This window comes from Sulfurisoma sediminicola (assembly GCF_003865015.1).
In the GTDB taxonomy this organism is placed as follows: Bacteria; Pseudomonadota; Gammaproteobacteria; order Burkholderiales; family Rhodocyclaceae; genus Sulfurisoma; species Sulfurisoma sediminicola.
In genome coordinates this window covers 282991-339533 of record NZ_BHVV01000003.1, presented here as the reverse complement: position 1 = coordinate 339533, position 56543 = coordinate 282991, and the positions used below count along the sequence as shown (strand labels likewise).

Annotated in this window: 52 protein-coding genes and 1 other RNA gene (2 of these 53 only partly in view); 18 read left to right on the top strand and 35 right to left on the bottom strand. The window is 67.2% G+C overall.

Annotation, left to right across the window (positions count from 1 at the left end):
• The 6 genes in view from EJE94_RS07980 to EJE94_RS07955 are tightly spaced (at most 58 nt apart) and all read left to right on the top strand, a layout consistent with a single transcriptional unit that may run on beyond the window.
• A protein-coding gene (locus tag EJE94_RS07980) for a CYTH and CHAD domain-containing protein (RefSeq protein ID WP_121242317.1) crosses the window boundary here: on the top strand, window positions 1-916 show its 3' portion. 632 nt of this gene lie to the left of the window's left edge; 916 of the gene's 1548 nt are visible here — the last part of the coding sequence; its start codon lies off the left edge, out of view; the stop codon is at window positions 914-916.
• Between the two features lie 7 nt (window positions 917-923).
• Window positions 924-1412 (top strand): CYTH domain-containing protein, encoded by a 489-nt coding sequence (locus tag EJE94_RS07975; protein WP_121242318.1) that lies wholly within the window; start codon window positions 924-926, stop codon window positions 1410-1412.
• The gene (locus EJE94_RS07970; RefSeq protein WP_121242319.1) at window positions 1406-2149 is read left to right on the top strand and encodes a lysophospholipid acyltransferase family protein; all 744 of its coding nucleotides are present in this window, start codon (window positions 1406-1408) and stop codon (window positions 2147-2149) included. The genes EJE94_RS07975 and EJE94_RS07970 overlap by 7 nt, the downstream gene beginning before the upstream one ends.
• 58 nt (window positions 2150-2207) lie before the next feature.
• Window positions 2208-3386 carry a glycosyltransferase family 4 protein gene (locus EJE94_RS07965; protein WP_121242320.1) on the top strand — a complete coding sequence of 393 codons (1179 nt, stop codon included), beginning with the start codon at window positions 2208-2210 and terminating at the stop codon, window positions 3384-3386.
• The gene (locus tag EJE94_RS07960; protein WP_243642558.1) at window positions 3373-3891 is read left to right on the top strand and encodes a phosphatase PAP2 family protein; all 519 of its coding nucleotides are present in this window, start codon (window positions 3373-3375) and stop codon (window positions 3889-3891) included. The genes EJE94_RS07965 and EJE94_RS07960 overlap by 14 nt, the downstream gene beginning before the upstream one ends.
• A complete protein-coding gene (locus EJE94_RS07955) occupies window positions 3888-4718 on the top strand; it encodes a UDP-2,3-diacylglucosamine diphosphatase (RefSeq protein WP_121242322.1) in 831 nt (276 codons plus the stop codon). The genes EJE94_RS07960 and EJE94_RS07955 overlap by 4 nt, the downstream gene beginning before the upstream one ends.
• Before the next feature lie 14 nt (window positions 4719-4732).
• Here the strand turns inward: EJE94_RS07955 and EJE94_RS14945 are convergent, their stop codons facing one another.
• Window positions 4733-4867 (bottom strand): hypothetical protein, encoded by a 135-nt coding sequence (locus EJE94_RS14945; RefSeq protein ID WP_275540520.1) that lies wholly within the window; start codon window positions 4865-4867, stop codon window positions 4733-4735.
• 133 nt (window positions 4868-5000) lie between these two features.
• Between EJE94_RS14945 and EJE94_RS07950 the strand changes: the two genes are divergently transcribed.
• Together EJE94_RS07950 and EJE94_RS07945 are read left to right on the top strand one after the other, a co-directional pair.
• On the top strand, window positions 5001-6938 hold the full coding sequence (locus EJE94_RS07950) for a PhoX family protein (RefSeq protein ID WP_121242323.1): 1938 nt from the start codon (window positions 5001-5003) through the stop codon (window positions 6936-6938).
• Between the two features lie 87 nt (window positions 6939-7025).
• Window positions 7026-7799 (top strand): GNAT family N-acetyltransferase, encoded by a 774-nt coding sequence (locus EJE94_RS07945; protein ID WP_121242324.1) that lies wholly within the window; start codon window positions 7026-7028, stop codon window positions 7797-7799.
• Here EJE94_RS07945 and EJE94_RS07940 read toward each other — a convergent pair whose 3' ends face one another.
• The 22 genes from EJE94_RS07940 to EJE94_RS07835 form a co-directional block, all read right to left on the bottom strand.
• Window positions 7800-8267 (bottom strand): hypothetical protein, encoded by a 468-nt coding sequence (locus EJE94_RS07940; RefSeq protein ID WP_121242325.1) that lies wholly within the window; start codon window positions 8265-8267, stop codon window positions 7800-7802. It abuts the gene before it with no gap.
• Between the two features lie 25 nt (window positions 8268-8292).
• Window positions 8293-9651 carry a phosphoglucosamine mutase gene (gene glmM / locus EJE94_RS07935; protein ID WP_121242326.1) on the bottom strand — a complete coding sequence of 453 codons (1359 nt, stop codon included), beginning with the start codon at window positions 9649-9651 and terminating at the stop codon, window positions 8293-8295.
• Complete coding sequence (gene folP, locus EJE94_RS07930) at window positions 9652-10479, bottom strand: dihydropteroate synthase (RefSeq protein ID WP_121242327.1); 828 nt, start codon at window positions 10477-10479, stop codon at window positions 9652-9654.
• A 12-nt stretch (window positions 10480-10491) separates the two neighbouring features.
• Entirely contained in the window at window positions 10492-10728 is a 237-nt protein-coding gene (locus tag EJE94_RS07925) for a thioredoxin family protein (protein ID WP_121242328.1), read from the bottom strand.
• A gap of 10 nt (window positions 10729-10738) precedes the next feature.
• Window positions 10739-11785: a permease gene (locus EJE94_RS07920; protein WP_121242329.1), complete on the bottom strand. Its 1047-nt coding sequence runs from the start codon at window positions 11783-11785 to the stop codon at window positions 10739-10741.
• Entirely contained in the window at window positions 11772-12839 is a 1068-nt protein-coding gene (arsB, locus tag EJE94_RS07915; protein WP_121242330.1) for an ACR3 family arsenite efflux transporter, read from the bottom strand. The genes EJE94_RS07920 and arsB overlap by 14 nt, the downstream gene beginning before the upstream one ends.
• A gap of 1 nt (window position 12840) precedes the next feature.
• Complete coding sequence (locus tag EJE94_RS07910; RefSeq protein WP_121242331.1) at window positions 12841-13332, bottom strand: arsenate reductase ArsC; 492 nt, start codon at window positions 13330-13332, stop codon at window positions 12841-12843.
• On the bottom strand, window positions 13329-13688 hold the full coding sequence (locus EJE94_RS07905) for an ArsR/SmtB family transcription factor (protein WP_121242332.1): 360 nt from the start codon (window positions 13686-13688) through the stop codon (window positions 13329-13331). The genes EJE94_RS07910 and EJE94_RS07905 overlap by 4 nt, the downstream gene beginning before the upstream one ends.
• 120 nt (window positions 13689-13808) lie before the next feature.
• A complete protein-coding gene (locus tag EJE94_RS07900; protein WP_121242333.1) occupies window positions 13809-14336 on the bottom strand; it encodes a hypothetical protein in 528 nt (175 codons plus the stop codon).
• 10 nt (window positions 14337-14346) lie between these two features.
• The gene (locus tag EJE94_RS07895) at window positions 14347-14865 is read right to left on the bottom strand and encodes a type II secretion system protein (protein WP_121242334.1); all 519 of its coding nucleotides are present in this window, start codon (window positions 14863-14865) and stop codon (window positions 14347-14349) included.
• Window positions 14852-15223 carry a type II secretion system protein gene (locus EJE94_RS07890; RefSeq protein ID WP_243642557.1) on the bottom strand — a complete coding sequence of 124 codons (372 nt, stop codon included), beginning with the start codon at window positions 15221-15223 and terminating at the stop codon, window positions 14852-14854. Before EJE94_RS07890 ends, EJE94_RS07895 begins: the two co-directional genes overlap by 14 nt.
• Before the next feature lie 2 nt (window positions 15224-15225).
• Window positions 15226-15699 carry a type II secretion system protein gene (locus EJE94_RS07885; RefSeq protein ID WP_121242336.1) on the bottom strand — a complete coding sequence of 158 codons (474 nt, stop codon included), beginning with the start codon at window positions 15697-15699 and terminating at the stop codon, window positions 15226-15228.
• A complete protein-coding gene (locus EJE94_RS07880) occupies window positions 15696-17507 on the bottom strand; it encodes a secretin GspD/PilQ domain-containing protein (protein WP_121242337.1) in 1812 nt (603 codons plus the stop codon). Before EJE94_RS07880 ends, EJE94_RS07885 begins: the two co-directional genes overlap by 4 nt.
• A complete protein-coding gene (locus EJE94_RS07875) occupies window positions 17504-17977 on the bottom strand; it encodes a hypothetical protein (protein WP_121242338.1) in 474 nt (157 codons plus the stop codon). The genes EJE94_RS07880 and EJE94_RS07875 overlap by 4 nt, the downstream gene beginning before the upstream one ends.
• On the bottom strand, window positions 17974-18486 hold the full coding sequence (locus tag EJE94_RS07870; RefSeq protein WP_121242339.1) for a hypothetical protein: 513 nt from the start codon (window positions 18484-18486) through the stop codon (window positions 17974-17976). Before EJE94_RS07870 ends, EJE94_RS07875 begins: the two co-directional genes overlap by 4 nt.
• Window positions 18483-18983 (bottom strand): hypothetical protein, encoded by a 501-nt coding sequence (locus EJE94_RS07865; protein WP_121242340.1) that lies wholly within the window; start codon window positions 18981-18983, stop codon window positions 18483-18485. Before EJE94_RS07865 ends, EJE94_RS07870 begins: the two co-directional genes overlap by 4 nt.
• On the bottom strand, window positions 18980-19588 hold the full coding sequence (locus tag EJE94_RS07860; protein ID WP_124962419.1) for a hypothetical protein: 609 nt from the start codon (window positions 19586-19588) through the stop codon (window positions 18980-18982). The genes EJE94_RS07865 and EJE94_RS07860 overlap by 4 nt, the downstream gene beginning before the upstream one ends.
• A complete protein-coding gene (locus EJE94_RS07855) occupies window positions 19569-21155 on the bottom strand; it encodes a GspE/PulE family protein (RefSeq protein ID WP_121242342.1) in 1587 nt (528 codons plus the stop codon). Before EJE94_RS07855 ends, EJE94_RS07860 begins: the two co-directional genes overlap by 20 nt.
• Complete coding sequence (locus EJE94_RS07850) at window positions 21152-22339, bottom strand: type II secretion system F family protein (protein WP_121242343.1); 1188 nt, start codon at window positions 22337-22339, stop codon at window positions 21152-21154. Before EJE94_RS07850 ends, EJE94_RS07855 begins: the two co-directional genes overlap by 4 nt.
• Window position 22340: 1 nt before the next feature.
• Window positions 22341-22763, bottom strand: a complete 423-nt coding sequence (gene gspG, locus EJE94_RS07845) for a type II secretion system major pseudopilin GspG (protein ID WP_121242344.1) — start codon at window positions 22761-22763, stop codon at window positions 22341-22343.
• On the bottom strand, window positions 22760-24070 hold the full coding sequence (locus EJE94_RS07840) for an FAD-dependent oxidoreductase (RefSeq protein WP_121242345.1): 1311 nt from the start codon (window positions 24068-24070) through the stop codon (window positions 22760-22762). Before EJE94_RS07840 ends, gspG begins: the two co-directional genes overlap by 4 nt.
• A gap of 13 nt (window positions 24071-24083) precedes the next feature.
• Entirely contained in the window at window positions 24084-24377 is a 294-nt protein-coding gene (locus tag EJE94_RS07835) for a c-type cytochrome (protein ID WP_121242346.1), read from the bottom strand.
• A 174-nt stretch (window positions 24378-24551) separates the two neighbouring features.
• Here EJE94_RS07835 and EJE94_RS07830 point away from each other — a divergent pair, with 174 nt between their 5' ends.
• From EJE94_RS07830 to ssrA, 5 genes are all read left to right on the top strand, one after another.
• A complete protein-coding gene (locus EJE94_RS07830) occupies window positions 24552-25964 on the top strand; it encodes a sensor histidine kinase (protein ID WP_165904782.1) in 1413 nt (470 codons plus the stop codon).
• Window positions 25961-26434 carry a hypothetical protein gene (locus EJE94_RS07825; RefSeq protein WP_121242348.1) on the top strand — a complete coding sequence of 158 codons (474 nt, stop codon included), beginning with the start codon at window positions 25961-25963 and terminating at the stop codon, window positions 26432-26434. Before EJE94_RS07830 ends, EJE94_RS07825 begins: the two co-directional genes overlap by 4 nt.
• Window positions 26431-27738 (top strand): response regulator, encoded by a 1308-nt coding sequence (locus EJE94_RS07820; RefSeq protein WP_121242349.1) that lies wholly within the window; start codon window positions 26431-26433, stop codon window positions 27736-27738. The genes EJE94_RS07825 and EJE94_RS07820 overlap by 4 nt, the downstream gene beginning before the upstream one ends.
• A 22-nt stretch (window positions 27739-27760) precedes the next feature.
• Entirely contained in the window at window positions 27761-30442 is a 2682-nt protein-coding gene (locus EJE94_RS07815; RefSeq protein WP_121242350.1) for a cation-translocating P-type ATPase, read from the top strand.
• Window position 30443: 1 nt separating this feature from the next.
• Window positions 30444-30768, top strand: a transfer-messenger RNA (tmRNA) gene (gene ssrA / locus EJE94_RS07810).
• Window positions 30769-30862: 94 nt separating this feature from the next.
• Here the strand turns inward: ssrA and EJE94_RS07805 are convergent.
• The 3 genes from EJE94_RS07805 to EJE94_RS07795 form a co-directional block, all read right to left on the bottom strand.
• Window positions 30863-39475: a DUF4347 domain-containing protein gene (locus tag EJE94_RS07805; protein WP_165904781.1), complete on the bottom strand. Its 8613-nt coding sequence runs from the start codon at window positions 39473-39475 to the stop codon at window positions 30863-30865.
• Window positions 39476-39865: 390 nt separating this feature from the next.
• The gene (ftsH, locus tag EJE94_RS07800; RefSeq protein WP_121242352.1) at window positions 39866-41752 is read right to left on the bottom strand and encodes an ATP-dependent zinc metalloprotease FtsH; all 1887 of its coding nucleotides are present in this window, start codon (window positions 41750-41752) and stop codon (window positions 39866-39868) included.
• A gap of 69 nt (window positions 41753-41821) precedes the next feature.
• Window positions 41822-42454 carry an RlmE family RNA methyltransferase gene (locus EJE94_RS07795; protein ID WP_121242353.1) on the bottom strand — a complete coding sequence of 211 codons (633 nt, stop codon included), beginning with the start codon at window positions 42452-42454 and terminating at the stop codon, window positions 41822-41824.
• 27 nt (window positions 42455-42481) lie between these two features.
• Between EJE94_RS07795 and EJE94_RS07790 the strand changes: the two genes are divergently transcribed.
• The gene (locus EJE94_RS07790; protein WP_121242354.1) at window positions 42482-42883 is read left to right on the top strand and encodes a YhbY family RNA-binding protein; all 402 of its coding nucleotides are present in this window, start codon (window positions 42482-42484) and stop codon (window positions 42881-42883) included.
• A 54-nt stretch (window positions 42884-42937) separates the two neighbouring features.
• Here the strand turns inward: EJE94_RS07790 and greA are convergent, their stop codons facing one another.
• From greA to EJE94_RS07765, 5 genes are all read right to left on the bottom strand, one after another.
• Window positions 42938-43414: a transcription elongation factor GreA gene (greA, locus tag EJE94_RS07785; protein ID WP_121242355.1), complete on the bottom strand. Its 477-nt coding sequence runs from the start codon at window positions 43412-43414 to the stop codon at window positions 42938-42940.
• Entirely contained in the window at window positions 43411-46626 is a 3216-nt protein-coding gene (carB, locus tag EJE94_RS07780) for a carbamoyl-phosphate synthase large subunit (RefSeq protein WP_121242356.1), read from the bottom strand. Before carB ends, greA begins: the two co-directional genes overlap by 4 nt.
• Window positions 46610-47743, bottom strand: coding sequence for a glutamine-hydrolyzing carbamoyl-phosphate synthase small subunit (carA, locus tag EJE94_RS07775; protein WP_121242357.1), 1134 nt, complete (start codon window positions 47741-47743; stop codon window positions 46610-46612). The genes carB and carA overlap by 17 nt, the downstream gene beginning before the upstream one ends.
• A 135-nt stretch (window positions 47744-47878) precedes the next feature.
• Window positions 47879-48685, bottom strand: coding sequence for a 4-hydroxy-tetrahydrodipicolinate reductase (dapB, locus tag EJE94_RS07770; protein ID WP_207855808.1), 807 nt, complete (start codon window positions 48683-48685; stop codon window positions 47879-47881).
• Between the two features lie 10 nt (window positions 48686-48695).
• Entirely contained in the window at window positions 48696-49094 is a 399-nt protein-coding gene (locus EJE94_RS07765; protein WP_121242358.1) for an outer membrane protein assembly factor BamE, read from the bottom strand.
• A gap of 65 nt (window positions 49095-49159) precedes the next feature.
• Between EJE94_RS07765 and fur the strand changes: the two genes are divergently transcribed.
• Both fur and EJE94_RS07755 read left to right on the top strand, forming a co-directional pair.
• A complete protein-coding gene (fur, locus tag EJE94_RS07760; RefSeq protein ID WP_121242359.1) occupies window positions 49160-49603 on the top strand; it encodes a ferric iron uptake transcriptional regulator in 444 nt (147 codons plus the stop codon).
• Between the two features lie 12 nt (window positions 49604-49615).
• Window positions 49616-50191 carry a TMEM165/GDT1 family protein gene (locus EJE94_RS07755; protein WP_121242360.1) on the top strand — a complete coding sequence of 192 codons (576 nt, stop codon included), beginning with the start codon at window positions 49616-49618 and terminating at the stop codon, window positions 50189-50191.
• A 6-nt stretch (window positions 50192-50197) separates the two neighbouring features.
• Here EJE94_RS07755 and EJE94_RS07750 read toward each other — a convergent pair whose 3' ends face one another.
• From EJE94_RS07750 to EJE94_RS07740, 3 genes are read right to left on the bottom strand one after another with little or no spacing between them, the layout of a single operon-like run.
• Window positions 50198-51817: an NAD(P)/FAD-dependent oxidoreductase gene (locus tag EJE94_RS07750; protein WP_121242361.1), complete on the bottom strand. Its 1620-nt coding sequence runs from the start codon at window positions 51815-51817 to the stop codon at window positions 50198-50200.
• 14 nt (window positions 51818-51831) lie between these two features.
• The gene (gene recN / locus EJE94_RS07745) at window positions 51832-53481 is read right to left on the bottom strand and encodes a DNA repair protein RecN (protein ID WP_121242362.1); all 1650 of its coding nucleotides are present in this window, start codon (window positions 53479-53481) and stop codon (window positions 51832-51834) included.
• Between the two features lie 11 nt (window positions 53482-53492).
• Window positions 53493-54383 carry an NAD kinase gene (locus tag EJE94_RS07740; RefSeq protein ID WP_121242363.1) on the bottom strand — a complete coding sequence of 297 codons (891 nt, stop codon included), beginning with the start codon at window positions 54381-54383 and terminating at the stop codon, window positions 53493-53495.
• A gap of 135 nt (window positions 54384-54518) precedes the next feature.
• On the opposite strand from EJE94_RS07740, the gene hrcA reads away from it, so the two are divergent.
• Window positions 54519-55538, top strand: coding sequence for a heat-inducible transcriptional repressor HrcA (gene hrcA, locus EJE94_RS07735; protein WP_121242364.1), 1020 nt, complete (start codon window positions 54519-54521; stop codon window positions 55536-55538).
• A gap of 4 nt (window positions 55539-55542) precedes the next feature.
• Window positions 55543-56520 carry a ferrochelatase gene (gene hemH / locus EJE94_RS07730; protein WP_121242365.1) on the top strand — a complete coding sequence of 326 codons (978 nt, stop codon included), beginning with the start codon at window positions 55543-55545 and terminating at the stop codon, window positions 56518-56520.
• A gap of 19 nt (window positions 56521-56539) precedes the next feature.
• Here hemH and EJE94_RS07725 read toward each other — a convergent pair whose 3' ends face one another.
• Window positions 56540-56543 carry the 3' end of a J domain-containing protein gene (locus tag EJE94_RS07725; RefSeq protein ID WP_165904780.1) on the bottom strand. Its footprint extends 887 nt past the window's final position, so 4 of the gene's 891 nt are visible here — the last part of the coding sequence; its start codon lies beyond the right edge, outside the window; its stop codon occupies window positions 56540-56542.

Genomic DNA, 56543 nt, shown 5'->3' with positions numbered 1-56543 from the left:
GGTCGCGATCGAAGCCGCCGACCACCCACTGACGGCCTTCCGCGCCATCGCGCTGAACTGCCTGACGCATCTGCAGGAGAATCATGCCGGCGCCCTGATCGGCGACGATCCGGAATACATCCATCAGATGCGCGTGGCGACGCGGCGCCTGCGCGCCGCGATGCGCATGTTCGCACCGGTGCTGCCGCCGGATTTCGCCGAGCAGATGGTGCCGCCCCTGCGCGAACTGATGGCCACGCTCGGCCGCACCCGCGACCTCGACGTGCTGCTGGCCGAAATCGTCGGGCCGGTCAATGCAGCGCTGGCCGACGACCCGCGCATCTCGGCTCTGGCCGGCATCCTGACCGACAGGCTCTACGCGACTCGCGCCGAAACGGTCGCCTTCCTGGCGCGGCCGGATTACGGCCGGCTGCTGCTGCGGGCTTCCTCGCTGCTGCAGGGCAAGGCGTTGGCCGCGCCGTCAATCGCACAGGCCTCGCCGACCGCCGACGGCACGGCGGCGGCCGCGCCGCTCACGCTGCTCGAATTCGCCCGGCATCGCTTGCGCAAGCTGCAGCGACGCACCCATCACCTGGCCGAGCTCGCCCGCATCGACGAGCCCTCTTCGCTCCATGCCTTGCGCATCGCCATCAAGCGCCTGCGCTACGCACTCGAATTCTTCGGTCCGCTGATGCCCAAGCGCTCCTTCGTCACGGCGGCGAAGCAGCTGGCGGCCCTGCAGGACAAGCTCGGCCAGCTCAACGACCTCGCCAGCGCCGGCGCGGTGCTGATGGCCAGCGCCGGCGCCGATCCCAACCTGCGCGAGGCGGTGGCCCTGATCGGCGGCTGGCACGGCCCGCGTCATGCCGCCCTGCTCGGTGCGGTGCCCGATCAGCTCGATATCGTGCGCAAGCTGCGCCTGCCCAAGCTCAAGTAGTCCCATCATGGCCAAGGAGATCGAACGCAAGTTCCTCGTCCGCGACCTCGGCGCCATCGAGGGGCGCCTGGGTGCGCGCATCGTGCAGGGCTACGTCGCCGCGGAGCCGATGACGGTGCGTGTGCGCATCAAGGAAGCCGAGGCATTTCTCACGCTGAAGAGCAAGGGCGGCATCGAGCGCGACGAATACGAGTTCCCGATCGACCTGCGCGTGGCGCGCGAACTGATCGAACGGCACTGCGGCGGCCGCGTCGTGCAGAAGACGCGCTATCGCATCCCCAACGGCATTCACACCATCGAGGTCGACGTCTTCGAGGGGCATCTCGCCGGCCTCGTCCTCGCCGAAATCGAGCTCGACCATGCCGAGCAGGCATTTGAGCGGCCCGACTGGCTGGGCGAGGAAGTGAGCCACGATCCGCGCTACGCCAACAGCGCGCTGGCCGTCGCCGCGACGCCGCCCTTCCCCGCCTACCTGCCCCCCGCCGCCGCATGCTGATCGCCTTGCGCGCCGCGGCGCGCCTGGCCGGCCTCGGCCTGCACCTGGCCCTGGGCCTCGCCATCGTCGCCCTGGTCTTTCCCCGCATCGCTCCGGCGCACCGGCTCAAGCTCAAGCGGCGCTGGTCGGCCCGCCTCTTGCGTTGCCTTGGCGTCGAACTGCGCGCGGTCGGCGGCGATCCGCAGGGGCTGCTCGTCGCCAATCACATTTCCTTTCTCGACATCTTCGTCATCAACGCGGTGAAGCCGGTCGCCTTCGTCTCCAAGGACGACGTGCGCCGCTGGCCGCTGATCGGCTGGCTCGCCGCACGTACCGACACCATCTTTCTCGAACGCGGCAGCCGCGCCGCCGCGCAGCACGCCCGCGGCCGGATCGTCGAACGACTGCGCGACGGCCGGCGCGTAGCCGTGTTCCCCGAGGGCACGACGACGCGCGGCGACCGCGTGCTGCCCTTCCATGGCGCGTTATTCCAGGCCGCGATCGATGCCGGCGCCCCGGTCACGCCGTTGGCGCTGCGCTATACCAGTCGCAACGGTCGCCGCAACGACGCGCCGGCCTATATCGACGCCATCACGCTGTGGCAGTGCCTGCGCGCGATCGCCACGGCCGAGGGTCTGGCGGCGCAGATCGAGGTGCTGACACCATTGCCGCCGCTCGTCGCCGACCGCCGCCACCTCGCCGCCCACGCCCACCGCGCCATCGCCCACGCCATCGGCGCGGGGATGGACGAACCGTAATCCCGCTGCAACCTGGGCGTCATCACGCCGTCGCACGGCCCCCGCAGCATGCGCGATCATGCGCGTCGCCCTCGTCACCGAAACCTACCCGCCGGAGATCAACGGCGTCGCCATGACGCTGGGGCGGCTCGCCGACGGCCTGCGCCGCCGCGGCCACGCCCTCCACCTGGTGAGGCCGCGCCAGCATCGGCATGAACAAGCGGCGACGGCAGCCGATTTCCGCGAGTCGCTGGTCGGCAGCCTGCCGCTGCCGCGCTATCCCGGCCTGCGCTTCGGCCTGCCGGCCCGGGGTGCGCTGCTCAAGACCTGGCGCGAGCAGCGCCCGGATATCGTCCATGTCGCCACCGAGGGGCCGCTCGGCTGGTCGGCGCTGGCGGCCGCACGGCGGCTGGAGCTGCCGGTCAGCACCAGCTTCCACACCAATTTCGACGCCTACAGCGGCCACTACGGCATCGGCTGGATGCACGGCAGCATCGAACGCTACCTGCGCCAGTTCCACAACCGCAGCCTGGTCACGCTGGTGCCGACCCAGGGGCTGGCCCAGCGCCTTGCCGGCGCCGGCTTCCGCAATCTCATGGTGATGGCACGCGGAGTGGATACCCGGCTGTTCAATCCGCAGCGCCGTTGCGAAGACTTGCGCAGGCGATGGGGCGCGGAGGAGGACACGCTGGTCGTCACCACCGTCGGCCGGATGGCTGCCGAAAAGAATCTCGATCTCGCCATCGCCGCCTTCGAGGGCTTGCGTTGCGGCTGCCCGAACGCCCGCATGGTCTTCGTCGGCGACGGCCCGCAAAAGTCGGCGCTGGCGGCACGCCACCCCGAACACATCTTCGCCGGCATGCGCCACGGCGAGGATCTCGCCACGCACTACGCCTCGGCCGACATCTTCCTGCTGCCCAGCCTGACCGAGACCTTCGGCAACGTGACGCTCGAGGCGCTGGCCAGCGGCCTCGGTGTCGTAGCCTTTGCGACCGCCGCCGCCGGCGAGCTGGTCGACGACGGCATCGACGGCCTGCTCGCGTCACCCGGCGACGAGCATGGTTTCATCGAGGCCGCCGCTGCGCTGGCGGCCGACCCCGGCCTGCTCGCCCGCCTGCGCCTGCGTGCCTCGGCGCGCGTCGCCCGCCTCGGCTGGGACGCGATTCACGACGCCTTCGCCGGCGTCCTCGAAGACCTGGTGCAAATGCAGCAGCGGAGGCAATATGCCGACAGGATCATCGCCGTTGCGCCGGATTGAACATCTCGACCTCGCGCTCTGCCTGCGCTGCAATCGCCTCAGCCATTTCCCTTTCTGGCGCGCCATCTTCCGTGTCGTCAGCCGCCTCGGCAACGGCGGCTTCTGGTATCTGCTGATGGTGCTTCTGCCGTCCATCCACGGCAGCGCCGCCTGGCCCGTGGTCGGCCGCATGGCGCTGGCCGGCCTCGTCGGCCTGCTTCTCTACCGTTGGCTCAAGCACAAGACCTCGCGGCCGCGCCCCTGCCAGGTCTATGCCGCGGTGGCCGCGGCCGCCCCGGCGCTCGACCGCTTCAGCTTCCCCTCCGGCCACACGCTGCACGCGGTGTCCTTCAGCCTCGTCGCCGTCGCCGGCTTCCCCGGACTGGCCTCCCTGCTCTACCCCTTCGCCGCGCTGGTGGCCTTGTCCCGCCCGGTGCTCGGCCTGCACTATCCGAGCGACGTGCTGGCCGGCGCGTTGATCGGCGCCGGCGTGGCGCAACTGGTACTGGGGGTATTCCCGACATGAGTACCCGCGTTCGCGCGATATTCCTTTCCGACATCCATCTCGGCACGCGCGGCTGCCAGGCCGAGCGACTGCTCGACTTCCTGCGCGAGCATGAGGCCGAATACATCTTCCTGGTCGGCGACATCGTCGATTTCTGGGCCATGAGCCGCGGCATCCACTGGACCGCCGCCCAGAACACCGTGGTGCAGAAGCTGCTGCGCCGCGCCCGTCACGGCGAGAAGATCTTCCTGATTCCGGGCAACCACGACGAGGCGCTGCGCGAGTACGACGACACCGCCTTCGGCGACATCACGGTGGTGCGCGAATACATCCACACCGCCTCCGACGGCAAGCGCTACCTGCTGATCCACGGCGACGAGTTCGACCAGGTGACGCGCTATCACCGCTGGCTCGCCGTGCTCGGCGACATCGGCTACAACGGCCTGGTGCGGATCAATGCCTGGCTTTCGTGGCTGCGTCGCCGCCTCAACCGGCCCGGCTACTGGTCGCTCGCCGGCTACGCCAAGCGCAAGGTGAAGACCGCCGTCAGCTTCATCTTCGATTTCGAGGACTCGGTGATCCACGCTGCCCGCGAGCGCGGCGTCGACGGCGTGATCTGCGGCCACATCCACAGCGCCACCATCCGCCACGACGCCGGCATCACCTACATCAACTGCGGCGACTGGGTCGACAGCTGCACCGCCATCGTCGAGCACTTCGACGGCCGCATGGAACTGATCCAGCATGCCGCGCCTCGCACGCAGCCCGTCGCATTGCCGGAGCGGGCAGCGCCCGCTACCGGCCACCAGCCGCCGCGCGAAGCGGCTAGCGAAATCGCCGTCGCCTAGGGCAAGCCCCACCCTCAGCGGGAGCGATCGACGGCGCGCACGCGGCGCACGCGATCGCGCCTCAGCCGCCGCAAGGCCAGCCACTCCAACACCAGCCAGAAGGCCAGCAGTACCGCCGGCAGCAGTGGATCGGCAAGCAACTTTTCCATGGCAGGAAGGTTCGTGGCGCCACATGACGCGGCGATGAAGTTTTCGTGACTTCGGGGCGACCGGGCAATATCCCTGCAACATCGGGCGGGCAGACTTCGCCGTTTTCCTGCCAGATATTCCATAGGACAGCACATGAAACTCCGCGCCCTCGTCACCGCCGTCGCCGCCGCCCAGGTCTGTACCGCATCGCCATTCGTTCTCGCCGCCGGCGACAGGATCGCTGCCGTCGAATTCAGCTCGACGCCGGCACCGGCGACCGACGCCGAAATGTCCCAGGCCTACACGCGCTCGGAGGCGACCGTGACCTACACGGACGGACGGCGCATCGTGTTTCCGCTGTCCTACCAGACGGTGTTCCGCTCCGGCGAGCGCATCGGCGGAGCCGAGGCTGGCCTGATCGTCGACAAGGCCGGCCGCCCCGTCGCCGTCGCGGCCGACAATGCCGGCAACGTCACCAGCGGCCCCTTCCACGCCTACTCGCCAGACGCCAACTCGCTGCTGCGCGTAAAGGAAGGCAAAGGCGAGAAGCTCTATCTGCTGACGCACTGGGAGTACCACACCGAGGCGCCCGCAAGCGGCGGCAAGGGCAGTGTCGATCTCTACGGCCAGCTGCCGATGGCGATGACCCTGGCGACCGTCGCGCAGCACCGGAAGAGCGGCACGCTCAAGGCCACCGCTCTGCGCAACGTCGACTTTTCGGCCAAGGACGGCCTGTGGATTCCCTGCGCCGGATCGCTGACGCCGTGGAACACCCATCTCGGCGGCGAGGAGTACGAACCCGATGCCCGCATTTTCGAGCACGAGCCGCTCGAACCGATGAACCTCTATCTCGGCACCCACGGCAAGCGCGCCGACCAGGGCGGCGCCAAGCCCTACCGTTACGGCGGCATCGTCGAGGTCGCCGTCAGGGCCGGCGGCAAGACCGAGGTCAGCAAGCGCTACGCCATGGGGCGTCTAGCCACCGAGCTCGCCGACGTGATGCCGGACGGACGCACCGCCTACATGGGCGACGATGGCCGCGACACCATCCTCGCGATGTTCGTGGCCGACCGCGCCAGCGATCTCTCCGCCGGTACGCTTTATGCGGCTCGCTGGGAGCAGGCTGCGGCGGAAAACGGCGCGGCCGCCGAACTCAAGTGGATCCGCCTCGGCCACGCCGCCGAGAAGGAAATCGAGGTGCTGGTCGATCGTGGCATCCGCTTCTCCGACATCTTCGAGGTGGCCGGGGCCGACGCCGTGAAAGCCGACCCGGCGCGTCACGCCGACTTCAGGCCCGTCTGGGTGTACGAAGGCCACGCCGGTCGCACGGCCACCAAGCCGGCGATTTCCTGGCTGAAGCTCAAGCCGGGCATGGAGAAGGCGGCCGCCTTCCTCGAGACGCGCCGCTATGCCGCGTTGCTCGGCGCCACCACCGAGTTCACCAAGATGGAGGGCGTGACCCACAATGCCGCAGACCGCCAGCTCTACGTCGCGATGTCCTACATCGAAGGCGGCATGCTGGACGGCGCCAACGGCGAGCGTCCGCAGGACCACATCCGCATCAAGGGCGACGCCAAGGACCTCGTCTGCGGCGGCGTCTACAGGTCTCGGCTGTCGGACGGACAGAAGGATGCCACGGGCGAGCCGATCCGCAGCGAATGGGTCGCGACGAGCATGAACGCGCTGCTGCTCGGCGCACAGAAGCCGCCTGGCCAGACGCAGGGGCCCTATGACAAGTGCGACACCGAGCGCGTCGCCAACCCGGACAACATCAAGTACTCGGCCGAGATGCGCACGCTGTTCATCGGCGAGGACTCGGGCAACCACCTCAACAACTTCCTCTGGGCGCTGAACATCGACTCAGGCAAACTCGCCCGCGTGCTGGTCGCGCCGGCCGGCGGCGAGCACACCGGCCTGCAGGTGGTGCCGAATCTCGGCGGCCATACCTACATCATGGGCAACATCCAGCACCCGGGCGCGGCCAACGACCTCAAGCAGTATCCTGATGCGATCAAGGTGGAACTGCGCAAGCGCATCGACCAGCGCGGCAGCATCGGCTACCTCGGTGGCCTGCCGGCGCTTGGCCGGTAGTCACAAACGTGCAACCTGGGTGAAAACGCGGCGTAACCGCACCTCCCGACAATGCCGCCACACACGACGGCAAACAAGGAGAAGCGCATGCTGCACGCCCAGGAACGGCCCGCCAGGGACAACGGTCACAATCGCCACCAGCACTACTCGGTCGGTCTCGCGCTGAATGAGCGCGAGATCGAGGAAGCCCAGCGCCTGCGCTATCGCGTTTTCGCCGAGGAACTCGGCGCCAGGATCCGTTCGCGCGTCGCCGGCGTCGATGCCGACTTCTACGACCCGCATTGCCAGCACCTGATCGTCCGCGACGAATCGGACGCGGGAACCGGCAAGATCGTCGGTACCTACCGCATCCTCACGCCGGAGGCCGCCACCAAGGTCGGCAGCTTCTACACCGAGAACGAGTTCGACCTCACCCGTTTGCAGCACCTGCGTCCGGGCATGGTGGAAATCGGCCGCTCCTGCATCCATCCCGACTACCGCAGCGGCGCGGTGATCGCGCTGCTCTGGGGCAAGCTCGCCGAGTTCATGCTCAAGCGCGAATATCGCTACCTGATCGGCTGCGCCTCGATCGGCATGGCCGACGGCGGCCACAACGCCGCCAACCTCTTCGTGCAGCTGATCGATTCCCACATCGCGCCGCTCGAGTACCGCGTCTTCCCGCGCGACCGCCTGCCCTTCGAGCGGCTGGTCACCGGCCATGCGGCCGAGGTGCCGCCGCTGCTCAAGGGCTACCTGCGCGCCGGTGCCTGGATCTGCGGCGACCCGGCCTGGGATCCGGACTTCAACACCGCCGACCTGCCGCTGCTGCTGCCGATGGAGCGCATCAGCCCGCGCTACGCGCGGCACTTCATGCGCGGCTGATCAGTCGCACTCCGCGGTGCAGGCGCCGGCCGCGCAGTCGCCGACCTGGACCTTGCACTCGCCGCGGCTGCGGTAGCCGAAGACCATGCCTTCGCCGTAGCTGCAGGCCAGACGGGTAATCTTGCCCTGCTTGCCGACCGTCATGGTGACGGCCCTGGCCTGGCGCAGCATCGCCGCCGGCACGTCGCAGGAGACGTAGCCCTGGAAGGTGCCGTCCCTGGACTCCCACAGCACGACGTTCTTGACCTTGCGGTAGCGGCGGTAGTCGGGGCACAGCTCGTTGTCGCCGCGATACATGCGCGCGTCGTCGCTGCAGTAGGCGTGGTAGGTGTAGCGCAGGTCCTCCTCCGCCGGGCAGGTGCCCGCCTGGACCGCGTCGGCGAGATCGGGACAGCGCACGGTCTCGGCCAGCGCGAGCGGCGCGGCGGTACCCAGGAAAAGGGCAAGGGCAAGTGGATACAGCTTCATGGTCGGTCTTCCGTGACTTGAATGGTCAATGGTGTTCGGCCGCCGCGCGCACCGCGGCGGCGATGGCCTCGGCCTGCGCCGTGACCAGCGCACCGTCGCGGCCTTCGACCATCACCCGCAGCAGTGGCTCGGTGCCGGAGGGGCGCAACAGCACGCGGCCGTTGCCGTCGAGCGCCTTTTCCGCGGCAGCAGCAGCCGCCTTGATGCCGGGATCGGATTTCCAGTCGAAGCCGGCGCTCATCCTCACGTTGATGAGCTTCTGCGGGTACATGGTCAGGTCCTGGCAGGCTTGCGCCAGGGTCTCGCCGCGCGCGCGCAGCGCCTCCAGCACCTGCAGCGCCGAGACGATGCCGTCGCCGGTGCTGTGCTTGTCGAGGCAGAGGATATGGCCGGAATTCTCACCGCCGTAGAGCCAGCCCTTCTCGATCAGCATCTCCAGCACGTAGCGGTCGCCGACCCTGGCGCGGGCGAAGGGGATGCCGAGCTTGGCCAGCGCATGTTCGAAGCCGAGGTTGGTCATCAGCGTGCCGACCACTCCGGCGACAGGCCGCTGGGCATGGCGGTGGCGGGCGATGACGTAGAGCAGCTGGTCGCCGTCGTAGAGGTTGCCGTCACCATCGACCATCAGCACGCGGTCGGCGTCGCCGTCCAGCGCGATGCCGATGTCGGCATGGTGCTCGCGCACGGCGCGGCGCAGCGCATCGGGCGCGGTGGCGCCGACGTTCTCGTTGATGTTCATGCCGTTGGGCGCCACGCCGACACCGATCACCTCGGCACCGAGCTCGTGGAAAACCTTGGGTGCGATGTGATAGGCGGCGCCGTGGGCGCAGTCCACGGCGATCCTCATGCCGCGCAGGTCGAACGCGTTGGGAAAGGTGCTCTTGCAGAATTCGATGTAGCGGCCGGCGGCATCGTCGATGCGCCGCGCCTTGCCGAGCCGGGCCGAGTCCATGCAACCCATCGGCTCGTCGAGGCGCGCCTCGATCTCGTGCTCGACGGCGTCGGGCAGCTTGGTGCCGGCAGCAGAGAAGAACTTGATGCCGTTGTCGGCGTAGGGATTGTGCGAGGCGGAGATGACGACGCCGGCCTGCAGCCGCAGCGCCCGCGTCAGGTAGGCGATGGCCGGCGTCGGCATCGGCCCGCACAGCATGACGTCCACGCCGGCCGCGGCAAAGCCGGCCTCCAGCGCCGCCTCGAGCATGTAGCCGGAGATGCGCGTGTCCTTGCCGATCAGCACCGCAGGGTGTTCGCCCGGCGGCAGGTGCTCACGTGCGACCAGCGTGGTGCCGGCGGCGTAGCCGAGGCGCATGACGAAATCGGGCGTGATCGGCGCCTGGCCGACGCGGCCGCGCACCCCGTCGGTGCCGAAATACTTCCTGCTCATCTAGACGATCTCCACTGCGTTAAGAACGGCAAGCGCATCGTGCGTCGCCGCGACGTCATGCACCCGCACGATGGCCGCGCCCTTCTGCACCGCGAGCAGCGCGGCGGCGACACTGGCATGTACGCGGACGCCGACCGGCTTGCCCGTGATCTGGCCGAGCATGGACTTGCGCGAAACGCCGGCGAGGACCGGAAAGCCGCGGATGATCAGCTCCGGCAGGGCGCGCAGCAGCGCGAGATTATGCTCCAGCGTCTTGCCGAAGCCGAAGCCCGGATCGAGCACGATGCGCTCGTGCGCGATGCCGGCCAGCTCGCAGGCCCGCGCCCGCTCTTCCAGAAAACCGAAGACCTCGGCGACGACGTCGGCGTAATGCGGCGACTGCTGCATGGTGCGGGGCTCACCCTGCATGTGCATGAGGCAGACCGCGGCGTCGGACGCCGCCACCGCCTCCAGCGCGCCTGGCTCGGTCAGCGCGCGGATGTCGTTGATCATCGACGCGCCCTCGGCCAGCGCAGCGCGCATCACGGCCGGCTTCATCGTGTCCACCGAGAGCGGCACCGCCGCGTCGCGCAGCGCCCGCAACACGGGCAACAGCCGCGCGAGTTCGTCTTCTTCCGCGACGAGCGGCGCACCGGGGCGGGAGGACTCGGCGCCGAAGTCGAGGATGTCGGCACCGGCTTCGAGCTGCGCCTGGGCATGGTCGATCGCGCGCGAGGCGTCGCCGCCGACCCCGTCGCCGGAAAACGAGTCCGGCGTGAGGTTGACGATGCCCATGATCAGCGGGCGGTCGAGGGAGAGGCGGAAGCGGCCGCAGGCGAGTGTGCTCATGCGGCGCGGATTTTACCCCGCGAACCAGCCCTCGACCTTGCCGCGCGCCGGCACGCCGCCGGAGTGGACGACCTTGCCGTCGATGATCACGCCCGGCGTGCTCATCACGCCGAGGCGCACGATCTCCTTCATGTCCTCGACCTTTTCGATGCTGACCTGCTCGCCCCGGGCGGCGGCGACATCCTCGATCAGCTTCTGCGTGTTGCGGCAGTTGGCACAACCCGTGCCGAGGACCTTGATGCTTTTCATGGTGTATTCCTCACAGGACGAGGTTGAAGACGTAGCCCACCAGCAGGATGCCGGTGGCGACGACGCCGGCGAAGACCGCGATCAGTTTCACCGACAGCACGCGGCGCAGGATGATGAACTCCGGCAGCGACAGCGCGATCACCGCCATCATGAAGGCCAGCACCGTGCCCAGCGCCGCGCCCTTGGCCAGCAGCGCCTCGACCACCGGGATGATGCCGGCGGCGTTGGTGTACATCGGCACGCCGATCAGCACCGCCACCGGCACCGCCCACCAGGCGTCGCGGCCCATGATGGCCGCGAGAAAGTCCTGCGGCACGTAGCCGTGGATGGCGGCGCCGATGGCGATGCCGGCAAGGATGTAGGGCCAGACCTTGCCGACGATCTCGAACATGTGCCGCTTGCCGGAGGCCAAACGTTCGCTCCAGCGCATGCCTGCGGGTACCTCCTGCTCGGCGACGCCGTTGGCCTGGATCATCTCGCGCACCCAGTCCTCGAGCCAGCGTTCGAGCCGCAACCGGCCGATGACCCAGCCGGCGACGATGGCCACCGTCAGGCCGAGCGCGAGATAGAGCGCGGCCACCTTCCAGCCGAACATGGCGAACAGCAGCCCGAGCGCGATCTCGTTCACCATCGGCGCCGAGATCAGGAAGGAGAACGTCACGCCCAGCGGCACGCCGGCCATGAGGAAGCCCATGAACAGCGGCACCGCCGAACACGAGCAGAACGGCGTGACAATGCCGAGGCTGGCCGCCATGGCGTTGCCCACGCCCTCGCGGCGCCCGGCCAGCAGCGCGCGCGTGCGCTCGGGCGAGAAGAAGGTCTGGATCACGCCCATCAGGAAGACGATCAGGGTCAGCAACAGCAGGACCTTGGGCGTGTCATAGACGAAGAAATGCACGGCCTCGCCCAGGTGCGTGCCGCGCGCGAGCGGTAGCAGCGCCACCACGGCGTCGGCGAAGGGCACCAGGCTGGCGTAGAGCACGACCCAGGCGGCGAGGAACAGCGCCGTCCCGCCCCAGGCGCGGCGATCGTCGGGCAAGGACTCAGCCGCGCTCATACCAGCCTTTCGTGGCATTGACCACGCGCACGACCAGCAGCATCACCGGCACCTCGATCAGCACCCCGACCACCGTGGCCAGCGCCGCGCCCGATTCGAAGCCGAACAGGCTGATCGCGGCGGCGACCGCCAGCTCGAAGAAATTGGAGGCGCCGATCAGCGCCGAGGGACAGGCGACGTTGTGCTTCTCGCCGGCGACGCGGTTCAGCCAGTAGGCCAGCGCCGAGTTGAAGAACACCTGGATCAGGATGGGCACGGCCAGCAGCGCGATGATCAGTGGCTTGTCCACGATGGCCCTGCCCTGGAAGGCGAACAGCAGCACCAGCGTGGCCAGCAGCGCCGAAATCGACCATGGCCCGATCTTCTCCATCACCGCGTCGAAATGGCCCTGCCCCTTCTTCAGCAGGGATCTGCGCCAGAGTTGCGCCAGCGCCAGCGGAATCACGATGTAGAGCACCACCGAGGTGAACAGCGTGTCCCACGGCACGATGATCGCCGAGATGCCGAGCAGCAGGCCGACGATGGGGGCGAAAGCGACGATCATGATGGCGTCGTTGAGCGCCACCTGCGACAGGGTGAACAGCGGATCACCGTCGGAGAGTCGGCTCCAGACGAAGACCATGGCCGTGCACGGCGCCGCCGCCAGCAGGATGAGGCCGGCGATGTAGCTGTCGAGCTGGTCGGCCGGCAGGTAGGGCGCGAACAGGTGGCGCACGAACAACCAGCCGAGGAAGGCCATCGAGAAAGGCTTGACCAGCCAGTTCACGAACAGCGTGACGCCGATGCCGCGCACGTGCTGCCGCACTTCATGCAAGGCGCCGAAGTCGACCTTGACCAGCATGGGGATGATCATCACCCAGATCAGCAGGCCGACCGGGATGTTGACGCGGGCCACCTCCAGCTTGCCCAGCGTCTGGAACGGCGCCGGCACGAACTGGCCGAGGCCGATGCCGGCGACGATGCAGAGGAACACCCACAGTGTCAGCCAGCGCTCGAAGATGCTCAACGGTGCGCCGGCGGCGACCTTCGCGGTGACTTCGCATTGCGCGGACATCTCAGCCGGCCTCGCGGTCGTGGATGCGCCGTGCCGCGGCCAGCGCGTCGTCGCGGCTCATGGCTTCGAGCGGCAGAGCCAGGAAGGCCTCGACGCGGCCCTTGAGCGCCTGGTAGGCCGCCTCGAAGGCGGCGCGCCGCGCGCCCAGCGGCTCGACGTGGGCCGGATCGGCGATGCCCCAGTGGGCGGTGGCGGGATGGCCGGGCCAGACCGGACAGGTCTCATTGGCGGCGTTGCCGCAGACGGTGAAGATGAAATCGAAATGTGGCGCATCGGGTGCGGCGAACTCCCCCCAGCTCTTGCTGCGCGCCCCTGCGCACGGCACGCCATGCTTCTCGAGCGTTTCGAGCGCCACCGGATTGACCTGTCCCGCCGGCTTGCTGCCGGCGCTCCATGCACGCACGCGTCCGGCGCCGAGGTGGTTGAACAGCATCTCGCCCAGGATCGAGCGGGCGGAATTGCCGGTGCACAGCACCAATACGTTGATGGTCATGGTTGTCTCTCCTGGGTTTTGGCCCGGCGCTTCGCCGCCGTGGCCACGGCCGCCGTCTTCGGCAGGCATTGCCCGCCGTGGCAGCAGTTGTCGGTGAGATAGGCGATCAGTTCGTCCATCGCCGCATAGGCGGTGCGGTAGATGACGTTGCGGCCGTCCTGCCGGCTCGCGACCAGGCCGGCATTGGCCAGTTCCTTCAGGTGGAAGGAGAGGGTCGGCGCCGGTACGTCCAGCGCCTGGGCGATCTCGCCCGCTGCCAAGCCGCCATCGCCCGCCTGCACCAGCAGGCGAAAGGCGGCGAGACGGGTTTCCTGGGCGAGCGCGGCGAGCGCCGCAACGGCGTCACGGGTATCCATGTGACGATTCTATCATTCTAGAATCGTGAAAATGTGTGAATCCTGACGAAAGCCCGCTTTTCTCGACACCTTCTCCTGCCGCGGTCATGCCTCGACGTGAACTCACGTCGCATCGAGTTGCTACGCGCGACGAGGCTTTGACGGCTTCCTCGCCGCGGCAGTCGGTGCCGTCGGCGGCCCGACATCGCCGCGGACCACGGCGCCGAGCTTCAGCCCCAAAGCGTGGGCGATGCGGCCCCAGCCGAAGCCCGCAGCGCGGCGGGCGAGGATGCCGTCGGCACCCGCGTCGCCGATCAGCACCCATCGAAGCCGCTCGGGGCTCGCCGTCGAAAGCCCTTGGGCCGCCAGCTGCGACCGCGCCAGAGCGAGCACGATGCGGACATTGGCGTAGCTCAGCGGCCCCGTGGGCGAGCTGAATGCGGGGCTCGCGGAAGATCGCGGCTGCCCGAGCACGATCGGGGTGCCGGTGCGCAGTGCCTGGATCAGTGCCGTGGCGCTTTGCTGCGAGCCGACAAATTCGCCGAATTCGGCGGCAAGGCGTGCCAGGGGTGGCTCGCGGCGGATAGCGATGGCAGCCGCGTTTGCCGGCGCCGCCTGCAGCAGGCGCCCGACGATGGCAGCGAAGGGATGGGGAAGGCGTGCGTTCATGGCGTTGGCCTCAGCGAGGGGTGCCGATGCCCCCCGCGTTCGTGGCGCTGGTGGCCTGCGGCACCAGCGCGAACACCCACTCGTCGTGCCGTCGCGCTTCCTTGAAGGATTCGAGGCCGAGCGGGAACTCGGCCTGGCGCAGCGTGGCCGTCGTGCTCAGGCTGTGGATGCCGAGGATCCTGCCGCCGGGATCGCGCAACACGCCCCACTCGGTGCGGCCGGTCAACGGGTCGGGATAGAGGCGGCGCAGGTGGCGACGCACGCCCGGGTAGCGCGGGTCGCGCAGCAGTTCGGTTAGTTCCTTCGGTGCGTCGGGCTGGCCGAAAGGCGTCGCCTCGGCATAGCTTTTCAGGGCCGCGCGATACTCGAGGCCGATCGCCAGCAGCTCGGCTTCGGCGCCGCGCTGCAGCAGGCTCGCCCCCGCGCCCAGCGACGCCGTCGCCGCCGCGCCGAGCATGGCGACGAAGATCAGCAAGCCGATGTAGGTGAAGCCGGCGTTGGTGCCCGGCCCGGGGCTACCAATGCGCATACGGCTGCCCGTTGCGGCCGGTGCCGCGCGCGCGGCTCTTCAGGTCGGCGACGCGGCCTTCGACCCGCGCCGGCGGCGCGACCAGCGTCCACTCGGTGGAGTTGTCGGCCACCGGATCGATCGGCAGCGCGCGCAGGTAGCGCCGCGTCACCAGCTCGTCGAGCGATTCGGGATAGCGCCCGGAGTCACCGTAGAAACGGTCGATCGCCTCGCGCGCGATGCGCAGGTTCTCGGCCAGCACGGTCTCCTTCGAGGCCTCGATGCTGTGGAAATACTTGGGTGCCGACAGCGAGAGCAGCATGGCGAGGATGCTCAGCACGACCAGCAGTTCGATCAGGGTGAAGCCTCTCGTCGCCACCTTCACCACCTCCGGTATTCGACGCCGTTGAGCCCGAGCAGATGCGAACGCGAGAACACGTCGAAGACGTCCTCCCCCTCCTGCGGGTCGTCAGGCTCGCTGGCGTAGCTGCGTTTGCCCCAGGTCGCCGCGGCATCGAGGCCGGCATCCGGATGCATCGGGTCGCGCGGCACCCGCCGCAGGAAGTAGATCTTCGCCCGCTTCGAATCTCGCGCATCCGTCACCCCATCGGCGAGGACCGCGAGCGAGCGCGGATAGCCGCTGGAGCCGGCATCGCGCGCGATGCGCCCCTCGTCGGCCGCACGCTTGTAGGCATCGATGGCGTCACGGATCTCGCGCAGGGCGCGGCGCAGTTCCTGCTCGTGGCCGCGCTGCACGGAGATTTCGGCCAGCGGCAGGGCGATGCTCGCCAGCGCGCCGAGGATCGCCAGCACCGCGGCCAGCTCGATCAGGGTGAAGCCGCCGGCGCGTTTCATCGCGCCGGTGCCGTTTCGGCCGGGGCCGCCGGCTGGGATGGCGGAACGGCTTCGGTGTAGGCCGACAGGTCCGGGCCGCGCGCGCGCAGGCTGGCCTCGGTCCCCGAGTCGAATTCGGTCCGGGCCAGGGCGGGACGGTTCACGCTGCGCACCAGGCGCGGGGTGATCGACAGCATCAGCTCGGTCTTCTGGCCATCGTCCGAGCGCGAACCGAACAGGCGGCCGATCAGCGGCAGGTCGCCGAGGCCGGGCACCTTGTTGGCGCTGCTGCGCTCGGCGTCGCTGATCAGTCCCGCCAGCACCTGGTTCTCGCCGTCCTTGAGGCGCAGCACGGTCGAGGCGTTGCGGGTGCCGATCTGGTAGGCCAGCGTTCCTGCCTTGGTCTTGACCTGGTCGACGATGCTGCTGACCTCGAGGTTGATGCGGATCAGCACCTGGTTGTCGAGATAGATGGTCGGCTGCACGTCGAGCTTGAGGCCGACGTCGACATACTGCACCGACTCGGCGACGAAGCCGGTCGCCGTCGCCGTCGCCGTGATGTTGGGGACGCGGTCGCCGATCATGATCTTGGCCGTTTCGCGATTGCGCGTGCGGATGCGCGGGTTGGCCAGCAGGTTGGTGTCGTTCTCGCTCTTGCCGGCCGAAATGACCAGCGGCGGGAGCTGCGCGCCGAGGGAGCGCGAGGTGGCATTGAGGACGTCGGACAGGGTCAGCGTGCCGCCGGCGGTGCCCGGCAGCGGCGTCAGCGCCAGCTGGTCGGGCCAGCGGATGCCGAGATCGAGCAGGCGGCTGCGCTTGACTTCGAGGATCTCGACTTCGAGCATCACCTCCGGCTCCGGCAGGTCGTGCACCGCCAGCAGCTTCTCGGTCAGGCGCACGGCCTCGGGCGTGTCGCGCATCACGATCATGTTCTGCTTCTCGTCGACGACGATGTCCTTGGCCTTGAGGATGGTGCGCAGCGTGCCGGCCACGGTCTTGGCGTCGGCGTTGGTGAGGTAGAAGGTCTTGATGGTCAGGGCCTGGTGGTCGCGCGCCTTGGCCGGCGTGTTGGGATAGACGAGGATGGTGCCGGCGTCGATCACGCGCTGTTCGAGCTGCTGCGACATCAGCACCGCCGCCAGCACTTCCTTGACGGTGGCACGGCGCAGGTAGACCGTGCTCGGCTGATCGGCCTTGACGTCCTTGTCGAAAACGAAGTTGATGCCCGAGGTGCGCGCGAGCACCTCGAACACCTGCTTGAGGCTGGCATCCTTGAACTCGATCGAGACCGGCCTGGCCAGCGCCGCCGCGAGTTTGGGATCGGGAGCCGGCAGCGTCAGGCTGGCTTCGATCGCCTCGCGCAGCCTGAGCGCCGCCGCATCGCTCGGCGCCTCGGCAAGGATGGCCTGCAGCCGGGCCAGCGCCGCGTCGGCGTCGCCGCGGCCCCAGGCCGCCTCGGCCTCGATCTGCCACTGCGCGCGGCGGCGCTCGAACTGAGCCGAGTCGAGCAGCTTGCGGGCACGGGCATTGCCGGGGTCGAGCGCCAGCGCGCGCGCCGCCAGCGCGTCGGCGTCATTGCGGCGGCCCTGAGCCAGCGCCAGGTCGGCCTGCTGCAGCGCCTGGCCGGCCAGGCGCTCGCGCGTCGAGGCGACGGCGAGGCGCACCTCGGCGCGATTCGGCGTCTCGCGCAGGGCTGCCTCGAAGCGCGGCAGGGCTTCCTCCAGCCGCCCCTGCTCGGCGAGCTGCTGGCCTTCGCGGAACAATCCGTTGCCGCTGGCACAGGCGCCGAGCAACAGGAGGAGGGAAAGCAATGCAATCAGTCGTTTCATTCTTTGGCGATTCCGATGTCGAGGGTGCGACGCGTCTGGCGCTTGACGTGCTGCAGGGTCAGGGTCGGCGGCTTGATCGCGGCGACGCGGAAGCCGTCATCGAGGGTGTCGCCTTCGCGCACCACCCAGGTGTCTTCGCCGCGCGCGAGGAAGACGGTCCAGCTCTCGTCGTCGTCCTGCTGCTTGCCGATGACGCGCCACGGCGCCGGTGCGGGAAAACTCGGCACCGGCGCCACGGCGGCGGGCGGCTCGGATGTCACCGCGGCCGGCGCGACAGCGGCCACCGCGAACGGGTCGCCGCCCTGCCATGCCGCCGTGCTGCGCGGCAGCAGCGCACGAATGCTGGCGGCGCGCTCCTGCGACCGCGCCGACGCTGTGACGGCCACGTCGGCATTCGGCTCGCCGAGCGCGCCGAGCGCGGCGGTCGCCGCCAGGGCGAGGAGCAGCCAGGGCAGGCGGCGGGATTTCATGGCCGTACCTCGCCCGTTTGCGGCTCGGTATGGAAGGCCAGGCGCAGGCGCGCCTCGATGCCGCCCTGGCCATTGCCGCGTTCGATCGCGAGATCGTCGAGCGCGATCGCCGGCTGCCCTGCCAGCACGGCGGCGAGAAAGCCGCGGAAGTCGGCATATGCGCCGCGTACCGGCATCTGCAGCGTGGCGACGCCGAAGCGCCCGGCCGCGTTGCCCTCGAAACTGTAATCAATGCGACCCAGCGTGAGGCCATGGCGCGTCGCCTCGTCGAGGACGCCGCGCTGCCGGGCGTCGAGTTCCTGCCGAGGAATAAGCACATTGCGAAAGGCACGCAGCCGGTCCTCGATCTGGCGGTTGCCGTCGGTGGCCGGCACCGTCGCCGGCGGCGCGACGCGGGACCAGCCGACACCGGCTGCCGCGACGCAGAGCGCTGCGGCAAGGGCCGCGGTGGCATACAGGCGCCAGCCGTGGCGGCGCAGCAACAGTTCGAGATCGAGACGCGGGTTCATGCCGGGTCCTTCAAATGCAATTCGAGGCTGAAGCGCACCGGCCGCGTCGCGCTGGCGTCGTGCACTTCCTGGCCGAGCAGGGTCGCGTCGGCCACGCCCGGCAGGGCCCGCAGGCGGGACGGCAGGCCTTGCACGGCGGCCGCGTCGCGCGCCTCGCCGCTGACGCGCACGATCGAGCGCCGCACATCGGCTTCGGCGCGCAGCAACACCGCATCCCCGCCCGGCCCGAATGCGCCTTCCAGCGCATCGAGTCCCGTCAACCAGGGAAAATTCAGCGCCCGCACGGCGGCATCGGCGGCCTGCGCCTCATCGGCCGCCGGCGGTCGCGGGGCGGAGTTCGCCGCCATGTGGCCGGCTTCCGCCGGGGGGACGAGCAACCAGACGGCACTCGACACCACCACCACCAGCGCACTTGCGCCGCCGGCGAACCAGCGCAGGCGGTGGCGGACGTCGGGCCACGGCCGCTTCGGCGCGAAGTCGACCGCCAGCGGTTTCATCGCGCCGCCGCACGCAGCGAGCCGACCACGGTCGGTTGCATGACGTCGAAGGCGACGCCGGCCTGGCGGCAGTCGCGCCGCAGCAGCGCACCGAAGCTGGTTGCCGCATCGGCGAGCGGCGGATGGACGCGGATGCCCCGCCAGCAGCCGTCGCTGATCAGCCCGATCGTCGTGCTCTCGCTCGAGGCGACGCAGAAGGCGGCATCGGGGCCGAGTTCGCGGCAATGGCGGTTGTATTCGCGGACGAAGCGCGGCTGCACGCTGCGCAGCCGCCAGCCCTTTGCCTCGGCGGCGCGCGCCACGTCGACGGCGAAGATGGCGGGCACCGCGCAGGCGAGCCAGCGCTCCGCCTGCGGCAGCGGATCGACGCGCAGCACCCAGGCTTCCGGGTCATCGCCGAAGACCTCGGCGAAACGGTCGGCCGCGTAGAGGTCGAGCTCGGCGGCGGAGGCCAGCCCGGCCGGCCGTTCGAGTATCCAGTAGCGCACCAGGGCGTCGGAGACGAGGATGTCGAGCATCGCGCCCGGATGCGGCGGGTCGACCAGAGGATCGGCGCCATTGCGGGAGATGCGCATTTCGGCGGTTTCAGTGTTGAAGAGTGACACGGGCCACCTCCTCGAGTGTGGTGAGGCCCTCGCGGGCCAGGTGCAGGGCGGCGTCGCGCAGGCTGCGCGTGCCCTGGAGTCGCGCCTCGGCCTTGATTTCGCCCAGCGGCGCGCGTTGGGCTATCAGGGTGCGCAGGCGGTCGTCGAGAGCCAGGATCTCGGCGACCGCCCGACGCCCCTGATAGCCGGTGCCGCGACATTCGCCGCAACCCTTGCCACGACGGAAAGCGCCGCCATCGAGGGCGACCTCCGTCGTCAGCTTGAGCGCGGCGATGTCGCGTGGAGACGGGGTGACGGGTTCGGCGCAATGCGGGCAGACCGTGCGCAGCAGGCGCTGCGCCCAGACGCCGTTGAGCGCCGAGGTGAGAGAATAGGGATCGATGCCCATGTGGGCGAAGCGGCTGAAGACGTCGAAGACATGGTTGGCGTGCACCGTCGACAGCACGAGGTGGCCGGTGAGTGCCGACTGCACGGCGATCTCGGCGGTCTCGGCATCGCGGATCTCGCCGATCATGATCTTGTCGGGATCGTGGCGCAGGATGGAGCGCAGGCCGCGGGCGAAGGAGAGCCCCTTCTTGTCGTTGACCGGGATCTGCAGCACGCCCGGCAGCTCGTACTCGACCGGATCCTCGATGGTGACGATCTTGTCGCGGCCGTCGTGGATCTCCGACAGCACGCCGTAGAGCGTGGTGGTCTTGCCGCTGCCGGTGGGACCGGTGACGAGCAGCATGCCGTAGGGCTGGGCGGCCAGGTCGCGGATGCGCGCGAGGTCGGCGGCGGCGAAACCGAGCCGCTCGAGCCGCAGCGACTCGCCGTCGGGCACCAGGCGGCGCTTGTCGAGGATGCGCAGTACGGCGTCCTCGCCGTGGATGCTCGGCATCACCGACACGCGCAGGTCGATGCGGCGGCCGGAATAGCGCACGGGGAAGCGGCCGTCCTGCGGCACGCGCCGCTCGGCGATGTCGAGCTCGGCCAGCACCTTGAGGCGCGAGACGGCCTGCTCGGCGATGTCGCGGCCGACGGCACCGCCGACCTTTTCCAGCACGCCGTCGATGCGCAGGCGGATGTCGAGGCCGGTCGCCGTCGCCTCGAGGTGGATGTCGCTGGCGCCGAGCTTGAGCGCGTCGTGAATGGTGGAATTGACCAGGCGCACGACGGGGCTCGCATCCTGCTGGATGCGCACCAGCGACACCTCCTCGGCGGATTCCCTCGTCTGCGCCGTACCGCCGGCGCCGAGATTTTTCGGCGCCACGCTCGCCAGCGCCGAGCTTCCCTGTTCCTGCCGGCCCAGCCAGGCCGTGAGGTCGTCCGGACGCGCCAGATACCAGTCGACGAAGCCGCCGGCACGGGCCTCGACCCAACGCTGCACATCGCCGGCCAGCGGGTCGTCGAAAACGGCGATCCAGCGCTTGCCGTCGCGGAACAGCGCACAGCGCCGCGCCTGGGCATCGGCCAGCGGCAGGCGGTCGAGCGCCGGGGTCAGCCGGTGCAGCTGCGGCAGCGTCATCAGGGGAAAGTCGTGTTCCTGCAGCGCGGCCGCCACGGCGGCGTTCATGGGCGCATTCATCTGAGGCTCCCGGCAAGGTCGAAGATCGGCAGGTAGAGGAGGACGACGATGGTGCCGACGACCAGGCCGATCGCGGCCATCAGCAGCGGCTCGAAGGTGCGGGCGAAGAAGTCGATGCGGCGCGCGAGTTCGCCGTCGTGGAAGCGGGCGGCGCGGCCCATCATCTCGCCGAGCCTGCCGGTGCGCTCGCCGACGCGCAGCATGCGCAGTGCCACCGGCGTCACCAGCGCAGCGGCCTCGAAGGCCTGGGACACGCTCTCGCCGCGGCCGATGGCGGCGGCGGCGCTGCGGTAGCGCAGCAGGGTTGCGTCGCAGAGCAGGCCCTCGGCCAGGCGCATCGCCGCGAGGATGGGCAGGCCGCCCTCGAGCAGCGTGCCGAGCGAGAGGTAGAGTCGCGCCAGTTCGAAGGTGGCCATGGTGCTGCCGACGCCGGGCAGGCGCGCCAGCAGGGCGCGCGGTCCGCCGCCACGCCACCACTGGCGGCCGCCGGCGACGAGCGCCAGGGCGGCGACGACGGCGCCGATGGCCAGCGCGCGGCCATGGCTGGCGGCGAAGGCGCCCCAGGCGATCAGCTGCTGCGACAGCCAGGGCAAATCACGCCCGGTGCCCTGATAGACCCCGGCGAAGCGCGGCACGACGTGGCCGAGCAGGAACAGCGTCACGACGAAGCCGACCACGGCGAGTATCGTCGGATAGATCAGCGCGCTGACCACGCGGCTGCGCACGGCATCGAGCCGGCCGCGGTATTCGATGTAGCGCGCCAGCGACTCGGGCAGGCTCGAGGTGCGCTCGGCCGCGCGCATCAGTCCGACATAGAGCGCCGGAAAGTGTTCGCGCTGCGCCTCGAGCGCGTCGGAAAAGCGCCGGCCTTCGTCGAGCGAACGGGCCAGGCGCTCGAGCACGCTCCGCGCGTCGACGCGCTGCTCCTTGTCATGGAGGGCTTCGATCGATTCAGTCAGCGACAGCCCTGCCTCGAGCAGGGCCAGCAACTCCTGACTGAACAACTGCAAAGAAAAAGCGCTGCGGCCGAGCCGCAGCGTAAGGGGGAGGAGTTCATTCGCATCGGCCGACAGCGGCCGCAGCGCCTGCGCGCTCACTTGTGCGCACGCGGCCGCCGCATCCGCGGCTTCCACCGCCACGGTGACGACGCCATCGTTGCCCAGCGCTCTGACCGCGTAGCGCATCTCAGTAGGTTATGTCGGCGTTTTCGCCGCTGCCGCCCGGCGCGCCATCGCGGCCGTAGGAGAGCAGGTCGAAATCGTTGCGGCTGCCGTTGCTGCTGGGCAGGCGATAGACATAGGACTTGCCCCAGGGGTCGGCCGGCACGTCCTTCTGCAGGTAGGGGCCGTTCCATTTCGCCTCGCTTGCCGGCCGCTCGCGCAGGGCCGCGAGGCCCTGCGCAGCCGACGGATAATGGCCGGTATCGAGCCGGAAGGCGTCGAGCGCCTTGGCCAGCGCCTCGATCTGGGCGCGGGCCGCGGCGGTCTCCGACTTGCCGATCTGCGAGACGTAGCGCGGCCCCACGTAGGCCACGAGCAGGCCGATGATGGCGACCACCACCAGCAGCTCGAGCAGGGTGAAGCCGCGCTGTCGTCCCGCCCTGCTCATGCGAAGCTGTCCCCCATCAGCGCGGTGAACCACTTGTTCATCTCCTCGAAGTTGTCCTTCGAACGTGCCGCCGCCTCGCCCGACGAAGGAGCGACCGGCTGCATGGTCTTCGTCACCGGGTCGTAGGCGAAGTTGGCCGTGAGCCACGAGGCCGTCTCGAAGGTGATCGGCGAGTAGCAGGCCGAGTTGGTGTGCGGCGAAGGATCGAGCGCACGTCCGGAGAACAGGCGCAGGATGGCGTCGGCGCAGACCTTGGCTTCCTGGTTGGCGATGTGGCCGGCCTTGGGCTGGGTCGTGGCCGAAGCGTCGCCGATGACATGGATGCCCGGCGCCACCTTGGCCTCGTAGGACAGCACGTCGACGCTGGTCCACTTGCCGCCGGAATCGGCCAGGCCGTTGGCGGCGATCACCTTGCCGGCGCGGTGCGGCGGAATCAGGTTGAGCACGTTGCCGTGGATGTTGCCGATGCTGGTGTTCACCGTCATGTTCGTGGCGTCGACGCTGTTGATGGTCACGTTGGGCTGGTACTCGATGACGCCGGCGTGCACGACGTTGAAGGCGTCGGTGAAGGAATGCACTTCGGCGGTGATGCCGGGGTTGGCGTCGAGCACGATCACCTTGGAGCCGGGGCGGTTCTTCTTGAGCCAGTCGGCGACGACGCAGGCGCGCTCGTAGGGTCCCGGCGGGCAGCGGTAGGGCTTGCCGGGGATGCTCATGACGAAGACGCCGCCGTTCGGCATGGCGGTGATCATGTTGCGCAGCGCGGTGGTCTGCGGGCCGGCCTTCCAGGCGTGCGGCACCTTGGCCTGTGCTGCGGCAGTCTCGAGGCCCGGCAGGATGTCGAAGTCGACGCCCGGCGCGACGACGAGTCGGTCATAGGCATAGCGGGTGCCCGAGGCCAGCGTGACGCTGCGGCCGACCGGATCGATGGTCGCGACGTCGCCCTTGACCATCTTCACGCCGTAACGGCTGGTCAGATTGCCGTAGCCGTACTGCAGCGACGACATGGTGCGGCTGCCGTTGAGCACCAGGTTGCTCATGATGTTCGATGAGTAGGCCGAGTCGCGCTCGATCAGCGTGACATCGACGCCGGTCCCGCCCCAGATGCGTAGGTACTTGGCGACCGTGGCGCCGGCCATGCCGCCGCCGATGACGACGACGCGGCCCTTGATGCCGGTGTTGGTAGGTACGCCGACGGCGACCGGTGCGGCCACACCATCGGCTGCGGCGAGCATGCTCCAGCCGGCGGCGCTGAGGCCGAGGCCGGCGGCGCCGGCCATTTTGATGAAATCTCTGCGTTTGACCATGTCGAATCCCCTTTTAGCGCTGTGCGGCGAAGTAGTTGGCGATGAGCGCGATCTCGGCGTCGGTATAGCCGCGCGCGTGCATGTCCATCATCTTGGGCGTGGCCTTGCCCTGCATCTCCTTCAGCTCCTTGACGATTTCGCTGGCGGACTTGCCGGCGAGGGTCTCGACGCCGCCCTTGCCGTTGGTACCGTGGCACTGGAAGCAATTGGAGGCGAGCAGGCGGCCGGACGGCGGGGTCGTCTGGGCGAACGCGGGTGCCGCAGCCAGGGCAAGCACCAGCCCGCGTATGATTCGGCTTTGATTCATGGAAGCTCCTTGTCTTGTTCCGGAATGCCGCCCGTTCGTACGACTGGCAGCTCATTGCCGACGCTCCTGGCAGCGCGTCTGCGGAGCGCATGTTCCCGATCCGGGCGCGGCGCCGCTACTGTCGCCAAACCCCGACACTTTGGCCGGACGGCCCCTTGGCTTAGGATTGCGGCCGTGAACCTCTATCCGCGCTCCTTCCTGCGCCTGATCCTCGTCGGCTGGTGGCTGGGGGCCCTGCCGCTGCTCGCCGCGGTCGCCTTCGCCTCGATCAGCTTCAACGACATCGCCGTGCGCAGCGCCAATGTGGTGCAGCAGGCCTCGCTGACCGCACGGCTCGGCTGGGAACTGCCCGAGCAACTCAGCCACATGGAGCGCAGCCTGCGCCAGTACGAGGTACTGCGCGACCGCTCGCTGCTCGACGACTACGCGGCTTCGCGCCGGGAGTGGCGGCAGAGCAGCGAGGAGTTCGCGCGCATACCCCTGCTGGTGCCGCTGGCCGGACGCATTGGCGCGATGCTCGCCGCCGAGGATGCGGCCTACGCCAAGCTGGCGACGGCCGGCACCGCACCGCTGCGCGAGACCCTCGTCGCCATCAAGGGGCAGGCCTTCGGCCTGCTCGACGAAGCCGGTCAGCGCATCGACGGCGAGCGCAACGCCTTTAGCGCCGAAGCCGACGCGCTGAGGCAACGCGTGTTGATCACGCTCGCCGTGGCCTTCGGCCTCGCCGGCGCAATGTTCTGGCTCGGCCGGCGCTTGCTGGCCAAGCTGCTCAGCCGTTTCGAGCGCGCGGTGGTCGCCCTTGGCCAGAACCGCCTCGAGCGCCGGATCCGGCTCAAGGGGCCGGAAGACCTGCAGTGGGTCGGCCGCCGCCTCGACTGGCTGCGCCGGCGCCTGCTGGCGCTCGAGCAGCAGCGCAACCGCATCCTGCGCCACGTCTCGCACGAGCTGAAGACGCCGCTGGCGGCCTTGCGCGAGGGCGCCAGCCTCTTGCACGAGGGCGTGGCCGGCCCGCTGTCGCCGCAACAGGCCAAGATCGCCGGCATCATGCAGGGCAACGCCCTGCGCCTGCAGCGGCTGATCGACAGCCTGCTCAAGATGCAGCAGGCCGGCTACCTGCGCGACCGCATCGAGCCGGTGCCGCTGCGCCTCGACGAATTGATCCAGCAGATCCTCGCCACGCATCAGCTGGCGGCGCGCAACAAGCACCTGCACGTATCCGGCACCCTGGCCCCGCTCACCGTGGCCGGCGGCCGCGAGGAGCTGACGACCATAATCGACAACCTCGTCTCCAACGCGATCAAGTTCTCGCCCGACGGCGGGCAGCTGCGATTGACGCTGACGCAGGAGGGCGAGAGCGCGGTGCTCGACGTGATCGACGACGGCCCCGGCGTGCCGGAGGCCGACCGCGAGAAGATCTTCGAGCCCTTCTACCGCAGCCCCGCCTCCAGGGGCGTGGCCGGCGTCGGCCTCGGGCTCGCCATCGCCCGCGAGTTCGTCGCCGCCCATCGCGGCACGCTCGACCTCGTCGCCACGACGGCCGGCACGCACTTCCGTGCCACCCTGCCCCTGGCCGGAGCCGACGCATGACGCCGCGTCGTTTGCTGCTGGCGCTCGCGGCCGCCCTGCTTCTCGGCGGCTGTGCCGCCACGCCGTGGACATCGGGCGAAGCACGCGAAGTGATCGAACTGCTCGACTTCCACGACCGCATGGTCGGCATGGCGACAGACGAGCAGCGGCGCGAATACCAGGCGGCGTTGGCCGCCTTCGAGAAACAGCCGGGCGATACGCAGCGCCTGCGGCTGGCGCTGCTGCTCACCCAGCCGCGCGCTCCCTGGCGTGACGACGCGCGCGCGCTGCAGCTGCTCGCCGGCATGGAGCCGATACCGGCCGGTCAGCCATCGCCGCGGCGGGATCTCGCCGTGCTGATCCAGAAGCTCGTTGCCGAGCGCCAGCGCCAGATACGTGACGAACACCGCAAGGTCGAAGACCTGCAGCAGAAGCTCGATTCGCTGCGCGCCATCGACCGCGAGACCCGACAGAAGCCGCCGCGCCGATGAACGCCGCCCGCATTCTCGTCGTCGACGACGATCCCGATCTTCTCGACCTCATCGGCATGCGGCTCACCGCCGCCGGCTACGAGGTGGCGCCGGCCGCCTCCGGTGCCGAGGCGCTCGCACTCTTCCGCGCCGAACGGCCGCGCGCGGTCATCACCGACCTGCGCATGGACGGCATGGACGGCCACGCGCTGTTCCAGCGCCTGCATGCCGAAGCGCCAAGCGTACCGGTAATCATCCTTACCGCCCATGGCACCATTCCCGATGCCGTCGCCGCCACGCAGCGCGGCGTCTTCGGCTTTCTCACCAAGCCCTTCGACGGCCGCGAGCTGCTGGCGCGCGTCGCCGACGCCGTGGCCCTGTCGCCGCCGATCGCGGCCGACCGTGGCGCCGAGACGGCATGGCGCACCGGTTTCGTGGCGGCCTGCCCCGTCATGGACGAGTTGCTGCGGCAGGCGCGCCGCGCGGCCGAAAGCGACGATCCGCTGCTGATCTCGGGCCCGCGCGGCAGCGGCAAGGAAGCGCTCGCCCGCGTCATCCACGGTGCCGCCTCCCGGGCGCACAAGCCCTTCGTCGTCATGCGCTGCGGACCGCAAGCCGGTGACGCCGGCGAAGACGCCGCCTTCGGCGACGCGCTCGACGCCGCGCGCGGCGGCACCCTGTTCCTCGACGACGTCGGCGAACTGGCGCCGGGCGTGCAGACGCGGCTGCTGCCGCTGGTGCGGGAAATCAGCCTGTTCTCGGCCGGCGGCGCCAAAGCCCGTACCATCCGCGTCATCGCCGCCAGCTCGCAGGCACTCGACAACGCGATCCGCGGCGGCCAGTTCCGCGCCGACCTTTTCTACAGCCTGAACCAGACCGCGCTGGCCTTGCCGCCCCTGGCCGAGAGACGCGACGACATCCCGCTGCTCGTCAGTCACTTCGCCCGCCGCTGGGCCGAACGGATGCGTGGCACGCCCCACGGCCTGGCGCCGGATGCCCTGACCCTGCTGCAGGAAGCGCCCTGGCCGGGGAACGTGCGGCAGTTGCGCAATGTCGTCGAGCAGGTGCTCGGGCAGACCGTGACGCCGCTGGTGCCCGCTTCGCTGGTGCGCCGCGTGCTGCGCGACGACAACGAGCGCGAAATGGGTGCCTTCGACGATGCGCGCCGCGCCTTCGAGTACGACTACCTGGTCGACCTGCTGACCAACACGGCCGGCAACGTCGCCCAGGCCGCGCGCATCGCCCAGCGCAACCGCACCGAGTTCTACAAGCTGCTGGCGCGCCACGCCCTGGATCCGGCGACCTTCAAGCCATTGGCAAAGTAGTCGCCGGCCCTTCGCGCCCGCCATGGTCCCCTCGCCCTCCCCGCCTGCCTGGCACGGCCTCTCCGGCGAGGCGGTCGCCGCGCGACTCCGCTGCAGCGCCGTCCGCGGCCTCGCTGCCGCCGAGGCCACCGCGCGACTGGCGCGACACGGCGCCAACCGCCTCGCCGAACGGGCGCCGCGCCCGGCCTGGCGCAAGTTCCTCGACCAGTTCAGGAGCGTGCTGATTCTGATCCTGCTCGGCGCAGCCGTGCTCGCAGGCATCATGGGCGACGCCAAGGACGCCGTCGTCATCGCCGTCGTCGTGCTGCTCAACGCCACCCTCGGCTTCGTCCAGGAGCATCGCGCCGAACGCGCGCTGTTCGCGCTCAAGCGCATGCTGGCGCCGACCGCGCGGGTACGCCGCGACGGCGAAGTCAGGATGATCGATGCCGGCGGGCTGGTGCCCGGCGATATCCTGCTGCTCGAAGCCGGCGACCGCATCCCGGCCGACGCGCGGGTGCTCGACGCCCACGCCGCCGAGGTAGCCGAGGCCGCCCTGACGGGGGAATCCCAGGCGGTGGCGAAGACGCCGGAGGTCGTCGCCGAGAACTCGGCGCTGGCGGAACGCCGCGGCATGGTGTACATGAACACGGTGGTGACGCGCGGCCGGCTCGAGGCGATCGTCGTCGCCACCGGCATGCAGACGGAGATGGGACGGCTGGCCGGCCTGCTGGCCGAGACCGCCGAGTCGGCGACGCCGCTGCAACTCCAGCTCGACGCGCTGGGCAAGCGCCTGGCGCTGATCGCCGGCATCGTCGTCGGCCTCATGTTCATCGGCGGCCTGTTGCGCGGCGACGACCTGGTGCGCACCGCGACCACGGCCATCGCCCTCGCGGTCGCGGCGATCCCCGAGGGCCTGCCGGCGGTGGTCACCGTCACCCTCGCGCTCGGCATGCATCGCATGGCCAGGCACCACGCCGTCGTCAAGAAGCTCGCCGCGGTCGAGACGCTCGGCTGCACCACGGTCATCTGTTCCGACAAGACCGGCACGCTGACCCTCAACCGGATGGCGGCCCGCGCGCTGTTCTACGGCGGCCGCAGCCATGCCGTCGGCAGCGGCGGCATGGCGGGCCCGGACCTCGCGCCGCTGCTGATCCCGGCAGCGCTCTGCGCCGACGCACGCATCCGCGACGGCGAGCTGATCGGCGACCCGACCGAAGGCGCCCTGCTGGCGCTGGCAGCCAAGAGCGGCCTCGATGCCGATGCCCTCGTCGCGAAGACGCCGCGCATCGCCGAGATCCCCTTCGATTCGACGCTGAAATTCATGGCCACCTTCCACCATGATGGCGACACGGTACAGCTTTGGTTCAAGGGTGCGCCCGACGTGACGCTCGCACGTTCCAGCCGGTGGCGCGACGCCACGAGCGAGTCGCCGCTCGACGCCGCCGCGCGCGCCGCCTTCGTCACCGAACACGAGGCGCTGGCCAGCCAGGCGTTGCGCGTGCTCGCGCTCGCCGGGCGCCGCATCCCGGCGCGCGACTTCGATCCGGCCGCCACCCCGGCCGACCTGTTGCGCTGGGCCGATGAACTGACCCTGATCGGCCTGGTCGGCATCATCGACCCGCCGCGGCCGGAAGCGCGGGAGGCGATCGCGGTCTGCCGTGCGGCCGGCGTGCGGGTCAAGATGGTCACCGGCGACCACCGCATCACCGCCACCGCCATCGCGCACGAACTCGGCCTGATCGGAAATGACGACGGCGAGGTGCACGACGGCGGCGAACTCGACGGCCTCGACCAGGCGGCGCTGGCCGATCTCGTCGAGCGTAGCGCCGTGCTCGCCCGCGTCGCGCCCGAGCACAAGCTGCGCATCGTCGAGGCGCTGCAGGCGCGCGGCCATGTCGTCGCCATGACCGGCGACGGCGTGAACGACGCGCCGGCGCTGAAGGCCGCCGACATCGGCGTGGCCATGGGGCTCACCGGCACCGAAGTGGCCAAGGAGGCGGCGACGCTGGTGCTGACCGACGACAACTTCGCCACCATCGTGCGCGCCGTCAGGGAAGGCCGCATCATCTACGACAACATCGTCAAGTTCGTGCGCTTCCAGCTCTCGACCAACATCGGCGCACTGCTCACCGTGATCGGCGCGCCCTTCCTCGGCTTCGCCACACCATTCACCGCGATCCAGATCCTCTGGGTGAACATCATCATGGACGGCCCGCCGGCGATGACTCTCGGCGTCGAACCGGCGCGGCCCGGCATCATGCGCGATCCGCCGCGCCCCCTCGATGCCGCCATCCTGTCCTGGCAGCGGCTATGGCGCATCGCGCTCTACGGCCTGACCATGGCGATCGGCACCCTCGCCGCCTACGCCTCGGGGCTGGTTGGCGGCGGCGAAGCCAAGGCGGTGACGCTGGCTTTCACCACCTTCGTCCTGTTCCAGTTCTTCAACATCTTCAACGCCCGCGCCGAGCACGGCAGCGCCTTCAACCGCCAGTTCTTCCGCAACGGCAGGCTGTGGGCGGCACTGGCGGCCGTCGTCCTGCTGCAGGGGGTCGCGGTGCACTGGCCGCCGGCGCAGGCGATATTCGACACCGTCGACCTGACCCCGGCCGAGTGGGCCCTCGCCGCGCTGATCGCGTCGAGCACGCTGCTGCTGGAGGAGGCGCGCAAGCTGGCGTTGCACCTCGGCATGCGCTGGCGGCGGGCACGGGCGAAGGGGCCTTGAACGTCACATTGGCCTTGAAACAAGGCGCCTTCGGCCCCATAATTGCCGTACGGTTGTAATTCCGGCAATCTGGAGGCGTTCTGGACGCGGGTTCGATTCCCGCCACCTCCACCTAAGGGTTTCGCAGAGTTCTTAGGTGGGGGTGCACTGGTTTCGACAGGGCGGACAAAGGTGCGCAGGCAACCCGTCAGGCGATCGACGTTAATGAAGCAAATTCTCAAACGCCAACGATGAGCGTTTTGCACTGGCCGCTTAAGGCCTATGCCGAGGCTGCTTGAGCCTTGTTACCAAAGAAAAGCCGGTGGGGACTTCGGTCCCCATCGTCATTTCTGTCGCAGCGCTTTGGTCGTCAGGCCACCTAGGTCCGCTACCGCCCTGAGCCGCCATAGGCATTGTGCATTGCAGTGGTTGTGTTTCCCTCTATGCGGCCAGCGTCCCAAACATACTGCTGCCGCTCGTCAGCGTGAGTGTCTTCGCAGTCGTCCCTGATGCCCCCCATACAGACGCGAGGTCGATGTCGCCGCCGATTTGACTACCGCTGTTGCTGTAAAGACGCAGCGTCTCGACCATCGCCTGGAGGTTGTTCATGCCGGCTACGGTGATGGCACCGGCGGATGCCCCGCCGTTCACCGCTACGTCAATCCGTAGGTCCTTGCCGCCATTGACCCGGCTGAACTTCAGATCCTGACTGAAACTATCGAAGGCTGTGGCAAGAGCATGGGTCAGGCCTATGGTCGCCGCAGAGATTTCCAGCACGTCGATTCCAGCCCCAACGACCGCACCGCTCGATTCGCTGATCACGTCACCGAGGCTTGCCCGGTAGGTGTCGGCACCGCTACCGCCGATTAGCTTGTCCGCCCCGGCCCCGCCATCAAGCACGTTGGCTCCGCCATTGCCAATCAGGATATTGGCCAGCGCATTGCCGGTGGCGTTGATGTCGGTGCTGCCCGTGAGGGTGAGATTCTCGATATTGGGCTTGTCGGCCAGGCTGTAGGTGATCGACGCCTGCACGGTGTCGGTACCACCGCCAGCCAGTTCGGTGATGACATCCCCCGCGTCATCGACGACGTAGGTGTCGTTGCCCAGCCCGCCCATCAGGGTGTCGGCGCCGGTCCCGCCGTCCAGGATATTGGCGGCAGCATTGCCGGTCAGGCTGTTGGGCAGCGCATTGCCGGTCAGGTTGAAGGCGACCGCATTGACCAGCGTGCCGTTCTCGACGTTGTCCGCAAGGACGTAGGTGCCGCCTGCCGTGGCGATGCCGATCTTCGCCAGGTCGGTCCCAGCATCGAGGCCTTCGATGATCGCGTCTTGCAGGTGGTCGATGAGATAGGTGTCGTTGCCGGCGCCACCCATCAGGCTGTCGGCACCGAGTCCGCCATCCAGGATGTTGGCGGCGTCATTGCCCGTGAGGGTGTTGGCCAGGGTGTTGCCGGTCAGGTTGAGTTTGGTCGTTGCGGTGGCGCTGGCATCGAGGTTCTCGAGGTTCGCCGCGAGGGTCAGCTTGGTCGCGTTGGTCAGAATGGCGCTGCCGCTCAGGATCAGGGTGTCGGTGCCTTCGTTGAGGTTCTCGGTGATGAGGTCTTCGAGGGCGACCGTCATCGTGGCGCCCGTGCCGACGGTCTTGAGGGCGACCCGGTAGGTGTCGCTGCCTTTGCCGCCCTTGAGGGTATCGGCACCCGCTCCGCCGTCGAGCACGTTGGCGCCGTCGTTGCCGGTGAGGGTGTTGGCCTTGGCATTGCCGGTGGCGTCGATGGCATCGGTGCCGGTCAGCGTCAAATGCTCGACGTTGGCCAGGCCGGCCAGACTCCAGATGACCGAGGACCAGACGGTGTCGATCTCGGTGGCGAGCGTCGAGGTTTCGACGATGACATCCCCTGCATCCTGCACGACGTAGGTGTCGTTGCCCAGACCGCCGGTGAGCGTGTCTGAACCGGCACCCCCATTCAGGATGTTTGCAGCGACATTGCCGTTCAGGATGTTCGCGCCCCCATTGCCGGTGGCGTTGAGGGCTGCCGTGCCGGTGAGCGTGACGTGCTCGGCGCCGGCATACCTGCTCTGGCTCAAGTCGATGCTGATGCTGGCACTGATCCGGTCATCCGTATCGAGATTGCCTTCTTCGTCGATCACGTCGGCGACGTTGTCGACCACGTAGGTGTCGTTGCCGGCCCCCCCCTTGAGCGTGTCCGCACCGCGGCCACCGTCGAGGATGTCATTGCCGGCGCCCCCTTCGAGCGTGTCCGAACCGTCGTTGCCATTGAGGCTGTCATCTCCTGCCAGGCCATACATCGGTTCGGAAAGGAGCGTTCCGGTCAGGATGTCATTGCCGTCGGTACCGGTAATTGCAGCCGCCTGGGTGGTGAAGTCGTACGTCGTCGCGCCGGGATAGGTGTTGCCCGCCAGGTCCTTGATCGCGCCCGCCGGTACGGTGAGGGTGTACTTGGTGTTAATGGCCAGGTCGCTGGTCGGGTTGATCGTCAGCGTAGTGCCGGCAAGACTTATGCGGCTATCGGTGGTCGCCGCATCGAAGGTCTCGATGACGGTTCCGCTCCCGTTCCTCAGCACGATACTGCCCGTCCCTTGTTTGACGGCCTCGTTGAAGGTGAGGACGATATTGGCGTTGGGTGCCACCCCCAATGCATTGTCGGTGGGCGCGAAGTTCGCCACCGCAGGCGCGGTCTTGTCAACGATGAAGGTACCGATCGAAGGGGTGATCACCACCTGGTTGCCGGCTGTATCGGTTTCCCGGATCCGCAGCATGCCGCTCGTATAGGTGCCGGCGGGCATGCCGAAGCTGATGCCGCTACCGTTGGTCCACGTGGTGCCGCCATTGAGGCTGTACTGCCAGGTGGCGCCGCTTTCGAGATTCCCCAGAAGAATCGTTCCCGTGGGGCTGACGCGGCTTGCACGGGCCTGGATCAGCGTTACATCGGCGACTGGAACATTCTGGTACGCACCGACGGTATGAGTCTGTACCCCTGCGATGCTGTCGATCACCGCCATGCCCGCGACGACGCTACCGAATACGGCGTAGCCTGGCGAAGCGGCGCCGGAATAATCAAGGAAGCTGTTATTGACCTGGTTGATATAGAACTGCGAGGTGGCCGAATTGGGATCGGCGGTGCGGGCCATGGCCACGCTGCCGCGCACGTTGAAGAGGCCGTTGTTCGATTCGAGTGCGATCGGGGCATAGGTCGGCAATGCATTCATCCCCGACTCGAATCCTCCGCCCTGGATCATGAAACCCGGTATTACGCGATGGAAGATGGTGCCGTCGTAGAAGTCCTCATTGACGTAGCGCAGGACATTGCTGACGGTAACCGGGGCCTTTGCCGGGTTGAGTTCGAGAACCACGCCGCCCAGGCTGGTATCGAGGCTGACCAGGGTGCTGAAGGATGAACTGATGCTGGGAGCCACTGGCGCCCTGGAATCGATGGCCTGGCTGGCATTGGTCACTGCCACATTAGGGTTGCTTGCCGTTCCCGTAACCGCATTGGCCTTGAGGGTCAGGCTGATGAAGCCAGTGGCGACGTCAGACGTCGGTGTGACGCCGACGGTCCAGGTATTGCCGCTGCCGGAAACCGTGCCGACCGTGCCGTTGCTGATCGTGAAGTCATCCGCCGCGAGGCCGGTAACGGCCTGGTTGAACTTGAACGTGTAGATCAGGTTGGAGGTCGCATTGACTTTACCGGCGATGTTGTCGGTAATCGTGACTGCAGGAGGCAGGTTGACGGCGGCCGTAGCGGCACTCGCTACCGCCTCTGCGGTGCCGTGACCGTCGGTATAACTGGCCCGCACCCGGATGCGTTGGCCGACTTGGGCGGTGCCCAAGGTGAAGGTGGAGGCATTGGAACCAACAATGGGGCTCCAGGTGGTGCCGTTGGTGGAACTCTGCCACTGATAAGCGATGGTGCCGGGGCCGTCGGCATCGGCCAGTGTGTTGGAGGCGGTGAGGGTCTGGCCCAAGGTTGCAGTGCCGCCAACGGCTACTGTTCCTGTCGGAACATCGTTGATATTGGCCACTGCCATGGTGGCACCGCTGGTGGCGGACTCCGCGTTCCCGTGGCCATCGGTGTAGCTGGCAGTCACGGTGATGACGCTTCCGACTTCAGCCTCCGTGAGAAGGAAAGTGCTGGCGGTGGCGCCGCTGATGGCTGCTCCGGCGGCCTTCCATTGGTAGCTGACCGCGCCCATGCCATCGGTGTCGGTCAGCGTGTTGGCGGCGGTGAGGGTCTGGTTCTGGGCGACTGTGCCTGTGATCGTCACGCTACCGCCGGGGGCTCCATTGACTGCGGAAACCGGCGCAGTACTGGCGCTTGTCAGCGACTTGGCGATGCCATAGCCATCGGTATAGCTTGCGAGAACCCTAATCTGCTGACCCACCAGCGTGCCCACCAGCGACAGTTCACTCCCCGTCGACAGGTTCGCCCAACTGCTCCCATCGCTGCTCGCCTGCCACTGGTAGCCGATGGCCCCCAGCCCGTTGGCATCGGTCAGACCATTGCCGGCGGTGAGCGTCTGCCCCTGATTCATGGAACCGGAAACCACCACGCTTCCCACCGGCACCGACTGCAGGAAAATCGAATCGCCGAAGGCCTGCCATTGGCCCGCGACGGCGGTATTCAGGCGAACGTCTATTTCTGCACCCACCGTGGCATTGGTGCCAACGTAGATGTGGAGTCCGTCGGCAGAAATCTGGGCCTGAGAGGCCACCAACGTAGTGCCGGTTCCCTGCGCAAGCAAACTGGCCGCGAAGTTTGCCCCCGCCACCCGGATGCAGTCGCCCGGCGTGAAGTCCATGATCACGTCGCTGCCATTGCCGGTCACGGCGAACTGGAAAGTATCGTTGCCCCCGCCACCAGTAAGCGTATCGTTGCCGGTACCGCCATCCAGCGTGTCATTGCCGTCGCCAGCATCGATGCGATCATTGCCCAGGCCCGTGCTGATCGTGTCGTTGCCCGCACCGCTGACGATCTCGTCATTGGTGGTCCCCACCGAGGCGTTGGTGTTGTCGATGTTGTCATCACCACTGCCGGTGAGAATGACCATCCGCTCAACGCCCGTGATGCTGGTGCCATTCACCGTCTGCGCCGCCCCGCTCGGATTGTTGGTCCAGGTGATACCCACCGTGGCCGCGCTCCAGTCGACGTACAGGGCATCCGTGCCGGCCCCGCCAACGTAGGTGCCGTTGGCGCCCAGACCCAACAACAGATCGTTGTTGCCGGAGCCAGTCATGCTCAGGTTCTGGATGTCGTCCATCTGGACGCCATAGGTGCCAAGGCTGTAGGTTCGCAGGATCAGCTTGTCCGCACCCGTCAGCAAGGCCTGGATCGACGCCATCGTGGAGGTGGAATCCACGCTGGCCATCACGGCATTGGCGGCGGTCAACCCGTTCCAATAGACACTGAACTGGTTGCTCGACGCATCCACCGTCAGCTTGTTGGTACCCGTGCCGCCTTCCACCACGTCAAATTCGTTGTACTGCGACGCACTCAGCGTGATCGTGTCGTCGCCACTGCCACCATAAATAGTGTCGCTGCCACTGCCGGCGTTGATCGTGTCATTGCCATCGCCCCCGTCGATGCGATCATTGCCCAGGCCCGTGCTGATCGTGTCGTTGCCCGCACCGCTGACCACCTCGTCGGGGGTCGTCCCTACCGAGCCGTTGGTGTTGTCGATACTGTCGTTGCCGCTGCCGGTGAGAATCACCATGCGCTCGATCCCGGCAACGCTGTTGCCATTCACCGTCTGTGCCGCCCCGGTCGGGGCGTTGATCCAGGTAATGTCGGTGGCCGCCGCACTCCAGTCGGCGTACAGGGCATCGTTGCCGCCCCCCATCCCGTCGTAGCTGCCCCCGCTGCCTCGGGCAATCAGCAACTCGTAGGCGTTGGCATTACCCTTGATACTCAGGTTCTCGATGCCGTCGAAGACCACGCCGTAGCCAGCACTGTAGGTGTGCGCCCCCAGCTTGACCGCGCCCGTCAGCAAGGCCTGAATCGACGCCATGCTGGAGGTGCCATCCACGCTGGCCAGCGTCACCCCGTTGGCATCAATGCCGTTCCAGAAACTCACCGCATACGTATTGCCTGAAGCATCGATCGCCAGACTGTCCGTGCCAGCGCCGCCGCTGACGGTATCCATCTCGCCAGTGCCAGCAATCAGAGTGATCGCGTCGTCGCCACTGCCACCCAACACCGTGTCACTACCGGAACCAGCGTTGATGGTGTCATTGCCTCCGTAACCATTCAAAACATCGTTGCCGGTTGTGCCCGTAATCGTGTTTGCGTTGTTGTCCGCATAGCCTGTATAGCCGGATGTCAGACCAGTGTATGAAGCAGCGCCGCCAGTATGATCGGCGGGATGGGTGATAGACCAGTTCCACGCGGTAACGAGGTTGTAATTGTCGATGCTGCCACTGGTGCCGACCAACTCCATGGTCTCGATCTGGTTGGTAGCGGTGCCCATGTTCATGATTGTCACAGTGCACAGAGTGGCGCTGGCACTGTGGGCTTCGATGACCAAGTCGGTGCCGATGACGGTGAAGACCGTGTTGGTATGTGTGGCGCCCGGGGTGATCAAGCGCAACCTGTCAGATCCTGAGGCGTCGGTCAGTGTGGCAGTATCAGTGACTGTGCCTCCTGATGGAATATTTACCTCATAGGTATCGTTGTCCGCGCCACCGTCAAGGGTATCGCCGGACTCAGAAGTGCGTAGCAAATCATTGCCTTCCTGCCCATACAAGACATCCAGATCTGCGCCGCCATCCAGAACATCGTCACCGAGTCCACCGTAAAGCGTATCCATACCGGAGCCGCCAAACAGTGTGTCATTGCCGTCTTGCCCGTGCATGTCATCATCGCCTCCGCGACCAGACATGTCATCGTTTCCCCCTTGACCAGTCATGGAATCGGCACTCGAACTTCCGATGAGGTAGTCATCACCCGCCGTGCCAGAACTTAGTCGTGCGATACCCAACTTGTTCAGGGACTCAGGTACGGTAGTCCATGTTCGAAAAGCACCATCAAACTCGGCGATATCGGCTAGCTCGTATGTGTTTGTTTGAGAAAACCAGTTGGTGATGGCTACCGTGACGAATTTCTCACCATTGCTATACACAATAGTCAGCGCATCACTGTCATCGGCGACAGGTTGCACGTGGGGCCAGATGTTGGCGCCGAAAAAGAGTATGTCCTGGCATTCACCTGACGGCCCATCAAGGGTGACATTGAAATTGGTTACGCCATTCCAAGAAGCGTCGGAAAATGCTGGAATCACATAAGCATCGTGTCCTGCGCCACCGTTCATAGTGACCGTGGCCCCTTGGCTCGGAATTGCAATCAATATGTCGTTTCCCGGCCCCGCGTTTGCAGCCACTCCTGCCCCTACACGCAGAAGCTCGTTGTCCGCAGTACCGTCCGTCCCTGTTGGTAGCAGCTCCGCTCCCGGTTTAGTTACCGTGACACCTGCCACTGCTCGGGCAATGGAATCCAGATAACCGTCCATCGAATGCATTTCAAAACCGGGGGGACCGAGCCAAGCGTTATAGCTGTCGTGAATATCGGTTGTAATGTCAATGGGCACTACAATCCCGGGATCAATATTTCCTAGTCTCGGGACAGGATCATCACCGCGCATATCCCCAGTATCGACATGTTCGAACTGAATCACATGGCTTGAATAACTGCTCGTCAGCAGGTCCGGGTGCAACTTGGAAGTATTGCTTGCTACATCAGTGAAATTCGTTAGCGCGGAAAAAAATAGTCCGGCGCCGCCAATCCCAAAGGACCCAGCAGAAACAACTACTGTTGCTTCCAGCACTGGTATGGTCGGCTTAATGGGGTCGACAAGGAAACTTGGTGCCCCAAAGGTGACGACCTGCGTGTCTTGGATCAGTCCCTGAATTTGCGCCTCTGTGTAGCCCTGCAGGCAACTGCTGCTATACACATTGTAGAGTCTGTCACCTGCCCATAGCGGGGATCCAGTGACATTCCAAACATCTTGCACTGCTGGCACAAAGAGATCAGCGAAGGCTGCCTGCGCCGCTGCGCCGCCTAAGCTATGCCCTGTGATTAGTAGTTCGACATGTTTGCCATTGGCTTTTGCATTCAAGGCTTGCGCAATCGCTTCGGCAAACACGTACCGAACTTGTTCGTAGTAATAACTGAAGCCAAATTGACTGCCGTTATTCCACAGCCAATCACGCGGGTCCTCAGTCATTGAATCGGACCCACGAAACGTTACTGCAAATTGCACCGTACCGTCAGGCATCTCCCTGGAAGCAGCAAAGGCATATGCGTTGTTTACGTCTTCATTGAAAACTTGGCCGCGATCTACCACCATTGCCGGCAAACCAGGCTTGGCCAATCCGCCACCAACGTCCAGCAGGTGCGAGGGATCCCGTAACGGAGCCCACCCTAGTTCGCTTAACTTGTTTCGGATCTGAAAAGGCTGTAAGTACGCCACATTTGACAGTTCCGCTGCGGCCAATGTCCGAACCAAGTCGTAGTTTGGTTGTTGCTCCGCAACGGACAGCGTGGTACTCGCCAGGGTTCCAGGATACGTATCTGCAAGTGCATAGGGCGTTTGAACAGGGCCTGTGGTGGCTTCCAGACTCCAATTCCCACCCAGCGCCACTGCCCCCGTCAGATCCGTCGACGCCGCTACATCCGCCCCCGTCGCCTGCGCCAAGCTCCCAATGAACTGAACCCCAGTATCACCGGCGCCCACTCCGCACCCATAGAGCAATAGGTCGCCCGTTTCCGTCAGCGCACTGCCGATAGTCGACAGCTGGGAGCCATAGTCATTGAGGTTGCTTTGCGACAGCGCCGTGTCGCCCAGATACAGCGTTCCCGAACTGCCATGGGAAATGATATGGATGGCGTCAACGCCAGTGCGCCCATGAAGGCTCGCAACTATTTGATCCAGTCCGGCCGAAGCGCCATCGATGATGAAAATTTCGGTGCCGGATGGCATGCCCGCGAGGAGCGAGTCGATATCGGCGACGCGCCAATCGACGAAGACTATGGAATTGCCCATGCATCCCCCTCTGGCGCAATCTCCCCTGATGGCGCCGCTTGTCATCAAATCAACAACTCTGCCCTTGAACTTGGGCAGCTATTCTGATGATACCGGTTTCCGCTGAATCCCATTCCACCGATATGGATATCTATGTTCGATCAAGCTTGCTCAAGCCAAGTCAAAAGTCGTAGCGCCATTAGGGATGGCAGCAAGTTTACCGATAGGGGTCGCTCGATGATGGCCCGAATCCGGAGCTTCAACGAATGGATCTGGCTGGCTGCGGATGTTGCCAGGATCGGTCACCATCGTCCGCTTTGGCCGGTCGGACTCCGCACCAGATTACCGAGTCCTAAAGCAAAGGCCCCGACCTTTCGGTCGGGGCCTTTGTGAGATGCACTGCCGGAAAAATCAGGCCGCGGGGGCGGGAGCGGTGGGTGCCGCGCCGGGCGAACTGTCGCCGGAGGAAGGCTTGGCCGGTGCAGAGGCCGGCTTGGGCGCGCGCGGCGGCTTGCCGTCCATGATGTCGTTGATCTGGTCGGCGTCGATGGTTTCCCATTCGAGCAGCGCCGCGGTCATGGCCTCGACCTTGTCGCGGTTCTCTTCGAGCAGGCGACGCGCCAGGGCGTACTGCTCGTCGAGGATGCGGCGGATCTCGGCATCGACCTTCTGCAGCGAAGCCTCCGACATGTTCTTGTGGGTGGTGACCGAGCGGCCGAGGAAAATCTCGCCCTCCTCCTCGCCATAGACCATCGGGCCGAGGCTGTCGGACATGCCCCACTGCGTCACCATGCGCCGCGCCAGGTCGGTGGCGCGCTGGAAGTCGTTGGAGGCACCGGTGGTCATCTGGTTCATGAACAGTTCTTCGGCGATGCGGCCGCCGAAGAGGACGGTGATGGTGCTGAGCAGGCGCACGCGGTCCTGGCTGTAGCGGTCCTCGGTCGGCAGCTGCATGGTCACGCCGAGCGCACGGCCGCGCGGGATGATGGTGACCTTGTGCACGGGGTCGGTCTTGGGCAGCAGCTTGGCGACGACGGCATGGCCGGACTCGTGGTAGGCGGTGTTCTTGCGCTCCTCCTCGGGCATGACCATGGAGCGGCGCTCGGCGCCCATCATGATCTTGTCCTTGGCGCGCTCGAAGTCTTCCATGTCGACCAGGCGCTTGTTGGCGCGGGCGGCGAACAGCGCGGCCTCGTTGACCAGGTTGGCGAGGTCGGCGCCGGCGAAACCGGGGCAGCCGCGCGCCAGCACGGAGGCATCGACGTCCGGCGCCAGCGGCACCTTGCGCATGTGCACCTTGAGGATCTGCTCGCGGCCGCGGATGTCGGGCAGCGGCACCACCACCTGGCGGTCGAAGCGACCCGGGCGCAGCAGCGCGGGATCGAGCACGTCGGGGCGGTTGGTGGCGGCGATGACGATGACGCCGACGTTGGCCTCGAAGCCATCCATCTCGACCAGCAGCTGGTTGAGCGTCTGCTCGCGTTCGTCGTTGCCGCCGCCCAGCCCGGCGCCGCGCTGGCGGCCGACCGCGTCGATCTCGTCGATGAAGATGATGCAGGGCGCGGCCTTCTTGGCCTGCTCGAACATGTCGCGCACGCGCGCCGCACCGACGCCGACGAACATCTCGACGAAGTCGGAACCCGAGATCGAGAAGAACGGCACCTTGGCCTCGCCGGCGATGGCGCGGGCCAGAAGTGTCTTGCCGGTGCCGGGCGAGCCGACCATCAATACCCCGCGGGGGATGCGGCCGCCGAGCTTCTGGAACTTGGAGGGGTCGCGCAGGAAGTCGACCAGCTCGGACACTTCCTCCTTGGCTTCCTCGCAACCGGCGACGTCGGCGAAGGTGACGGTGTTGCTGTTCTCGTCGAGCATGCGCGCCTTGCTCTTGCCGAAGGAGAACGCACCACCCTTGCCGCCGCCCTGCATCTGGCGCATGAAGAAGACCCAGACGCCGATCAGGAGGAGCATCGGGAACCACGAGACGAAGATGCTCATGAAGAAGGACTGCTCTTCCTCGGGCTTGGCGACGACCTGGACGTTGTACTTGAGCAGGTCGGAGACCATCCACAGGTCGGCCGGCGCATAGGAGGTGATCTTCTTGCCTTCGGTCGTGGTCGCGTCGAGGGTGCGCCCCTGGATCAGCACCTTGGTGATCTGGCCCTGACGCACCTGCTCGAGGAACTGGGAATAGTCCATCGTCGTCTGCGCCGTCTGACGGGTGTTGAACTGGTTGAACACCGTCATCAGCACGATGCCGATCACCATCCACACCGCGAGATTTTTGAACATGTTATTCAAGGGCTTGCCTCATCACGTTAGCCGAGTCGGTCGATTCTAGAGACGTTTCGAACTGCCTGCAAACTATCATTATCCGCGTTTCTTGCGTCCCAGCAGGTAGGTTTCGGCGCTGCGGTCGCGCGACGCCGCCGGCTTCTTGACTTGCACGGTCTCGAAGAGTTGCATCGCCTCGTCGCGCAATTGCATGAATCCGGCCCCCTGGAACACCTTCACCAGCATGTCGCCGCCCGGCTTCAGGTGCGCACGGGCGAACTCCAGCGCCAGTTCGGTCAGGTACATCACCCGCGCCTGGTCGGTGGCGGCAATGCCCGACATATTGGGGGCCATGTCGGAAAGCACAAGGTCGATGGGGCGTCCGCCGAGGCTGGCCACGAGCCTGGCCAGCACCTCGTCCTCGCGAAAGTCGCCCTGGATGAACTCGACGCCCGGCAGCCCGTCCATTTCGAGCAGGTCGAGGGCGATCAGCCGCCCGCCGGGCTGGATACGCTTCGCCGCGTACTGGCACCAGCTGCCGGGCGCGGCGCCGAGATCGACTACCGCCATGCCGGGCTTGAGCAGCCGGGCCTTCTCGTCGATCTCCATCAGCTTGAACGCGGCACGGGCACGCCAGCCCTCGGCCTGAGCGCGCTGCACCCACGGGTCGTTGATGTGCTGGTGTATCCACACCTGGCTCTTTTTGTGACGCTTGCTCTTCTGGGTCAATGGCTTATCCGGGTAAAATAGGTCGCTATGATCGAACTTGCGCAAGAACAGCGCCGCGCCCTGCGCGCCGCCGCCCACCACCTGAATCCCGTCGTCAGCATCGCCCAGAAGGGCCTGACCGCGACGGTGCTCAAGGAAATCGACAACTGCCTCAAGGCGCACGAACTCATCAAGGTGCGACTGTACGGCATCGAGCGCGCCGACCGCGACGCGCTCTTCGCCGAGATCTGCACCGCGCTGGATTGTGCCCAAGTGCAGCATATCGGCAATCTGCTCGTGCTGTGGCGCGAGAAGACCGCAGACGACGAAAAGTCGGCGCCGGCGACACGGCGCGGCGGCAAGCCGCTGACCAAGAAGCAGGCCGCGGCCGCCAGCGAGCGCCGCCGCCGCGTCGTCAAGAAAACCAGGCTGGAGGCAGCCAAGCGCTAACGCACCAGCCGCCGCGACACGTGCAGGAGCGCGGCCGCCAGGAACCTCATGCCGCTATTCGTAGCGGACGTCGAGGATTTCGTATTCGCGCTTGCCGCCGGGCGTGTGCACTTCGGCGACGTCGCCCGCGTACTTGCCGATCAGCGAACGTGCCACCGGCGAGTTGAGCGAAATCTTGCCCTGCTTGATGTCGGCCTCGTCGTCGCCGACGATCTGGTAGGTCACGGGATCGCCGCTGTCCATGTCCTCGAGTTCGACCGTGGCGCCGAACACCACGCGGCCGTCGGCATCGAGCGCCTTGGGGTCGATGATCTGGGCGTTGCCGAGCTTGCTCTCGACCTCCTGGATGCGCCCTTCGATGAAGCCCTGGCGCTCCTTGGCGGCGTCGTACTCGGCGTTCTCGGAAAGGTCGCCGTGCGAGCGCGCCTCGGCGATGGCGGCGACGACAGCGGGCCGATCCACGGACTTCAGGCGCTTCAGTTCTTCGCGCAGCAGCTCGGCGCCGCGCAGGGTCAGGGGAACCTTGCTCATTGCAATTCCGTATGCAGCGCCTGCAGCGAGTAGGTCTCGAGGCCAGCGTGGCGCATGCCCTCGCAGGCGGCGAGTCCGCCTTCGACCGTAGTGTAGAGGGTGACCTTCGCCGCCAGCGCCGACGTGCGGATCGAGCGCGAATCCGCGATCGCTGTGCGCTTCTCGTCGACGGTGTTCACGATGAAGGCGATCTCGTTGTTCTTGATCATGTCGACCACGTGCGGACGGCCCTCGTTGACCTTGTGCACCGGCGCCACCGGAATGCCGGCGTCACTGATCGAGGCCGCCGTGCCACGCGTCGCGACCAGCGTGAAGCCGAGCGCATGCAACTGGCGGGCCAGTTCGACCGCCTTGGTCTTGTCGGCGGGCTTGACGCTGATGAAGGCTTTGCCGTGCTTGGGGAAATGCGTTCCCGATGCCACCTGCGACTTGACGAAGGCCTCGCCGAACGTCCGGCCCACCCCCATCACCTCGCCGGTCGATTTCATCTCGGGGCCGAGGATGGTGTCCACGCCCGGGAATTTGATGAAGGGGAACACCGCCTCCTTCACGGAGTAGTAGGGCGGGATCACTTCCTTCGTCACGCCCTGGTCGGCGAGGCTGCGCCCGGCCATGCAGCGCGCGGCGATCTTGGCCAGCGGCAGGCCGGTTGCCTTGGAAACGAAGGGCACGGTGCGCGAGGCGCGCGGATTGACTTCCAGCACATAGACGACGGCATCATCGCCGCGGCCCTGGATGGCGAACTGCACGTTCATCAGGCCGACGACGTTGAGGCCCTTGGCCATCATCTCGGTCTGGCGACGCAGCTCGTCCTGGATTTCCGGACAGAGCGTATGGGGCGGCAGCGAGCAGGCCGAGTCGCCCGAGTGCACGCCGGCCTGTTCGATGTGCTCCATGATGCCGCCGATGATGACCTGCCTGCCGTCGGACAACGCATCGACGTCGACCTCGGTGGCGTCGTTGAGGAAGCGGTCGAGCAGCACCGGAGAATCGTTGGAGACCTTGATCGCGTCGCGCATGTAGCGCTCGAGATCCTTCTGCTCATGGACGATTTCCATGGCGCGGCCGCCGAGCACGTAGCTCGGCCGCACCACCAGCGGGTAGCCGATCTCGGCGGCCAGGCGGATGGCGTCGGCCTCGGTGCGCGCGGTGCGGTTGGGCGGCTGCTTGAGGCCGAGATCGTGCAGCAGTTTCTGGAACCGCTCGCGATCCTCGGCGGCGTCGATCATGTCGGGCGAGGTGCCGATGATGGGCACGCCGTTGGCCTCGAGCTCTCGCGCGCGCTTCAGCGGCGTCTGGCCGCCGAACTGCACGATGACGCCGACCGGCTTCTCGACATGAACGATCTCGAGGATGTCCTCGAGCGTCAGCGGCTCGAAGTAGAGGCGGTCCGAGGTGTCGTAGTCGGTGGACACGGTCTCGGGGTTGCAGTTGACCATGATGGTCTCGTAGCCGTCCTCGCGCATGGCGAGAGCCGCATGCACGCAGCAGTAGTCGAATTCGATGCCCTGGCCGATGCGGTTGGGCCCGCCGCCGAGCACCATGATCTTCTTCTTGTCCGAGGGCCGCGACTCGCACTCTTCCTCGTAGGTCGAGTACATGTAGGCGGTCGAGGTGGCGAACTCGGCGGCGCAGGTATCGACGCGCTTGAAGACGGGGCGGATGCCGAGGCTCTGGCGACGCTCGCGCAGCGCGGTCTCGGTCGCGCCGATCAGGTTGGCGATGCGCCGGTCGGAGAAGCCCTTGCGCTTCAACTGCCGCAATTCGTCGGCGCCGAAGTTGTCGAGGGGGCGGCCGGAAATCGCGCCTTCGATTTTGACGATCTCCTCGATCTGCACCAGGAACCAGGGGTCGATCTTGGTGAGATTGAATATCTCGTCGAAGGTGAAGCCCGAGCGGAAGGCCTGGCCGAGGTACCAGATGCGTTGCGCCCCGGGGTTGGCCAGCTCGTGGGCGATTTCCTCGCGCTCGGCCTGGATTTCATCGAGGCCGTAGACACTGACCTCGAGGCCGCGCAGGGCTTTCTGCAGCGACTCCTGGAAACAGCGCCCCATGGCCATGACCTCGCCCACCGACTTCATCTGCGTCGTCAGGCGGTCGTTGGCGGTCGGGAACTTCTCGAAGGCGAAGCGCGGCACCTTGGTGACGACGTAGTCGATCGAGGGCTCGAACGAGGCCGGCGTGGCGCCGCCGGTGATGTCGTTCTTGAGCTCGTCGAGGGTGAAGCCGACGGCGAGCTTGGCCGCGATCTTGGCGATGGGGAAGCCCGTCGCCTTCGAGGCCAGCGCCGAAGAGCGCGACACCCGCGGGTTCATCTCGATGACGATCATGCGGCCGTCGTCGGGGTTGATCGCGAACTGCACGTTGGAGCCGCCGGTGTCGACGCCGATCTCGCGCAGCACCGCGATGCTGGCGTCGCGCATGATCTGGTATTCCTTGTCGGTCAGCGTCTGCGCCGGGGCGACGGTGATCGAGTCGCCGGTGTGCACGCCCATCGGGTCGAAGTTCTCGATAGAGCAGACGATGATGCAGTTGTCGTGCCTGTCGCGCACGACCTCCATTTCGTATTCCTTCCAGCCGAGCAGCGATTCCTCGATCAGCAGTTCCTTGGTCGGACTGGCCTCGAGGCCGCGCTTGCAGATCTCGACGAATTCTTCCGGATTGTAGGCGATGCCGCCGCCGCTGCCACCCATGGTGAAGGACGGCCGGATGATGGACGGGAAGCCGAGCGCGGCCTGCACCTGCAGCGCCTCCTCCATGCTGTGGGCGATGGCCGAGCGCGCCGAGCCCAGCCCGATCTTGGTCATGGCCTGCTTGAACTTCTCGCGGTCCTCGGCCTTGTCGATCGCCTCCTTGGAGGCGCCGATCATCTCGACGCCGTACTTTTCCAGCACGCCGTGCTTGGCGAGGTCGAGCGCGCAGTTGAGCGCGGTCTGGCCGCCCATGGTCGGCAGCACCGCGTCGGGGCGCTCCTTGGCGATGATGTTCTCCAGCACCTGCCAGGTGATCGGCTCGATGTAGGTCACGTCCGCCATGTTGGGGTCGGTCATGATCGTCGCCGGGTTGGAGTTCACCAGGATGACCTTGTAGCCCTCTTCGCGCAGCGCCTTGCAGGCCTGGGCGCCGGAATAGTCGAACTCGCAGGCCTGGCCGATGATGATCGGGCCGGCGCCGATGATGAGGATGGAATGGATGTCAGTTCTTTTTGGCATGTTCCATCATTCCGATGAAGCGGTCGAACAGGTAGGAAACGTCGTGCGGGCCGGGGCTCGCCTCGGGGTGGCCCTGGAAGCACAGGGCGGGGCGGTCGGTCCAGGCCATGCCCTGCAGGCTGCCGTCGAACAACGAGACGTGGGTCACTTTGACGTTGGCCGGCAACGTGGCGGGATCGACGGCGAAGCCGTGGTTCTGGCTGGTGATCATCACCTGGCCGCTCTCCAGGTCTTTCACCGGGTGGTTGGCGCCATGGTGGCCGAATTTCATCTTGAGCGTCCTGCCGCCCGCGGCCAGGCCCATCAGCTGGTGGCCGAGGCAGATGCCGAAGGTCGGCAGTTTCGTGTCGAGCAGTTCGCGGATCGCCGCGATCGCGTAGTCGCAGGGCTCGGGGTCGCCCGGTCCGTTCGAGAGGAAGACGCCGTCGGGCTTGAGCGCAAGCACGTCCTTCGCGGGGGTCTGCGCCGGCACGACCGTCAGCTTGCAGCCGCGCTCGGCCAGCATGCGCAGGATGTTGCGCTTGACGCCGAAGTCGTAGGCGACGACATGGAACTTGGGATTGGCCTGCGGCACGTAGCCCTTGCCGAGGCGCCACTCGCCCTCGGTCCACTCGTAGGGCGTGTCGACCGAGACGACCTTGGCCAGGTCCATGCCGGCGAGGCCGGGGAAGGCCCGGGCCTGGGAAATGGCCGCGGCGGCGTCGAGATTCTCGCCGGTCATCAGGCAACCGGCCTGCGCGCCCTTCTCGCGAAGGATGCGCGTGAGCTTGCGGGTGTCGATGTCGGCGATGGCGACGATGTTCTCGGCCTTGAGATAGGCATCGAGGGTCTGTTCGGAACGGAAGTTCGAGGCCACCAGCGGCAGGTCGCGGATCACCAAGCCGGCAGCATAGACCTTCGGCGCCTCGCAGTCCTCGCGATTGACGCCGACGTTGCCGATGTGGGGGTAGGTCAGGGTGACGATCTGCCGCGTATAGGACGGATCGGTCAGGATTTCCTGGTAGCCGGTGAGCGCGGTGTTGAATACCACCTCGCCGACGCTGCTGCCGGCGGCGCCTATACCTTTGCCCCGAAATACCGTTCCGTCTGCGAGTGCGAGAAGGGCAGGCGGAAACATCTGGGACACGGTCGGGCTCCTGGTCAGCGCATCATCCGGAAAGGCACGGGGCGCTCGACGTGTCAGGACGCCCCGGCAAACTTTTCAATTATACCGTGACGCAATGCAGCAGGCAAATTCGACAGCGAATGCGGCTTATCTCAGCCCGAGAACGTCCTGCATGTCGTAGAGGCCCTTGGCCCGGCCGCGCATGAAGCGCGCGGCGCGCAGGCTGCCCAGCGCATAGGGCATGCGGCTGGCGGCCTTGTGGCTGATCTCGACGCGCTCGCCCGTACCGGCGAACAGCACGGTGTGGTCGCCGACGATGTCGCCGCCGCGCACCGTGGCGAAGCCGATCTGGGCCGCCGGCCGTTCGCCGGTATGGCCCTCGCGCCCGTACACCGCACACTCGGCGAGGTCGCGGCCGAGTGCGGCGGCGACTACCTCGCCCATGCGCAGCGCGGTTCCCGATGGCGCATCGACCTTATGGCGATGATGGGCCTCGATCACCTCGACGTCGTAGCCTTCGTTGAGGATGCGCGCCGCCACGTCGAGCAGCTTGAACACGGCATTGACGCCGACCGCCATGTTCGGCGCGAAGACGATCGGGATATCGCGCGAGGCGTCCTGAATGGTCAGTTTCTGTTCGGTGGTGAAGCCGGTGGTGCCGATCACCATGTGCACCCCGCGCTTGCGGCAGACGGCGAGATGTTCCAGCGTCCCCTCAGGCCGGGTAAAGTCGACCAGGCAGTCGGCCTGCGCCAGCGCGGCCTCGACGTCGGCGCCGATCGCCACGCCGCAGGGCTGGCCGACCAGCTCGCCGGCATCCTTGCCCAGCAGCGGGTTGCCCGGCTGCTCCAGCGCCGCGGCGAGGCGGGCATCGTCGGCCGCGAGCACGACCTCGATCAGGGTGCGGCCCATGCGGCCGCCGGCGCCGGCGATGGCGAAACGTATCGGTTGCATGCGTTGCCTCTTACTTCTTGTCGGCGGGGGGGATTTCGATGACGCGGCTGGGCGGCGGGACGGCCTGCGGCCCCTCGAGCCAGCCGTCGCCGGCGACGACGTCGCCGGCCAGGCGTGCGAGCTTGTTGTCCTCGAAGATCACGGTCAGGCGCCGACGCTGCACCTCGCCCTTGCCTGGCTGGAGCATGTAGACGTAGTCCCAGCGGTCGGTATGGAACATGTCGGCCACCAGCGGTGAGCCCAGGATGAACCTGACCTGGTCCTTGGTCAGGCCCGGCTTGAGCTGGGCGACCATTTCCTGGGTGATGACATTGCCCTGCTGGATGTCGATGCGGTAGGGCTGCGGCGTCGACACGCTGGAACAGGCCGCCAGCAGGAGCGGCAGAAGGATGGCGAGAACTCGGATCATGGTGCATCGCTGAATGACAATAAGAAACTATATCATTAGCAGACACCAACCGACCGACTGCAGCGATGACCCAATCCGACAACCTCAAGAGCATGGGCCTCAAGGCCACGGGCCCGCGCATCAAGATTCTCGAGCTGTTCCAGAAGGCGCAGGAAAATCCGGACAGCCGTCACCTGACGGCGGAGGACGTCTATCGCCTGCTGCTGGCCGAGAACATGGACGTCGGCCTTGCCACCGTCTATCGCGTGTTGACCCAGTTCGAGCAGGCCGGCCTGCTCAAGCGCCACTTCTTCGAATCCGGCAAGGCGGTGTTCGAACTCGACGGAGGCCATCACCACGACCACCTGGTCTGCCTGCAGTGCGGTCACGTCGAGGAGTTCTACGACGAGGAAATCGAGAAACGCCAGGCCCGCATCGCCAAGCAGCACGGTTTCGCCGTGCGCGATCACGCGCTGATGCTCTACGTCGATTGCCAGAAACCCGACTGTCCGCACCGCAAGGCGCGCTGAGACAAGCATTCCATGCTCGAAGCCTTCCTGACCTCGACGGTGCTCGTCGCCGTCGCCGAGATCGGCGACAAGACCCAGCTGCTCTCCTTCGTCCTCGCCGCCCGACTGCGGAAGCCCGGCGCCATCATCGCCGGCATATTCGTCGCCACCGTGCTCAACCACGCGCTGGCCGGCTCGGTCGGCGTCTGGCTGGCGCAAATGATCTCGCCGCAATGGCTGCCCTGGATCACCGGCATGGTGTTCATCGCCTTCGGCCTGTGGACCCTGCATCCGGACTCGCTCGACGACGATCCCAAGATGCACAGGGCCGGCGCCTTCGTCACCACCACCATCGCCTTCTTCATCGCCGAAATGGGCGACAAGACGCAACTCGCCACCGTGGCGCTCGGCGCGCAATTCCAGGGCGTGCTGGTCGCCGTGGTCATGGGCACCACCGTCGGCATGATGCTGGCCAACGTGCCGGCCGTACTGATCGGGGAAAAACTGGCGCAGCGGCTGCCGCTGACCACCATCCGCTGGATCGCGGCCGCTTTGTTCATCGCCACTGGCGCCCTGACCATCTGGGGCGCACCTGGCCTCGCGCGGTAGTTCCGGTCAGCGATTTCCGCCGGTGATGTCCAGCGCGACGGCCTCGGCGACCTCGATGCCGTCGACGCCCGCAGACAGGATGCCGCCGGCGTAGCCCGCACCCTCCCCCGCCGGGTAGAGCCCCTTGACGTTGAGACTCTGAAAATCCTTGCCGCGCGTCATGCGCAGCGGCGACGAGGTGCGCGTTTCGGCGCCGGTGAGCATGGCGTCCGCCATGGCGAAACCGTGTATCTGCCGGTCGAAGGCCGGGAGCGCCTCGCGGATCGCCGCGATGGCGTAGTCGGGCAGCGCGGTCGACAGGTCGGTGAGCTTGACCCCTGGCTGATAGGACGGGATGACCTCGCCGAACGCTTCGCTCGGCCGCCCCTCGAGAAAATCGCCGACGCGCTGGCCCGGTGCATCGTAAGTGCCGCCGCCGAGCTCGAAGGCGCGCTGCTCCAGCCTGCGCTGGAAGGCGATACCCGCCAGCGGGTCGCCGGGCGTGCCGCCGAAGTCCTCGGGGGAGATGCCGACGACGATGCCGGCATTGGCGTTGCGCTCGGCGCGCGAATACTGGCTCATGCCGTTGGTGACGACGCAGCCGGGCTCCGAGGTCGCCGCCACGACCTGGCCGCCGGGGCACATGCAGAAGCTGTAGACCGAACGGCCGTTCCTGGCGTGATGCACCAGCTTGTAGTCGGCCGCGCCCAGCAACTTGTTGCCGGCCTGCCTGCCGAAGCGCGCGCGGTCGATCAGCGATTGCGGGTGCTCGATGCGAAAGCCGACGGAGAAGGGCTTGGCCTCCATGAACACGCCGCGCGCGTGCAGCATGGCGAAGGTGTCGCGTGCGCTGTGGCCCAGCGCGAGGACCACGTGGTCGGCGCGTATCTCCTCGCCGCCGGCGAGCACCACGCCCCGCACCTGGCCATCCTCGATCCGCAATTCTTCGACGCATTGCTGGAAACGGATCTCGCCGCCCAGGCTCTCGATTTCCGCGCGCATCTTCTCGACCATGCCGACGAGGCGGAAAGTGCCGATGTGCGGCTTGGCGACGTAGAGAATCTCTTCCGGCGCGCCGGCCTTGACGAATTCGGTGAGCACCTTGCGGCTGAGGTGGCGCGGGTCCTTGATCTGGCTGTAGAGCTTGCCGTCGGAAAAGGTGCCGGCGCCGCCTTCGCCGAACTGCACGTTCGAATCCGGATGCAGGATGTGCTTGCGCCAGAGGTCCCAAGTGTCGCGCGTGCGTTCGCGCACCTCCTTGCCGCGCTCGAGGACCAGCGGCCGAAACCCCATCTGCGCCAGGATCAGCGCGGCGAAGATGCCGGCCGGGCCGAAGCCGACGACGACGGGGCGCAAGGACAGGCCGGCCGGCGCTCTGGCCACGACGAACTGGTACTCCATGTCCGGCGTCGGCCGCACATGCGGGTCGTTGCGAAAGCGCTTGAACACGGCGGCCTCGTCGGCGAGTTCGAGGTCGAGGCTGTAGACGAACTGCAGGGCATCGCGCTTGCGCGCGTCGTGGCTGCGCTTGTGGATGTGCAGCCGCCGCAGGTCGGCCGGACCCAGCCGAAGGCGGTGCAGGATGGCGGCGGTCAGTTGTTCCGGCGAATGCTCGAGGGGCAGCCGCAGATCGGTCAGGCGCAGCATGGCGGGACGGGGCCCTACAGCCCGAGCATCTCGCGCGCATGCTTGCGCGTGGTGTCCGTGATCCTGACGCCGCCGAGCATGCGGGCGATTTCGTCGATGCGGCCGGCGGCATCGAGCGGCGTCACCTGTGACAAGGTCACACCGTCGCGCATCTCCTTGGCAATCGTCCACTGCCAGTCGGCCTGTGCCGCCACCTGCGGCAGGTGGGTGACGCAGAGCACCTGGCGGTCGCAGCCGAGCCGCTTCAAAAGCCGGCCGACGATCTCGGCGACGCCGCCGCCGATGCCGACATCGACCTCGTCGAAGATCAGCGTCGGCGCATCGGAGGCGTGGCTGGCGATGACCTGGATGGCCAGGCCGATGCGCGAGAGTTCGCCGCCCGAGGCGGTCTTGGCCAGCGTGCGCGGCGGCTGGCCGGCGTTGGCGGCGACGCGGAATTCGACCGTTTCCATGCCGAAGGCGGCCGGCGCGTCGAGCGGCTCCAACACGACCTCGAAGCGGCCGCCGGCCATCGCCAGCTGCTGCATGGCGTCGGTGACGGCCTTGCCCAGTTCCTTCGCCGCCTTGGCGCGGCCCTTGGTGAGCTTCGCCGCGACCTCGCGGTAGTGCGCCAGCGCGGCGGCTTCCTTCGCCGCCAGCGCCTCGGGATCGGCGGCGGCCTGAAGTTCGTCGAGCCGGGCTTGCAGGCTCGCCAGGGGGTCGGCGAGTTCCTCGGGCGCGACGCGGTGCTTGCGCGCGGCGACCATCACCGCCTCGATCCGCGTCTCGAGTTCGGCGAGCCGGCCCGGATCGAGTTCCAGCCGCTCGCGGTAGCGGGAGAGCGCGTGCGCCGCTTCCGACAGCTGGATGCGTGCGCCGTCCAGCAACTCGGCCGGCTCGCGCAAGGCCGGGTCATGGTCGACGAGGTGGCCCACCTTACCGACTGCCTGATCGATCAACTCGGTCGCCGCCCCGCTTTCCTCGAGCAGCGCCAGCGCGGCCTCGACGCCTTCGATCAGGCTCACCGCATGCGACAGGCGACGATGCTCGGCATTGTCCTCGACCCATTGCGCCGGATCGAAGGCCAGCGCGGCCAGTTCCTTGACCTGCCATTCCAAGAGGTCGCGCTCGCGCCTCATCGCCTCGACGTCGCCCGCGGCCTTCTGCCGCGCCTCGTGCAGTGAACGCCAGTCGTGGTGGCGGACGACAACCTCGCGCGCGATGTCGGCCAGGCCCGCCTGGGCATCGAACAGGCGGCGTTGCGAGTCAGGCTTGAGCAGCGAGAGATGCGCGTGCTGACCATGGATGTCGACCAGCAGTTCGCCGATCTCGCGCAGCTGGCCGAGGGTGGTCGGCAATCCGTTGATGTAGGCGCGCGAACGGCCGCCGGCATCGACCACGCGGCGCAGCAGCAGGGTATCGTCGGCTTCGTAATCGTTGGCGCGCAGCCATGCCACCACCGGATCGGTAGTACCGACATCGAATTCCGCGGCGATCTCCGCCCGCTCGCACCCGCTGCGCACCAGCGCGGCGTCGCCGCGCTCGCCCAGCGCGAGCGACAGCGCATCGATCAGGATGGACTTGCCGGCGCCGGTCTCGCCGGTGAGCGTACCGAAACCGGCATCGAAGTCGAGCTCGATGCTGTCGACGATGACGAAGTCGCGGACGAACAGGCGGCGCAGCATCGGTGCCGGGGTCAGTGTTTTGGCGTAGCGCTCCAGTGCAGCTTCTCGCGCAGCATCGCGAAATAGCTGTAGCCGGGCGGGTGCAGCAGGGTGACGCTGGGACCGGCGCGGGCGATGCGCACGCAGTCGCCGGCGCGGGTGTCGAAGCGCGCCTGGCCGTCGAAATGGGCGGCGCCGTCGTGCGGTGCAAGCAGGATGAACTCGACGGTGCTGCGGTCGGAAATGGTGATCGGCCGATAGGACAGCGCGTGCGGGCACAGCGGCACCAGCGCGATGCCCGGTACCGCCGGATTGAGGATCGGCCCGTTGGCCGACAGGGCGTAGGCGGTGGAGCCGGTCGGGGTGGCGACGATCATGCCGTCGGCGCGCAGCACGTAGAGGAATTCGCCGTCGACGCGGACCTCGAGCTCGATCATGCGGCCGATGTCGCCCTTGCTCACCACCACGTCGTTGAAGGCCAGCGTCTGGAACACGCGCTGGCCGCCGCGCAGCACCTCGGCCGCGAGCAGCAGGCGCTGCTCGGCCGAGAACTTGCCCGCGAGCAGGTCCCTGACGCCGTCGATCATGGCATTGCGGGAGATGTCGGTCATGAAGCCGAGCCGGCCGAGGTTGATGCCGACCAGGGGCACATCGAACTCGGCCAGGCGCCGCGCCGAATGCAGCATGGTGCCGTCGCCGCCGATGACGATGGCGACGTCGGCCTCCATGCCGATGGTTTCATAACTCGCGACGGGACAGGAATAATCCGGGGCTCCGGCGGCGGCCGTGCCCTCCTCGATGAGCACGCGCACGCCCTGTGCCCGCAGGAAGGCGGCGAGCGGCTGCAGCGCCTCGGCGACTTCCGGGCTCTGGTACTTGCCGACCAGGGCAATGGTGCGGAATTGCGGCGCGGCTGCGATCATGGCGGAATTCTATCCCACCAGGGGATACCGTCCACGGCCTCCCAGCCGTGGACATAACCACAATTGCCGGGGCGACTTGCGCCGGCGACGAGCCGCCCATATTTGCATGCTGCCATATTGACTACAATGCCCGCCATGCTCGACCGCCGTGCCCAGACCCTGCTCAAGACGCTGATCGAACGCTACATCGCCGAAGGCCAGCCGGTGGGCTCGCGCACGCTGTCGAAGTTCTCCGGCCTCGAGCTCTCCCCCGCGACGATCCGCAACGTGATGTCCGACCTCGAGGAGCTGGGCTTCATCAGTAGCCCGCACACCTCGGCCGGGCGCATTCCGACCGCGCGCGGCTACCGCCTCTTCGTCGACTCGCTGCTCACGGTGCGTCCGCTGGCCCAGGCCGAGCTGTCGGAGATCCGCGGCGCTATCCAGCCCGACCAGCCGCAGCGCCTCATCAGTCACGCCTCGCAGCTGTTGTCGGAACTCACCCAGTTCGCCGGCGTCGTCATCGCGCCGCGCCGGAGCCAGCCGAAGATCCGCCAGATCGAGTTCCTCGCCCTGTCCGACAAGCGCATCCTGCTGATCATCGTCACCGAAAGCGGCGACGTGCAGAACCGCATCCTGTTCACCCAGCGCACCTACGGCCCGAGCGAGCTGACCGAGGCCGCCAACTACCTCAACCAGAATTTCGCCGGCCTCGATTTCCAGCAGATCCGCGGCCGCGTGCAGGACGAGCTGCGCCAGCTGCGCACCGACATGACCGAACTGATGAGCGCCGCCATCGCCGCCGGCAACGAGGCGGTGTCGGACACCTCGGCGCAATACGTGATCTCGGGCGAGCGCAACCTGCTCGAGGTCGCGGATCTTTCCTCCAACATGGACCGGCTGCGCCGTCTCTTCGGCCTGTTCGAGCAGCGCACCAGCCTGTCGCAACTGCTCGACCTCTCCAGTCACGCCGAGGGCGTGCAGGTCTTCATCGGCGGCGAGTCGGGCATCGCCCCGCTCGACGAATGCAGCGTGGTCGCCGCGCCCTACGAGGTCGACGGCCAGGTCGTCGGCACCATCGGCGTCATCGGCCCGACGCGCATGGCCTACGAGCGCGTCATCCCCATCGTCGACATCACGGCCAAGCTGCTGGCCAACGCCCTCTCGGCTCCCTGAGCACATGACCAAGACCGCAATCCTGCTGCTCAATCTCGGCACGCCCGACGCGCCGACGGCACCCGCGGTGCGCCGCTACCTCGCCGAATTCCTCGGCGACCCGCGCGTGGTCGAGCTGCCGCGCTGGTTGTGGCTGCCCATCCTCCACGGCATCATCCTGCGCACCCGGCCGGCGAAGTCGGCGGCGAAATACGCCACGATCTGGACGCCCGAGGGTTCTCCGCTCAAGGTGCATACCGAGCGCCAGGCCAAGCTGCTGCGCGGCCTGCTCGGCTCGCGCGGTGACAAGGACACCCTCGTCGCCTGGGCCATGCGCTATGGCAACCCGTCCACCGCCGCGACGCTCGACGCACTTAAAAACCAGGGCGTCACGCGCACCATCGTGCTGCCGCTCTACCCGCAGTACGCCGGCAGCACCACCGCCAGCGCCTACGACGCGGTCGCGGCCTGGAAGCAGCGCGATCCCGCGGCGATGCAGTTCGTCGAGGTGCGCAGCTATCCGGACCACAAGGCCTATATCAGGGCTCTGGCGAACAGCGTGCGCGACCACTGGATGAACCAGGGCCGCGGCGACAAGCTGGTGATGAGCTTCCATGGCATTCCGAAGCGTTCCGTCGAGCGCGGCGATCCCTATGCCGACGAATGCCGCCGCACGGCGGAAGCCCTCGCCGCGGGACTCGGCCTTGCGCCCGACAAGTGGCAGATGACCTTCCAGTCCCGCTTCGGCGCAGCCGAGTGGCTGCAGCCCTACACCCAGCCGACGCTGGAGCAAATGGCCCGCGACGGGCTCAAGAGCGTCGACGTCATCTGCCCCGGCTTTCCCGCCGACTGCCTCGAAACGCTCGAGGAAATATCGATGGAATGCCGCGAGGCCTTCCTCCATGCCGGCGGCGGCGAGTTCAACTACATTCCCTGCCTCAACGAGCGCGGCGACTGGATCGAGGCACTGGCCGACATGGCGCGGACGCATCTGGCCGCATGACGGGGCGCAGCGCTGAGCCTCAC

Excerpts from the sequence above, each read along its gene's own strand:
- greA (WP_121242355.1), bottom strand. The coding sequence starts at position 43,414 with ATGAGCAAGGTTCCCCTGACCCTGCGCGGCGCCGAGCTGCTGCGCGAA.
- EJE94_RS07970 (WP_121242319.1), top strand. The coding sequence starts at position 1,406 with ATGCTGATCGCCTTGCGCGCCGCGGCGCGCCTGGCCGGCCTCGGCCTG.
- EJE94_RS07905 (WP_121242332.1), bottom strand. The coding sequence starts at position 13,688 with ATGGATACCCGTGACGCCGTTGCGGCGCTCGCCGCGCTCGCCCAGGAA.
- EJE94_RS07965 (WP_121242320.1), top strand. The coding sequence starts at position 2,208 with ATGCGCGTCGCCCTCGTCACCGAAACCTACCCGCCGGAGATCAACGGC.
- EJE94_RS07765 (WP_121242358.1), bottom strand. The coding sequence starts at position 49,094 with ATGATCCGAGTTCTCGCCATCCTTCTGCCGCTCCTGCTGGCGGCCTGT.
- EJE94_RS07750 (WP_121242361.1), bottom strand. The coding sequence starts at position 51,817 with ATGCTGCGCCTGACCGATCTGCGGCTGCCCCTCGAGCATTCGCCGGAA.
- EJE94_RS07790 (WP_121242354.1), top strand. The coding sequence starts at position 42,482 with ATGATCGAACTTGCGCAAGAACAGCGCCGCGCCCTGCGCGCCGCCGCC.
- EJE94_RS07815 (WP_121242350.1), top strand. The coding sequence starts at position 27,761 with ATGGTCCCCTCGCCCTCCCCGCCTGCCTGGCACGGCCTCTCCGGCGAG.
- EJE94_RS07940 (WP_121242325.1), bottom strand. The coding sequence starts at position 8,267 with ATGAAGCTGTATCCACTTGCCCTTGCCCTTTTCCTGGGTACCGCCGCG.
- recN (WP_121242362.1), bottom strand. The coding sequence starts at position 53,481 with ATGCTGCGCCGCCTGTTCGTCCGCGACTTCGTCATCGTCGACAGCATC.
- hrcA (WP_121242364.1), top strand. The coding sequence starts at position 54,519 with ATGCTCGACCGCCGTGCCCAGACCCTGCTCAAGACGCTGATCGAACGC.
- EJE94_RS07925 (WP_121242328.1), bottom strand. The coding sequence starts at position 10,728 with ATGAAAAGCATCAAGGTCCTCGGCACGGGTTGTGCCAACTGCCGCAAC.
- EJE94_RS07975 (WP_121242318.1), top strand. The coding sequence starts at position 924 with ATGGCCAAGGAGATCGAACGCAAGTTCCTCGTCCGCGACCTCGGCGCC.
- gspG (WP_121242344.1), bottom strand. The coding sequence starts at position 22,763 with ATGAGCAGGGCGGGACGACAGCGCGGCTTCACCCTGCTCGAGCTGCTG.
- EJE94_RS07950 (WP_121242323.1), top strand. The coding sequence starts at position 5,001 with ATGAAACTCCGCGCCCTCGTCACCGCCGTCGCCGCCGCCCAGGTCTGT.
- EJE94_RS07855 (WP_121242342.1), bottom strand. The coding sequence starts at position 21,155 with ATGAATGCGCCCATGAACGCCGCCGTGGCGGCCGCGCTGCAGGAACAC.
- hemH (WP_121242365.1), top strand. The coding sequence starts at position 55,543 with ATGACCAAGACCGCAATCCTGCTGCTCAATCTCGGCACGCCCGACGCG.
- EJE94_RS07910 (WP_121242331.1), bottom strand. The coding sequence starts at position 13,332 with ATGACCATCAACGTATTGGTGCTGTGCACCGGCAATTCCGCCCGCTCG.
- glmM (WP_121242326.1), bottom strand. The coding sequence starts at position 9,651 with ATGAGCAGGAAGTATTTCGGCACCGACGGGGTGCGCGGCCGCGTCGGC.
- arsB (WP_121242330.1), bottom strand. The coding sequence starts at position 12,839 with ATGTCCGCGCAATGCGAAGTCACCGCGAAGGTCGCCGCCGGCGCACCG.
- EJE94_RS07850 (WP_121242343.1), bottom strand. The coding sequence starts at position 22,339 with ATGCGCTACGCGGTCAGAGCGCTGGGCAACGATGGCGTCGTCACCGTG.
- EJE94_RS07880 (WP_121242337.1), bottom strand. The coding sequence starts at position 17,507 with ATGAAACGACTGATTGCATTGCTTTCCCTCCTCCTGTTGCTCGGCGCC.
- EJE94_RS07740 (WP_121242363.1), bottom strand. The coding sequence starts at position 54,383 with ATGATCGCAGCCGCGCCGCAATTCCGCACCATTGCCCTGGTCGGCAAG.
- EJE94_RS07835 (WP_121242346.1), bottom strand. The coding sequence starts at position 24,377 with ATGAATCAAAGCCGAATCATACGCGGGCTGGTGCTTGCCCTGGCTGCG.
- EJE94_RS07825 (WP_121242348.1), top strand. The coding sequence starts at position 25,961 with ATGACGCCGCGTCGTTTGCTGCTGGCGCTCGCGGCCGCCCTGCTTCTC.
- carB (WP_121242356.1), bottom strand. The coding sequence starts at position 46,626 with ATGCCAAAAAGAACTGACATCCATTCCATCCTCATCATCGGCGCCGGC.
- EJE94_RS07895 (WP_121242334.1), bottom strand. The coding sequence starts at position 14,865 with ATGCGCATTGGTAGCCCCGGGCCGGGCACCAACGCCGGCTTCACCTAC.
- EJE94_RS07820 (WP_121242349.1), top strand. The coding sequence starts at position 26,431 with ATGAACGCCGCCCGCATTCTCGTCGTCGACGACGATCCCGATCTTCTC.
- EJE94_RS07920 (WP_121242329.1), bottom strand. The coding sequence starts at position 11,785 with ATGAGCGCGGCTGAGTCCTTGCCCGACGATCGCCGCGCCTGGGGCGGG.
- EJE94_RS07755 (WP_121242360.1), top strand. The coding sequence starts at position 49,616 with ATGCTCGAAGCCTTCCTGACCTCGACGGTGCTCGTCGCCGTCGCCGAG.
- EJE94_RS07865 (WP_121242340.1), bottom strand. The coding sequence starts at position 18,983 with ATGAAACCGCTGGCGGTCGACTTCGCGCCGAAGCGGCCGTGGCCCGAC.
- EJE94_RS07805 (WP_165904781.1), bottom strand. The coding sequence starts at position 39,475 with ATGGGCAATTCCATAGTCTTCGTCGATTGGCGCGTCGCCGATATCGAC.
- dapB (WP_207855808.1), bottom strand. The coding sequence starts at position 48,685 with ATGCAACCGATACGTTTCGCCATCGCCGGCGCCGGCGGCCGCATGGGC.
- EJE94_RS07945 (WP_121242324.1), top strand. The coding sequence starts at position 7,026 with ATGCTGCACGCCCAGGAACGGCCCGCCAGGGACAACGGTCACAATCGC.
- carA (WP_121242357.1), bottom strand. The coding sequence starts at position 47,743 with ATGTTTCCGCCTGCCCTTCTCGCACTCGCAGACGGAACGGTATTTCGG.
- EJE94_RS07900 (WP_121242333.1), bottom strand. The coding sequence starts at position 14,336 with ATGAACGCACGCCTTCCCCATCCCTTCGCTGCCATCGTCGGGCGCCTG.
- fur (WP_121242359.1), top strand. The coding sequence starts at position 49,160 with ATGACCCAATCCGACAACCTCAAGAGCATGGGCCTCAAGGCCACGGGC.
- EJE94_RS07870 (WP_121242339.1), bottom strand. The coding sequence starts at position 18,486 with ATGAACCCGCGTCTCGATCTCGAACTGTTGCTGCGCCGCCACGGCTGG.
- EJE94_RS07885 (WP_121242336.1), bottom strand. The coding sequence starts at position 15,699 with ATGAAACGCGCCGGCGGCTTCACCCTGATCGAGCTGGCCGCGGTGCTG.
- EJE94_RS07955 (WP_121242322.1), top strand. The coding sequence starts at position 3,888 with ATGAGTACCCGCGTTCGCGCGATATTCCTTTCCGACATCCATCTCGGC.
- EJE94_RS14945 (WP_275540520.1), bottom strand. The coding sequence starts at position 4,867 with ATGGAAAAGTTGCTTGCCGATCCACTGCTGCCGGCGGTACTGCTGGCC.
- folP (WP_121242327.1), bottom strand. The coding sequence starts at position 10,479 with ATGAGCACACTCGCCTGCGGCCGCTTCCGCCTCTCCCTCGACCGCCCG.
- EJE94_RS07875 (WP_121242338.1), bottom strand. The coding sequence starts at position 17,977 with ATGAAATCCCGCCGCCTGCCCTGGCTGCTCCTCGCCCTGGCGGCGACC.
- EJE94_RS07840 (WP_121242345.1), bottom strand. The coding sequence starts at position 24,070 with ATGGTCAAACGCAGAGATTTCATCAAAATGGCCGGCGCCGCCGGCCTC.